The organism is Vibrio sp. 2096 (assembly GCF_033339595.1).
Lineage (GTDB): Bacteria > Pseudomonadota > Gammaproteobacteria > Enterobacterales > Vibrionaceae > Vibrio > Vibrio alginolyticus.
Genome location: NZ_JAWOUX010000001.1, coordinates 665,380 through 723,050 on the forward strand (window position 1 = coordinate 665,380; position 57,671 = coordinate 723,050).

The following is a 57,671-nucleotide window of genomic DNA, read 5'->3' on the forward strand; positions in this document are numbered from 1 at the left end:
ACGATAGTGACTAAAACCATTAAATAACAATAAAGTGAGACCATTGGTAACAGACTTTGCCTGACGTATGGGCTGTAAGGGTAGGGTATTTTAGTGTTGCTTTTTATTTGAGAGATGATTTTGCATTGACTCCAGTGGCATGAACGCTGCATAGACAAACCAATCGGTGGACAAAAGCGCTAAAGATTCGGCGTGTTTTGTCGACACAATGAACAAGAGTTTTTCTACGTTGGTAATGGTATGAAGCATTGGTTTTTAATTGTTTGTGGCATTCTGGCCGGGTGCAGTAGCCTCGATCAAGATATGGTCCCAGGTGGGAACATTTTAGATACAGCTCCTAAATCAAACACTGAGCTGAGACACCCAGAGTGGGGATACCCGAGCGCATCCAATGTGGCTTCTTCCTCTCGTTCATATCAAACGGCGAGGGCGTCAGTAAAAAAGTCGCAAAACGTGACCTCTCTGGAAATGTTCCTGAGCAGGCATAACATTCCTCACGAGACGCTCAGTGGTGGCCACCTGATGATACGTTTGAAAGAGCAAGTGCATTTTCAAACGGGCTCAGCAAGGTTATCTGCTCAATCTCAAGACTGGATCCGAAACATTGGTCACTATCTGGCGGGAAGAACTGATGTTGATGTCGTGATTGATGGTCATGCGGATAGTACGGGAGCTGAAAGCTTCAACGACACGCTATCTGAAAAGCGAGCTCGTGAAGTAGAAAAACAACTATTGGCGACGAGTATTCCACGTCAACGAGTGTTTTCTAGAGGTTTCGGAGAGTATGTACCGAAGTGCAGCAATGCGACAGCAAGTGGTAAAGCTTGCAATCGGCGCGTAGAGCTAACATTGATCGTGGATGAATAACGCAGACGTTGGGCGGTAATCTTCGTTGTGTTGTTCTCGCATACTCGTTATTTGCTTAGTGGAGTTTAAGTTCGGAGTTGAGCAAGAAGACTGAATAAGGAAAGCTCGCACGGCAACATCTAGCTAGAAAAAATAGAAAAGAGGCACCGTTAGGTGCCTCTTTTACATCCGCCAATGTTCATAGGGGGAACTTAGGCAAATTCTTTTTCAACGTAAGCGACGATGTCAGATGACTCGTATAACCACTGTGTCTCGCCATCTTTTTCGATACGAAGACAAGGGACTTTAACTCGCCCACCACCTTGCTCTAGTTCAGCTCGATGAGTCGGGTTATTTTTTGCATCACGTAGCTCAATGTTCACCGATTGACGCTTCATTGCACGGCGGACCTTTACGCAAAAAGGGCAGGCTTCAAATTGGTAAAGTGCGTATTGTTTCGCTTTTTCATCAATACGTTGCTGTTCTTCTGCGGTGCGCTTAATACCACGAGGTGAGAACACCGCGTTCAGCAATAAGATAACCTTGCCTAAAATCCAACGGATAAACTTCATAATGATCCCTTGATGTTCATTGGGTAATTGTCCTTTAAGAATGCAATCATGATGCTTGTTGCACTGAGCGTGAAGTCTATCAGTTGTTTGAAATGGATAAAACCATGTATTTTATGCGGAAAATAGACGTTTAAACCAACCCCAAAAGCCACTTGCTGAAGCCGGACGGGCTTCTTTACCTTGATAAAAACTTTGCATGAGTTCGGTTCTGAATCCATCAACGTCCATGCGTTTCATGACAAGCTCGTGCTGCAATGTATTTTGAGTCTGCTCGGCATGATCGTGCGCCAAGCTGAAATCCATATTTAAATAGCCTTGCGTGTATAACCAAAGGTGGGTGACTAAGATTAGGTCTTCAGCAGATTGGTTAGTAAACTTATCCGCGTGCTCATTACCCAAGGAGTCAGTCAGAACTTGCTGCATACGCTGGGTAGAGTGAGCATGTTGCTCGTAGTTAGCACTTGCTTCAATATGTGATTTGGTCAAAAGGCCAAGCAGGTGAAGAGTAGGTGCTGTTGTGGGTTTGTTCTCACAAACTTTTGTAAATAGTTGTGACTGTTCTTTTAACCAACGTCGCTTTGCTGCTTTATGTTCTTTAACAAAGGGGATTTCTTCAAATCCCATCTCTTGACTCAGTTCACTAAGAGACGTCATGGTTTTTTAGTTCCTTCACCGTTACTTCGATATGTTGACCATTGATATCAACAAAAATTGAGCTGCCAGTAATCATAACAGAAAGGCTAGTACCTCGGTCAAGGTGCTGACAAATCAAGTCGATAGCGTCATAGTCAAAGCTCTCTACGTTGACGGGAAGCATTGAGAACTTTCCTGACATTTTGTCCCACCAGACAGCCGCTTTGGTGTTATAAGTGTAAACTTTTACATGCTTTGCTAGGCGAGAAGCTTTCTTAATTCTGTCTGGTTCTGGTTCGCCAATTTCAATCCAGTGAGTAATGCTTTGATCATCGCCAACATGCCATAAATCAGGCTCTTCAATCGTAGAGAGTCCTTTTGTAAACTCCAGATTGCTTTGAGCATTTAAACAGTAAGCTAGAATGCGAGCCAACATTCGTTGCGGCTTTTCAGAAGGATGAAGGGCGATAGTTAGATTTTTAGAATCGTAATAGTCATTATTCATATCGGAAATGGCGATACGAAATTTGTAAATGGTTGGTTTAAGAGCCATAGATTTATATCGTTTTGTTGGCAAAATAAGTTTTAGGCAAAAAAATAGCCAGCTTTAAAAGCTGGCTATCGTATCAAATTCTTTAAGAATTAAAGTACTTTGATTTGCTCTGCTTGAGGGCCTTTTTGACCTTGAGAGATAACAAATTCTACTTTCTGGCCTTCAACTAGAGTACGGAAGCCGTCACCAGTGATTGCAGAGAAGTGAGCAAATACGTCAGGACCGTTTTCTTGTTGAATGAAACCGAAGCCTTTAGTTTCGTTGAACCACTTAACTGTGCCAGTAGCTGTGTTAGACATGTCTATTTCCTAAATATCTAAATAATGTAATCTTTCGCCTCAACGGCGCTTATAGCGTGGAAAAATAAATTGCTATTGCGTACCACAGGACGACGGGTTACAAGTAATCCAACGAAATGTGAAAACAAAGAACTTTCTTTCTAGCCGTGTTTGAGTCTAGGTTAATTCCACGAAGAGTCAACATATATTAGTGCTTTATGGACAAATATTTGTATTTAGTCACTATTTAACCAGCATGTTTTTGATTAAATTTCAAATAAATGACGGTGATGTGAAGTTTTTTAGCATAAAATTCAACTAAATCTATAAATTTGACTTATTTATATAATTATTGTCCAATCTGGTTCGACCATTAAGGAGGATTTATGGCAAAGCGTAAAATCAGTCCTCAACCGAGTGGCTCACAACATGAGACCGACTTCGGCAGAGGTGAAATCAAAGACAACGCGTTAAAAGCGGTTGTTACCAGTCAGCTGTTCCAAACACGAGTCGTTAAAGCGAAAAAAGGTAAAGGTAGCTTCAGCCGTAAAATGAAGCATAGAGGCAAAGAGCCCTATTCAAAGTTCTCCCCAAGGTGGATTTTGAATAGGGCTTTTTTATTGGTACTAGGTGTTTGCAAAACTGATGATATTCAATTTTTTAGTACCAGATAAGTTTTCCTAATTTATCATGTACTGCTTCAACTGCTTCAACTGCTTCAACTGCTTCAACTGCTTCAACTGCTTCAACTGCTTCAACTGCTTCAGCGAGCTAGGCGTTGAAAGTACCAATTAAGTACTAAAACTTACTAAGTTAGATTCATATCAATAAGCGTCACTTCCTGTCTTATGCAACTCTACTATATCTTTAGTCTAATCAAACAGCCGAGATTATGGTTTAAAAAGACTGGTGAGAAGTAGGTATGTCATCGACGAGTTATGGTACTTATGGTTGCAAATGTAAAAAAGCGTGTGCTTCTTTATTACTACTGTGGCTGTCCATTTGTCCGATGGCGCATGCGCACAAATCAGAGTCTCATTCTTTAATTGTTGCTAACTCCAAAGCGTGGAAGCCGTTCTCTTACCTTAGCCCAGATGGTGAACCTAAAGGTATTTTAATCGACTTTTGGAAAGAGTACGCGGCGAACAACCAAATCGACGTTCAGTTTCTCCTTTTGGATTGGGATGCTTCTTTGCAAGCCGTAAAAGAGGGTAAGGCTGACTTTCACGGAGGACTTGTCTACTCGCCCGAAAGAGCGAAGTATATGGACTTTGGCGCCGTCATAATGCCTATCCAAACCAAATTGTACGTAAATAAAGATGTACTTTCGGTTGATATCAGGAGTGTTTTAACTGGAGAAATGACGCTGCCAATTGGCGTTGTTAAAGGAAGTTACGAGTCTGAGTTTGTTCAGACGAATTACCCGAATGTACCTATCGCAGAATACATTAACAATGATTCGATGATACAAGCCGCCGTCGATAAAAAGGTGCTGTACTTCGTTGCAGACCTGCAAGTTGCTAACTTTTATATGGCAACCACGCCGGGAGCGGGTATGTTTGTCCCGACAATTAGCTTATATAGTAAAGATCTTCGGATTGCAGCAGGAATGCACAGTGCAACTTCCATTTTAGAGGTATCACGAGCGTTTGAAAAAGTCATCGATACGGATCGTGAGCGGATCCTCACCCGTTGGAGTGTGGTGAAAACGGTTTATCCACTTTATCTTTTCCCTATTGCTATTTTCATTATGGCGGTCGCAACGCTTTATCATATTTTTGCTCTCAAACGTATGGTTGCTCTTCGGACAAGGCAATTAACGATTGCCAATCAGCAATTGCTGGAGATGACGTTGACGGATTCTCTCACAAAGCTATACAACCGTAGACACCTGATTGAGCAATTGGCGCTACTGAATCATTTGAAGCGAAACTTAACGGTGATGGTGTTTGATATTGATGATTTTAAATCAATCAATGATCGATATGGCCACCTTGCTGGAGACCGAGCAATAGTTGCCATCGCAGAAGCCGCTAAGTCGATGACTGATGACCGAATGACATTGGCGAGAATTGGAGGAGAAGAGTTCGCACTCGTTACGTCTTCTCTGTCAGAGCGAGAAGCGCTCAATTTTGCCAATATGCTTTGTAAAGCCGTTTACGATCAGCCTGTTATACTGGGCGGACAAGCAATTCATTTGAGTATCAGTTTGGGCTGTGCTTACTATCCTGAGTTTACCCACATCGTGAGCTTGCAAGATGCTGACGAGTTGATGTATCAAGGTAAGTCTGAAGGAAAGAATCGTGCAGTTTTCCAAGTTATAACAGACTGTCAGCTTCAACCTGCGCTTCGTCAAGTGAATTAGGTCTCGCTAATTCAACTGATACTTCAAACCATCCTCAAGCCTCAAAGGTTTAGTCAGAGTAACGTGGTAAGCGTTGACGATTACGTTGCGTTGTTTTCTTTGAGGCCAATTTGCGTACAAATATTCGCACTTTCATATATATAACCCCCGCCTGCTCACGTTTTTATCATAGAAGCAGTAATTGTTTTAAAGTGATAAGTGATTTCTTGGTAAAGATCAGAACCCCTGTCTACACTCAGTGTAAAGTAATGCATATAAAGCATGATGCATACAGTGTTGTACAAAAACAATTAAAGAAGATAAGAAATAAGTTGGCTTGAGAAGGACGGGGAATGAACAACGAATGCTTTGCTAGGTTCCGAGCTGTCACGGATGAACTGTCAATGAAAGAATCGTTGTCAGTTGGGAAAGACCCTTATGCTCACTATCTCAAAGATATTGTGGGCATTGATTTGTTGTCTCGTGAAGAGGAGTTGCATTACGCCAAACTTAATCGAGCTGGTGATGAAGAAGCGCGCGAAATGTTGATTGAGTCTAATCTTCGACTTGTTGTGAAAATCGCAAAAGGTTACCTCAAACGGCCAGGCAATAACTTTACTCTGCTCGATTTGATAGAAGAAGGTAACATTGGTTTGATAAAAGCGGTCGATAAGTTCGATCCTGAGCCAGGCTACCGTTTTTCTACTTATGCGGTATGGTGGATTCGCGAGAATATAGAAGCGGCATTAATGAACAATGGCCGCACGGTACGTTTACCTGCTCATGTGTGCAAAGAGATAAATAGCCTGGCTTTAAAAAAGCTCGATGCGTCAAAAAGTGAGAGCAAGGAGTTGTCTATTTCTGAACTCTCACGCTGCTCAGGGGTGAAAGCAGAGCGTATAGATGAACTTGTTGCTCTTAGTGGTTTTATTGATGTATCTACCACTGCGGACCTACATCGTGTTCCATTTGTTCTTGAACTGTGTGAAAGTGAGTATACGCCAGATCCACAACAAGACTGTGAAAACCAGTGCTTTACTCAAGCTATTGAAAATATTATTAAAACCTTGCCAACTAAGTTGCAGAAAGTCTTAATCCATCGATTCGGATTATTTGACCAGAGAGTGAAAACCTTGTCGGAAATAGGCCTGTTGTTAAACGTGTCTAACGAGCGTGTTCGTCAGATGCAGATAGAGGCGGTTGAACGCGTGCAGAAACGTCTCCGATTCGATGGTTGGGTTTAAGGTTTTTGGCCCCTTTTCCTAGCCGATTAATTTACTGGCTTGCTACTCTGTTCTTCCGTAAGTAACAGCAGCAGCTGTGCTTTAGCTGCTGACTCCAATCTCCATACACTCAATAATCGGTTAAGTGCTGCGCGATAAGCACGACTTTTGAGTAAAAAAGCGAGCGTACTTGTGTAGTTGTTTACGACTTGCGCTTGTGTCTCGACTAATGCGGTTTTGTTTTCGATGTCGATGTGTTGAAGGTTAAAGTCAGGAAGAAACGCACACTCATACCATACCTCTACAATTTCACGAATTTCGAGTTCTTCTTCAGGCACGTCGAAGTCTTGTAACTGGTAGTTTTCTGGTATCGTTGATAAATAAACCACATCCAATTTGTCTGCAACAAATGTATACATCGGATTCCTTAGTGTACGCGCTTACAGAGTAAATAGTCTCATCGTTTACATTTTTGTCAATGACCGTGCTCAAGTATGAATGATGAACCACACCACATTCCGAACTTAACTTAGACTTTTTAAGTACTTATCGGTTAACCCGAAATACTTCAGGTTGCCATCTGGCTCCAAGACTAAGCTCATATTGGATGTAGAGATCATGCCCGGATCATTCGTTGAGAAAATAACGGTCTTATTGAGTAGTTTGTCGCTAAATAACCGCTTGAAGTAGTGGGAGTTTTCTTGCTCTGCACCATTAAATGGCTCGTCAATGATAATCAAAGATTGTTCGCAGCTACCTAGCCCTAATGCGAGCCGCAGTCTTTGTTGAATACCATTTGGTAAACTTTTACAGATATCAACGCTCAATTGAGTGTCCAGGCCTTGTGGCAACCATGTATCGAGCTCAAAGAAACTCACCATTTCACGCATTTTTTCTGTTGGGATTAACCCATTATGCAAGATGAAGTTAGTTTCCAAGGAGCCTTCAAAAATATGCAGGTTAAACGGGATGTAGTTAATCGAGGTTCGATAGCGGTAACTGTTGAACTGTTTGATGTTATAACCGTCCACCGAAACTGAGCCTTGATAGCGTTCCTCTAGCCCAGCGATAATAGAGATGAGCGTCGTTTTACCGCAACCTGTTGGTCCACAAATCACGACTTTTGCGCCCGGTGGAATTTTAAAACCAAGATTAGTTAAGCCTGTTGCCGCACCACTATAACGATGGCTCACACCAGAGCCGACGATACTACCTTGAAAGAGGCGAATAGGGGGGCTTTTCTCTAACGTTAGCTTATCGTCATTCATCGCCATAAGGTTGTTGATTTGCGCAGAAGACGCCTTAATGGATTGGAACTTAGAAATAGAGTTGTAGATGCCCATAATAGGCCCCAACGCCTTCCAGACTAAAATTACAGTAGCAAGCATTGCACCTGCATCGGAGGTGCCGTCCATCACGCCGATAACGGCCGCGACGATACTTGCGGTACCAATAACCTGAATCAAACTCCCGCCTGCTGCCTGAACCCTGCTATTAGTCACTGAAACATGTTCTGCATCGTTTGTGCTTTGTAAATGTGATGCGCTAAAGCGGGACTGGATAACACGCAACAATGGCAAGCCTTGGATGGTTTTTATACCACGAAGAATCTCATTCCATTGGTAAGAAACCATGGCGTTGGCGCGAGAGCTCTTGGACGTGGCTTGCGAGTAGATGTAACGAGAATAAACACAGAACACCAACATTAGAATCAACCCCGCCATAACGACTAGCGCTGCGGTACCAGACATAAGAGCAATGGCAATAATGAATACGATAACAAACGGCATGTCGAAGTAGCTTAATGTTGACTCTGCGGTTACCAAACGGCGGAAAGTGTCGATGTCTTTCAAACGTGCTAACTGAGAAGAGACACCAGCGGTAGATGTCATCGAATAAGGAAGCCACAACAGTTTGGATATTACGTTTTGAGAAATATGCACCGCCAAATCCTTCCCTGATGTGGCGATGATGTTGACCCGCATTTTCTTGAAAAAGTATTCCGAAAACCCAACAATCACGGCAAACAACGTGAGCCAATAGAGCGTGGCTTGCGAGCTAGACGTCAAGGCGAAGTTGTACACACTCATGATAAAGAAGGGTTGGAGTGCGCCCAAGATGCTGATGACAAAGCTGAGAATAATCAAGCTTTTGAGTTCATTGTTGTAGCGATAAAACGCGTATTTAATCCAGTTACTGCGGTCTTGAGATTCAGGTGGCGGCTCTCGGAACAAGCGCGAGTATTCGCTGATCGAGACCAACAAACATGGCTTTTTGCAGAGCGGGTATTCAATGGTGTTGTTATTGGTGTAATCAAACAGGATCAGTTTGCCGTCTTTAGTGCCCAAGAAAATCGCAGTGAGATTCTCTATCTCGATAAAACAAGGATGAGGGTGCCCCTCGATGTGCTCCAGTGTTTTTAGTTTGGTGACGTCACAACGGTAACCAAGGCGTTCAATGGTGGCGATAAAACTGTCGCTGTCTTTTGGTTTAGGGATAAAAGCGTCGCTGAGGATAGAAGGTGTGCCTTCCCATTCAAGCGCTATGAGGGTGTAAGCTAACCCACGAATCAAAGGTGACTGATTGTATCGCTCGTCATAACTGCGAGCCTCAAAGTCCAACAAGCGCTGAGGGACATTATTAAAATCAACCAAAATACTCATTGGTCACCTCCGGTAAGTTTGACGCGTTTGAGGCGATGATTGAGTTTGTCCATCTTATTGCTGACGATGATTAGGATTTTGTCGTTGGCGCGATAGGCGGTACTGGTCAAAACCAATCGAGCAAAGTCGTCGTCATAAACACAGTCGATGTCGTCGAAGATCAACACACGTTTGTTCGCGAGTAAGGCACGCACCAACAACAGGGCATAAGCGACTTGGCGCGAGAATGGGTTGCGTAAATGCCCCTTAAGCTCAGTGTAAAAACCTGCGGGAAGGGCATCGATTTGTGCTTTGATGTTCATGGTTTCGCAAAGCGCAAATGCGGTGTTGTTTAGGCTCGGGCGGAAACAAGTCAGGTTGTCGATGATGGTCCCTTCGACGAACGAGCTGGTTTTGTCGACCATCAGTACGCTATTGCGCCAGACGTTGTAATTAACGTCATCAAGCGGTGTCTCGTTGATTTGGATATCGAGCTTGGCGTCGGTGTTTTGTCGCGTAATGCAATTCGCGAGGTGGGTTTTGCCTGCGCCGCTTTTCCCTGTTAGCAAGTAAGCCTGACCACGATCAAACTCGATGCGTTGCTTTTCCGAATACTTCACCGAGATGCGCTCGACTTCCGTCGTGTTATTTTGTTGTTCTACTGATGCAGCAAGCTCAAGCAGCTCGGCGATACGTTGAATATGAAGCTTGTTCAACTCCCAGCGGCTCACCGTGCGCATCACTTGCTGGTATGGCGCGAAGTAACGGTTGGTAAGCATGATGATAGCAGCCATGATGCCTTGACTCGATTGCATGTTGATAACGGCCGTTGCCAAAACCACCACCACACAAGCGATGGAGAGCTGTTGTATGAGCGACAAGATCAGGCTGAAGTTTGATTCGATTTGCTCGTATTTGATGTTCTCGACTTCACGTTCTTCCACCATTTGTGTCATCAAGCTCTCAACGCGATATTCCATATTGCGCGCTTTGATATCGAGTGGGCTAGAGATGATCTCGATGATTTTCGAGGTGGTTAAGCCTTCGATGTCGGATTTGTTTTCTAGGCTGTTGATTTTTTGCTTAGACAGGCTGAGTGCGAACACGGCCAAAACGATGGAGGCAAGTAAGATGGTCACCCCAGCCCAGATGTTGATCAGACCGATAATCAGAATGGTCAGTATGCTGACTGCAAGGTTGATCAATGCCCGTACAGATTCTCCGCCAAAGAAGGATTTAATCTCTGGAATGGTAGCAATACGCTCTAGGTATTCACCGGGTTCTAGGCGACGAAACTTCGATATCTCAGCCAAACAGATGGATTGAAACACCTTGTTGGTTAGGTTGGTTTCGAACTGCTTCATGATCACCGACGAAATCTTCTCTTCCTGATTCTTTAAGTGATAGTCGAGGAAGATGGTGATCAAGATAATGGCAAACAGAAGAAACAGCGTGTCTTTAGCTTGGTTAGGTAAAACACGGTCAAAGATAATCAGAATCGAAAAGGGCAACACTAAACCAAACAGTGTTGAGATGACCGTTGAGAAAGTCAGATAACACTTGTCAGCAAAGTTAATCCTTTGGGAAAAATGCTCAGTTTGCATTGCGACCTCCTTTCTTAATCGATGGTTTGGAGAGAAGGTGTTTTGGAACTAAGTCTTGATTGCTTCTGCCTTCGATATCACTCATCAACTGCATGATGTTTTCGATGGATTGCACCGACAGCATGCCTTTGATTTGCTCAAGATTGATCGATTCAATGATGTAGTCATAGCGCGCGCTCTCGTAATCACGTAGTGCGCTAAACAGTTTACTTTCCGCTGCCAGTAAGTCGGTAATGGTTCGCGTACCAAGCTGGTAAGCGCGTTGAATGCCTTTGTAGGAAGCGTAGTTGGCTCGGATGATGTTCTCGTAACTGCTAATAGCACGGGAGAAGTCATTAATGTTGAGCACCGAGGTGTTAACGCTATTGCGAGTCGTGAACAACGAATCTTGGTAAAGTAGCTCCGTTCGCTCGATAGCCGTCGACGATTTTTGATAACCGTAGTAATCCGAACCACCGGAGAAAATCGGCACATTCAAGTTCAAGCCGACGCTGGTGGAGTTACTGTCCCCTGTCGCGGTTGGGTCGGTTCGGTCATAGTTGTTCGCATCATCGTAACGGTAACTGGCAGAGAGCGATACAGTCGGCACAAAGTTTGAACCGCTTTCTTTCAAGCCTCTTCGGCTTCGCTCTACGGTTTTCTTCGCAACCAATAAATCGTTATTGAGCTTCAAAGCTTGTTCAAGAATCGCACGTTGTTCGGACTCGCTGATTTCTGCCAAGGGCACGCTTTCGTAGATGTCCTGCGATGGGGTGACTGGGTATTGAACTTGAATCTCTAAACCGTTCAAAATCACACGTCGGTCTTTCTCTAAGGTTCTTAAGCGATTGGCAATGCCTTCTTTCTGAGCAATCACCTCATACAACTCGCTCGCCGCAGTGTTGCCAAGCTCCACGTTGCGACGCATTTGGCGCTCACGTGTTTCAGAAGATTTAAGCTCGACTTTGGTGGCTTTGATTTGCGCGTTGTTTTTCAGGTACTCGAAATATTGCGTCGCGATTTCAGAAATGGTGCTCTGGATTTTGTTCTCGTGCTTGATTTCTTCAATGTTGAAATCCAGCTTCGCGGTGCCGTATTTGAAGATGTCGCCAAGGTTAAACACCGATTGGGATAAAGACACGCTGTAGCTGTTTGAGTTGTAGCTAGAACGCGTATCTGGTGTTCCCGTTAATATGGTCTCGTTTTCATTCCATGTAGTATCAGCGGCACCGTTTAAAGAAGGCAGGAACTTAGAACGGCTGATGTCGATGTTGTATTCGTTTTCTTCCACGCCTTTGTCACTAGCGCGCAGAGATAAATTGTTTTCCAAGCCGAGTTTGACCGCCTCAAGCAAGGTGGTCGCCATTGCCGAAGGAGCATTGCTCAATGTAAGCGCTGCCAATACGCAGCTAGTTAAGTTTCTGTACCGCCACATACTTGTTGATCACCTTGATGATTTCGTCGTTTTTATAAGGTTTGCTGATCACGTAATCCATTCCAGCTTCGATACAAGCTTGGTGTTCATTACTGCTGGTCAATGCTGTCGCACCTATAATGGTGCAAGGGTTTTGTCCGCTCTCTTGTTCGTATTGTCGAATGCGTTTGGTTGCTTCAATACCGCCCATGCCCGGCATGATGCAGTCCATAAAAATGATGTCCGAGCGCTGATTCATGAAGTGCTGAACAGCGTCTGCGCCATCGCCAACGGTATCGGCTTCGTATTCTTGCTTGCTCAAAATACGTTTGAGTAGAATCTGTTGAACACGGTCATCCTCCACAATCAGGAATGAGCTGTTCTCCATCTGATCTTCAGAGGCTTCCGCTTCCATGATTGCTAATAGGTTAGGGATGAACTCATACGGAATCGCGGGGGAGTTCAGAATCTTGTCGACAAAGGTATGACTCTCTTGTGCTTGCTGAGTGCTAGTGACTGAAAGCAACAACTTCGTGTTCGGGTGATTGCGCAGTTGCGATTTCACCGTTTTGCTCAGTGAGGGCAGCTTGTTTGGCTCGAACGTGTCGGTCAGCATGATGGCATCGTATTCGCCAAAGGTTTTTGCAGCAGAGAAGAGTTCGTTCGGCGTTCGAATTGGCGTGATCTCCAAGCCCAAGTTGACTAACATTTTGTTCATTACATCAATGCGCAGCTGAGAGTTGGCACACAGCAACAAACGCTTATTGTCGAAGCGAGTTTTCTCGGTGTGGAAGCTTTTGGCTTTCAAATCGAGCTGAATTTGAAAACGTTCCTGATTGCCCGATTGATACCAATGGCTCTCGTAATAGCCATAATCTTTCAGTACGCTTTTAGCCAAATCGTCTTTGGTTGCAGTGTGCTGTTTATGGTCGCTCCAGTGTAGGGTATTGAGCTTGGCAAACGGCACATCCAGTGTGGTTAAGAAGTTTAGATTGATGGTCAAGCGGGTATTTTCAATGTCTGTCGCCGCACCTGATTCAATGGTGACAAACAGTTTCTTGTCGGCTTTGAGTTGGATGGCATTTGATAGCTGTAGGAACAACACCCAGAATAAGCTGGTAGATTGTCCTTCAACACGGTTTGGTAAGTTATCTGAGATAAAGCAGTCTAGCTCACCTTCATTTCGCTGCACTTTTGAACTGATGTGAATCATCAATTCAGACAGTACATTCAGCAGTGAAAACTCTTTCGATTTGCTCTCGGTCCCTTGTGAAATGAGTCGGTTGTAGTTCTCTGCCAATTCAGACAGGGTATTGGCAGCCGAGGTTATATCTTGCGCCATCAACACTCCGCTCTCATCGGTCTCTTGAACGAGATATTGCACGCCGCCGTTAATGGTGTTGGTGATGCCACGAATCTCGTAACCAATCAGAGCATAGAGCTGCTTGTAGAGATCGTTATTGCGTTTTTGCTCTTCGAGTTTGCTGAAAATCAGTTTTAGGTGTGAGTAGATCTGACGCTGCTTAGGATTGATGCTCACTTCATTCAGCAACTCTTCCAACCTTTGTAAATCCAGTAGTTTGAGTTCTTGATAAAGCTCATCGAATTCTTGGTCAATGTCACGCTCATTCGAGCTGGATTTTTTCAGTTTAAGGATTGCCACCAAGTTCGATAGCACTGCGATACCAACCAGTACGACAACGACCACAAACAACCAAATGAAGAACTCGTTTTTCTCCATCATTAGGTCACTCGCATGGTTGTTAAATATGGTCCGGTAGTTGTCGTCCATTTGTAGGTAGTTATTGGTGAGCGAGAGGTACAGTGCCAACACATCGTCGCGTGTTTTTTGGCTGTCTGAGAAGCGATTGATTGCCAGTTCAAGCTGCGTGTATTCGGTCGCGCCCACCAAGCTAAACTCGGTTTTGTTGAGTGACGCGAGCGACTTAAATTGGTCAATTTCGTCTTTCAGAACCTCAAAATCAAGCTCTGTTGTACTGCAATAACGCGCGCTTAAACAGCGTTGAAGCGTTTGAATATCAAACTCGATAGTTTGGTTGAGCTGTTGAGCTTGAACCAACAGAGGCGCGTTTTGCACTTTCTCGACTGAATCCACTTTTTCCCAAGAGATATACAAATAAAAGGCGAGGGCAGCCAGCATCAAGCTGAAAGCGATGCTTAGGCGCATAACAGGAACGGAAATATTGTAAGAAGGTTTGCTACTCATCCATCACCTCTCATCGAATGCGTCTTCGATAGCCGACATAACCGGCTTCGCTGCGTATTCGATCACCCGGCGTGAACCTGTTTTCACGTCTGCGGTAAACTCCATATAAGGGGACAGCTTGTATTGTGTGCCTCCGCGCTCTAGATAGTTTTGACTGATTTGGATTTCCGCGAGATAGAATTCAGCGTCTTCTTCTTCATAAGAAGAACGGCTGATCGATGCAATTCGACCTTCCAAAAATCCGTATTTGGCAAAGTTGTAGGTATCCATCTTCACTTTGACCGCTTGTCCGATTTCTACAAAACCCATGTCTTTACGCGGGATCTTCGCCTCTCCGTGAAGGGCGTTATTGATCGGTGCAATGTCCGCGATGCTTTCACCTGGCGGTATCACAGCGGAGCGGAAATTGAAGTGCACTTTATCTACTACACCGTCAATAGGGGCGTAAACCACGAGGCGATCCACTTTATCTGAGTGTTGAGGACGTAATATACGTTTCAACTTTAAGTCCTTGTTTGCTTGAATGATTTGTGCTTGATACTCGGCATTACGATTCTCCACCAAGTCTCGGTACTGCTTCTCTAGTTTGTCGAGTTGGAAGCGCTCATTCATGACCGACTCATCAAGGTTTTCAATCTCACGCACCATGTTTGACTCTTGAACCTGCATATTCAGAACATCGACGTAAGACGCCATTTCCTCTTTGTACAAGGTGTTCTTAATATTGAGCTGCTTGCGTATTAAGGAGAGCTGGTTCTCGGAGCTTTTACGGCGCTTGAGCATTGAATCAATAAGCGAATTCTTATGTTGGATATCGTGAGTGATCAACTCTTCATTGGAACGGTTTTTAGAAAATTCTTGCTGCCAGGTATTCATGTTGACTTGCACTAATTCTGGGTACTTTTCGATGTAGGCAGAAAAATCGGGTTCCACCATATCGCGCAGGCTTTCGTAACGAATCTTGTCTAGCTCAAGCTGAATGATCTCTGTGTTTACCGTATCAAGTTGAGTGTTTCTATCCAGAGAGCGAAGGCGTGCAATAGGTTGACCTTCATAAACCACTTCGCCTTTGCGCACTAGCATTTCTTCTAGAATACCGCCTTCAAGGTGTTGCACTTTTTCGATGTCAGATTCGAGCAATAGCTCACCGCGCACCGACACCACAATGTCGATACGAGCCTGAGATGCCACGGCGATAGCCACCATGGAAAGCAAAAAGATAACCAGCAAGGTTTTGTGTACGCTGGTCATTGCACTGGCTAGCACGATTGTATCGTCTGCTGTTACCTTCGAAGCTTCGTTGTTCGAAACGAGTGCCTTTTTGAGGTGATGTTCTATTTGCTTATTACTCATGAGCCACCCCTACGATTCACTACCTGTGCGGCTATCGATTGAATTTTCGATTTTTAACAGCTGGCTAATTTGTTTGTTTACGTTGTTAAGCTCGGTTTTAACGTCCTCGATCAATTCATTAGGAGCAGGGAAATGGTGTTTGTTTAAGTGTTCAAGCTTTGCCAATTTTGGTGGTAAGTCGTCATCACATAACAAGACGAAAATGGTCTTTAGCCTTTTTGAATAACATCTGAGTGCTTCAAAACGGTTTTGTTTATGCAGCATCTCAATATCAATCCCTGCATCACTGAAATCTTGGTAAAAATCGCCTAATAGCAATTGCAGCCCCTTATGGCTGTTGTCGACTGAGCGCAACAGATTTGTCATATTTATCATTATCCCACCGCACTAATTGCTTTAATGACAACAAGTAAGGATCTTTATACTGGGTTTTCAAATTTTTTTGTTTTTATGGAACTCGAAAGGTATGAAAAAAGTTGTATAAAAAAGTTGGTTTCTAAAAATGGTGTCCTTTACTGCCTCTAAATACGATCAGTTAGCTAAAAGCAACGGAGGCTGTAATGGCAGGCGACACTAATCAAGAAAAAGACAATGAAAAGCTTAACGATGCGGTAGAGCAAACAGAAACGAAGGATACGGGGACAAAAGAAGAAAAACAGCAGTCGACCGTCTCTTCGACTGTAGCGACTGGTGCTGAAAGTGCAGATGCTGTTGATGAAGCCAATCGTGCGATGGAAGAAAATCCTAGTGGCGCGGGTACGGAAGAAGAAGCAGTGAGCTCGGGTGGCGCAGTTCAAGAAGAGGATACTGAAAGTAGCAGCGACTCTGACGCTGCACAATCCAATGTTGTTGATAGTGTAGCTTCTAGCGGAGAATCAGGTGACGAGGCTCTGGGCAGCGGTGGTTCGGATTCTGGGGCGGGTGCCCAAGCGGTCGGTGGTGGTGATGCCTCTGGCTCTGAAGGTGGTTCGGACGCAGAAGGCAATGAAGCGCAAGGACAAGCGGTACAAACTTCATCTGCGCCAAGTGCTTCTTCAGACTCTGAAGGTTCTCAAGGTGGTGACGAGCTAGATTCAGAAACCACTGAAGAGAGCTTCGCGGTGGATGTACAAGACACCAGCGAAGAAACCACGACGCAAGTAGAAGACGATTTCGACTCCGAAACTACGAGCGAGACGTTCCAAATTAAAGTCGAAGGTGAAAATGACGCGCCAGAAGTAGGGCAAGATCTGGCATACATCATGGATGAAGATGGCACTATTACCTTCACTCAAGAACAACTTCTCGGGTACGCGAGTGATGTTGATGGCGATGATCTTGCCGCATTTAACGTGCAAGTGGGTGCTAATGCATCCGTTGTGGATAATGGTGATGGCACTTATACCGTCACACCTGAAGCTGATTTTAATGGTGAACTCGACTTAACGTTTGATATCAGTGATGGTCAAGAAACCATTTCTAGTTCGATTGATTTAACTGTTCGTCCAATCAATGACGCACCAGTGCCTGAAGATAAAACCTTTGAGATTGAAGAGGATGGCACTCTGATCTTCACCGATGCTGACCTGCTTGCTGGCGCAACGGATATTGAAGGCGATAACCTCACAGTTGAAGGTGTAAGTTACGATGGTGGCGACGGCATCCTGACCGATAACGGTAATGGGACTTACACTTTCGCGCCAAATGAAAACTTCAATGGCGATGTGAACTTCAGCTTTGATGTGTCCGACGGTACAGATACGGTTTCTGCCAACATTGATGTAAGCGTCACACCAGTCGATGACGCACCAGTATCTGGCAATCTTGCTTACTCGGTGGATGAAGATGGCTCGATTCGTTTGAGCCAAGAGCAGTTGTTGTCGCAAGCTTCCGATGTGGAAGGCGATGCACTGACGGCGTCTAACCTTTCGGTAGATGGCAATGCGACGGTGACTCAAAATGACGATGGTAGCTTCACCATCACGCCGGACGCAGATTTCAACGGTGATATCGACATCAGCTTCGATATTTCCGATGGCACGAATACCGTTCAAGCAACCGCTGATCTAACCGTTAACCCAATAAACGATTTGCCGGTTCCTCAAGACCAGCAGTTCAGCGTGGAAGAAGATGGCACGCTGATCTTTACGGACGCAGACCTGCTTACTGGCGCAACGGATATTGAAGGCGATAACCTAACAGTTGAAGGTGTGAGCTACGACGGTAGCGATGGCATCCTGACCGACAACGGCAATGGGACTTACACTTTTGCGCCAAATGAAAATTTCAATGGTGATGTGAACTTCAGCTTTGATGTATCCGATGGCACAGATACGGTTTCTGCCAACATTGATGTAAGCGTCACACCAGTCGATGATGCGCCAGTGTCTGGCAATCTTGCTTACTCGGTGGACGAAGATGGCTCGATTCGTTTGAGCCAAGAGCAGTTGTTGTCGCAAGCTTCCGATGTGGAAGGCGATGCACTGACGGCTTCTAACCTTTCGGTAGATGGCAACGCGACGGTGACTCAAAATGACGATGGTAGCTTCACCATCACGCCGGACGCAGATTTCAACGGTGATATCGACATTAGCTTTGATATCTCAGATGGCACGAATACCGTTCAAGCAACCGCTGACCTAACCGTTAATCCAATCAACGATCTGCCTGTTCCTCAAGATCAACAATTCAGTGTGGAAGAGGACGGCACACTGCAATTTACTGATGCGGATCTGCTTGCAGGTGCTACCGACATTGAAGGCGATGACCTTTCTGTAACGGGAATCAGCTATGAAGGCACCGACGGCGTTCTAACTGACAATGGCGATGGCACGTATAGCTTTGCGCCAAATGAGAACTTCAACGGTGATTTAAACTTCAGCTTCGACGTGTCTGATGGCACAGATACAGTTTCAGCGAATGTAGATGTGAGCGTTACGCCGGTGAATGATCCTCCGGTGGCTGGTTCAACGTCTTACACGGTTCACGAAGATAACTCTATTACCATTTCTGACGCGCAACTGTTGGCAAACTCTTCGGATTTAGAAGGGGATGTCTCGATTGATAGCGTGAGCTACTCTGGCAGCGATGGTGTGTTGCAAATCAATGGAGACGGTACGTACACCTTCTCTCCAAATGAAAACTTTAATGGTGAAGTGACGCTTGATGTTGTCGTCGCTGATGAAGAAGGCTCAACGGATGTCACCACTGCTGGCATTACGGTGCTGGAAGTGAATGATCCACCAGTCGCAGGACCAACTTCTTACACCATTGATGAAGATTCTGTTCTGACCTTTAGTGAGTCGCAAGTGCTGCTGAATGCCTCTGATGTGGAAGGCGACGTAGAGCTTGTTGGTATTAGATACGATGGTCCGGATGGCATTTTCACCGTTAACGATGATGGTACGTGCAGCTTCGCGCCAAACGAGAACTTTAACGGACAAGTTCAACTTGATGTGACCATTCGAGATGAGGATGGGGCAGAAGTTGATACCGTCATCAATGTGAATGTATTGCCAATCAATGATGCGCCAGTATCGGGTGATTTGGCTTACAGCGTTGATGAAGACGGTGCGATTACACTCAGCCAAGAGCAGCTTCTTTCTCAAGCGTCTGATATTGAGGGCGATGACCTGACTGCTAGCGATTTGACTGTCGATGGAAACGCAACCGTTACAGCGAACGATGATGGCAGCTTCACGATTACGCCAGATGCGGACTTTAATGGTGACATTGATATCCAATTCAACATTACGGACGGCACAGACACTATCCAAGCAACGGCGGATCTAACGGTTAATCCGGTTAACGATCTTCCTGTTCCTCAAGACCAGCAGTTTAGTGTTGAAGAAGACGGCACGCTTCAGTTTACTGACGCAGACTTGCTTGCTGGCGCGACCGACATCGATGGCGATAACTTAACGGTTGATGGCATTAGCTACACAGGCAGCGATGGTGTGCTGACTGACCACGGTGATGGTACTTACACCTTTGCACCAAACGAAAACTTCAACGGTGATGTCAGCTTTAGCTTTGGTGTTTCTGACGGCACTGAGACCGTACCAGCAAATGTGGACGTGAGCGTCACTCCAGTCAATGATCCTCCGGTTGCGGGTGCAACGTCTTACATGGTTGATGAAGACAACGCGATTACCATTTCTGACGAGCAGCTTCTGGCTAACTCTTCGGATGTGGAAGGCGCAGTGTCCATCGATAGCGTGACCTATTCAGGCACCGATGGCGTATTCCAAGACAACGGTGACGGCACTTACACCTTCATGCCAAATGAGAACTTCAGCGGTGATATCAGCCTTGATGTGATTGTGGCGGATGAGCAAGGTGCGATTGACGAAACGACCGCAGGCATTACGGTCATTGAAGTGAATGATCCTCCCGTTGCGGGTCCAACGTCTTACACGATTGATGAAGATTCAGTACTGACATTCAGTGAGTCACAAATTCTTGCCAACGCATCTGATATCGAGGGTGATGTAGAGCTTGTTGGCATCAGCTATGAAGGTTCGGATGGTATCTTTACCGTCAATGGCGATGGTACTTGCAGCTTTGCGCCAAACGAGAACTTCAATGGTCAAGTTCAGTTGGATGTGACCATTCAAGATGAGAATGGGGCAACCGTTGATACGCACATCAATGTCGATGTATTGCCAATCAACGATCCACCAGTATCGGGTGATTTGGCTTACACCATCAACGAAGACAGCTCAATCACGCTAAGCCAAGAGCAGTTGCTTGCCAAAGCGGGCGATATTGATAGCGAGAACCTTGAAGCCATCAATCTATCGACAGATGACAACGCGACAATTCAATACAACGATGATGGCAGTTACACCATCACACCGGATGAAAACTACAACGGCGACCTAGATCTGACCTTCGATATCATTGATAACGATGGTGGCTCGGTACAAGTTGGTCTGGATATTACGGTTAATCCTGTGAATGACTTGCCACAAGCGCAAGATCAACAGTTCACGGTAGAAGAAGATGGCACCTTGCTGTTCACGGATGCAGACCTATTGGAAGGCGCATCGGATATTGATGGCGATGATCTGTCTATCGAAAACGTTCTCTACACCGGTGTGGATGGTGTACTTACCGACAATGGTGATGGCACTTATAGCTTTGCGCCGAATGAGAACTTCAACGGTGATGTTCAGTTCACATTCGATGTGTCTGACGGCACAGGTTCAACACCGGCATTCATTGATGTCAGTGTGACTCCAGTGAACGATCCTCCGGTGGCAGGTTCTACGTCTTACACGGTTCAAGAAGATGGTCAAATCACCATTAGTGACGAGCAGTTGTTAGCCAACTCTTCTGATGTGGAAGGCGATGTAGCCTTGGCGAATGTTAGCTACTCTGGTAACGACGGTAGCTTCGTGGACAATGGCGACGGCACATATACCTTTACGCCAAATGAGAACTTTGACGGTAACATTTCGCTCGACGTTACGGTCATCGACCAAGATGGTGCAACGGATACAACAACCGCAGGCATCGATGTTATCGCGGTGAACGATGCACCAGAAACGTCAGGCATTCAAGCTGAGGTGGATGAAGATAACGCCATTACCATCACGCAAGAACAGTTGCTTGCGAATGCGACAGATATTGAAGGAGATGACCTTGTTGCCAGCAATCTACAAACCAATGACCCGGATGCGACGATCGTAGCCAACGATGATGGTTCATTCACCATTACGCATACGGAAAACTTCAATGGTGAGTTGGACTTCACTTACAACATCAGCGATGGCGAAAATGATGTTCTGACCACGTTGGATCTGACCGTTAATCCTGTCAACGATGCGCCAGAAGCGGGCGACGAGATCTTTATTCAAGCGGAAGAAGACCAAACAGTGGGTGTTTCTCTGCGTGAAGAGCCTGCTTTACGTCTCGACCAAGCGCCTGAAAACGGCATCATTGAAGCGAATCTAAATGACGAATGGGTACAGCTAGAAGTCGGGCAGGAGGTGCCTGCAGACACGGAAGTGCGCTTCATTCCAAATGATGATGCGTTGGCGAACGGTACGCATACCACTCAAATCGGTACCTTTGATGACAATGCAAGTGTTGATGATTGGGGTGATGAAATTGACCCATATACTCGCCAGTTCACTGATGGTGATTTGACCGTCACGGTGCAGAGTAATGATGATCCGCTTGGTGCGTGGAATGGTAACACACACATTGGGCATGGTATTGGCGATACTGACCGCCAAGGCTTGAGTGGTGATGAAAAACTAACTGTGACCGTTGAAGGTCAAGACATCAACGAAATCAGCTTCCACCTAGATGGTCTAGGCGGCTGGTTTATGGAAGAGTCTCGCCACTTTACCGAAGTCGAAATTCGCGCATTCAACTCTGATGGTGACTTGATCGACTCGATGACTTACCACAAAGAAGATCGTGGTAGCTATGAGACGGATTACACCCTAACGGTGAACGAGCCGGTATCTTACTTTGAGCTAGGTACGATTCAAGGTAACGGTACTTACGTGGTTCAAAACATGACGGTATCGCAAACTTGTCATGATGAAGCGGTGTTCACTTCTATTGGCGTGGACGGCACGGAAATCACTGAAACGGTAGAACTGAATATCCGTGAAGGTGACAGTGAAATCGAACTGACGGCTGATCTGCCAAATGTGACCATTGATACCGAAGGTTCTACGCAGTTTGCCTCTGTGGTTATCACAGAAGAACAGCTTTTAGCACAAGCGAGTGATATCGATAGCGATGTTCTTGATATTCAAAACCTTGAGCTGGTGGGGGATAACGCGGAGCACGCTACGTTAACCGACAACGGCGATGGTACATGGACAGTTATACCAGATGAGAACTTCTACGGTGAGATTGAGCTTGGTTACCAAGTTACAGATGGTGAACTCACTGACGACAACATCATCAACATCAACTTCGAAGCAGTAAACGATGCGCCAATTGTTTCTGGTCCGATTGTGTTGTCGACTGATGAGGATGTGGGCATTACGTTTAGCGCGGACGATCTGCTTGCGAATGCAAGTGATGTGGAAGGCGATGTGCTGTCTATCTCTGATATCTCTTACAGCGGTGATAACGGTGAGCTTGTCGACAATGGCGACGGTACTTACACATTTATGCCGAATGAAAACTTCAATGGTGAAGTCGACATCGACTACAAAGTCTTCGATGGCACCGATGAAGTCGATACCCATCTAGATCTGACCGTTATTCCGGTTAATGATGTGCCAGTTCCTGGTGCGCCGCTGCATACTCAAATGCTAGAAAACGGCACCATCATCATCGAAGCAAAAGACCTACTATCAGGTGCGACCGATGTGGATGGCGACATTCTGCATATCGAGAATCTACTGCTTGTTGACCAGTCACAAGGTACGTTGACAGACAACGGCGACAACACCTTTACCTTCGAGCCAACTTCGAACTTCTACGGTGAAGTGAACTTGACCTTCGACATCAGCGATGGTCAAGCAAGTGCACCAAGCACCGCGAAGATCGATGTTGAGATCGTCAACGAAGGTCCAGAGGTTAGCGGTCCAGTTGATGCGGTCGTTGATGAAGATGGCTCAATTACCATCACTCAAGAAGACTTGTTAGCGAACGCGACGGACGTGGATGGTGACAACCTTGAAGCGGTGAACCTGTCGACCAACGATCCTAATGCAACCATCGTTGAGAACGCTGATGGTAGCTTCACGATTACACCGAGCGAAAACTTCTTTGGTGAAATCGAATTTACTTATGACGTAACTGACGCGATTGAAACCGTCGCTGCGGATCTAAACCTCACCGTTAACCCAGTGAACGACCTGCCAGATGTACCTGATTTGTCCTTCACTACAGAAGATGGCGAGGCTATCACGATTACTGAAGCAGAGCTGCTGGCTCAAGCGACGGACATCGAAGGCGATGATTTATCTGTTGTGAACGTGACGAGTTTAAGCGACACGGTTCAAGTGACAGACAATGGCGATGGCACTTACACGTTAACGCCAGAGCAGGGCTTCTTTGGTAATGTTGACCTCACGTTTGATGTGAGCGATGGCACCGATGTGGTGGCGGCAAACATCGACTTGAAAGTTGAGTTCGTCAACGACGCACCAGAAGCAGCACCAATCGTGGCAGACGTGGACGAGGATGGCTCTATCCTCGTGACGCAAGAAATGCTGCTTGAAAACGCCAGCGATCAAGATGGTGATGACCTATACGCAACGGCACTAGAAACCAATGATCCGAATGCCTCTATCGTGGATAACGGTGACGGCACCTTTACTGTTACGCCTTCACAGCACTTCAATGGAGACATCGAGTTTACTTATGAAGTGAGCGATGGTGAATTGAGTGTTGCCAATGAAATGACATTGACGGTGAACCCAGTCAATGACATTCCAATTGTTGCGCCTGGCATGTACCACATTGAAGAGGATGGCAGCATCCTGTTCACGCAAGAAGATCTGCTAAGTGGTGCGATTGATATTGATGGTGATGACCTCACCGTTACCAGCATTAACTACTCGGGGGATGAAGGTACTGTAACGGACAACGGTGACGGTACATTTAGCTTCGTACCAGAAGAGCACTTCAGTGGTGACTTGCAATTCAGCTTTACGGTTTCTGACGGTACTGATGAAGTTGAGCAAGACATTAATGTCCATATCGAAGCCGTGGCAGATGCGCCAGACCTAGTCATCACTGATGGCGATGGTCGAAACGTGGATGACCAAGCGATCTTGGTTGAGCCAGGCGGTATTGTTGAAGTGAACATCGCTGCAGCATTGGTTGACCAAGATTTGTCAGAAACACTGACTGTGACAGTGGATGGTGTTCCAGAAGGTTCGGTGATCAGCTACGACAACGAAGGGGTACTTAACGATCAAGACAACGGTATCACCAGTTTCAACGATACTGAAATCACGGTTACGTTTGAAGGTGAAACCGCGGGTTACCAAAACACAGCGGGTTACTACAAAGTCGATGAAAATGGCAACATCACTGGCGTTGAAGTGGTGTACGAAAACGCTTCTCAAGTTGGCGGTGGCGGTGACCTCGTTCCGGGACAAGATCAGTTCAGCTTCCAAATCTCGGAAGGGGAAAGCTTCAACCTATTCTTGATTCCTAACGGTCATAACTTCAATGACTTTGCATCCATGCAAGATGGTCAGTACGAGTTCCGTGCGGCAGATGGCTCTCCTGCGAACATGGATACAGTTGACCCGCAACTCGTGTTTGTTGGTGCTGATGGTTCTGAAACCGTGATTCAAAGCCAATTCGGTGATGCAGTCTTCCATGGTGGTTCAAGCTCAGAGCTCAACCAAGATGGCATTGAACATACCCGAACTACCGTGAACGAAGACGGTGAACTGGTTTACGGCTTTGAAGATCTTTACGGTGGCGGCGATGCCGATTACACCGACTTCAACTTCACTATTGATGTCGGTGAAGTGAACAGCCAGATCTACAGCGGTGAAGTAACAGTAGGACCAGATGGTTCTGTAACGCTTCCAACCACAGCAATTGAACAAGAGCTACAGATTCAATTGCCAGAAGACTTTAACCAACAGCTAGAAATCAATGTAACGGCAACGGCAACAGAGCTATCAAATAATGATTCTGAAACCGTTTCTCAAACCATCTACGTCAATGCAACAGGTGCCCATATTGAACATGCACCTGAAGCATTGCCTGTTTCAGCGATGGTTGAAGAAGATGGTTCAATCCTAATTACGCAAGAAGATTTGCTTGCTAATGCGCGTGACTTGGATGGAGACCAACTGACAGCGCTGAATTTGGCAACGGATGATGAAAACATCACCATCACAGACAATGGCGACGGTACTTACACCTTAACGCCAGATGCGGACTTTAATGGTGATATCACCTTTACGTTTGATGTGTCTGACGGCGATGATGTTGTCTCAACCAACCTTGAGTTATTGGTGTCACCAGTTAATGATGCGCCTGAACCACAAGATCAAGCGTTCACTGTTGGTGAAGATGGTGTGCTGACCTTTACTGATGCGGATCTGCTAACAGGCGCTACCGACATTGAAGGGGATGACCTATCTGTTGAGGGCGTCACTTACACAGGCGCAGACGGTGTTCTTACTGACAATGGCGATGGTACATATAGCTTCGCACCGAATGAGAACTTCAATGGTGATGTGAACTTCACCTTCGATGTTTCCGATGGCACGGACACCGTGACTGCGAATATCGATGTGACAGTCACACCAGAGAACGATCCACCAGTGGCAGGTAGCACATCTTACACAGTGCATGAAGACAACTCGATCACCATTAGTAACGAACAGCTGTTGGCTAACTCGTCTGATATAGAAGGCGAAGTGGCGATTGATAGCGTGAGCTACAGCGGCACAGATGGTGTGTTCCAAGACAATGGTGACGGTACGTACACCTTCTCGCCAAACGAGAACTTCAATGGCGAAGTGAGCCTAGATGTTGTCGTGGTCGATGAAGACGGTGCGACGGACTCAACCACCGCTGGCATTACTGTTCTTGAGGTGAACGATCCACCAATCGCAGGTGCGACTAGCTACTCAGTGAACGAAGACGAAGTCATCACCATTAGCTCTGAACAGCTATTGGCGAACGCTTCTGATGTTGAAGGTGAAGTTGCGATTGATAGCGTCAGCTACAGCGGCTCCGACGGTATCTTTACCGATAACGGTGACGGTACATTCAGCTTCGCACCAAACGCCAACTTCGATGGCGATGTCAGCCTAGATGTTGTGGTTGTTGATGAAGACGGTGCAACTGCGGCAACTAACGCAAACATCGATGTATTGCCAATCAACGATGCGCCAGTATCGGGCAACTTGGCTTACAGTGTCGATGAAGACAATTCAATTACGCTAAGCCAAGAACAGCTTCTTGCTCAAGCATCGGATGTAGAAGGCGACGCGCTAACCGCATCTAACCTAGTGGTTGACGGTGATGCAACGGTCACGGCAAACGATGATGGCAGCTTCACCATCACGCCTGATGCGAACTTCAATGGTGACATTGATATCACGTTCGACATCAACGACGGCACCGACACTATTGTTGCAACGGCTGACCTAACGGTTAATCCAGTTAACGACCTACCACAACCAGAAGATCAAGCGTTCACCATTGGTGAAGATGGCGTCTTGCTGTTCACTGATGAAGATCTGCTTGATGGCGCAACGGATATCGATGGCGATGACCTATCGGTAGAAAGTGTGTCTTACACTGGCGCAGATGGTGTTCTAACCGACAATGGTGATGGCACTTACAGCTTCGCGCCAAACGAAAACTTCAATGGCGACGTGAACTTTACCTTCGATGTTTCCGATGGCACGGATACCGTGACCGCGAATATCGATGTGACAGTCACGCCAGAGAACGATCCACCGGTGGCAGGCAGCACGTCTTACACAGTGCATGAAGACAACTCGATCACCATTAGTGACGAGCAGTTACTGGCGAATTCATCTGACGTCGAAGGAGATGTAGCGGTTGATAGCGTCAGCTACAGCGGCACAGATGGTGTGTTCCAAGACAATGGTGACGGTACGTACACCTTCTCGCCAAACGAGAACTTCAATGGCGAAGTGAGCCTAGATGTTGTCGTGGTCGATGAAGACGGTGCGACGGATTCAACTACCGCAGGTATTACAGTACTTGAGGTGAACGATCCACCAATCGCAGGCGCGACTAGCTACTCAGTAAACGAAGACGAAGTTATCACCATTAGCTCTGAACAGCTGTTGGCGAACGCTTCTGACGTTGAAGGTGAAGTTGCGATTGATAGCGTGAGCTACAGCGGTTCCGACGGTATCTTTACTGACAACGGTGACGGTACATTCAGCTTCGCACCAAACGCCAACTTCGATGGCAATGTTAGCCTAGATGTTGTGGTTGTTGATGAAGACGGTGCAACTGCGGCAACTGATGCAAACATCGATGTATTGCCAATCAACGATGCGCCAGTATCGAGCAACTTGGCTTACAGTGTCGATGAAGACAATTCAATTACGCTAAGCCAAGAGCAGCTTCTTGCTCAAGCATCGGATGTAGAAGGCGACGCGCTAACCGCGACTAACCTAGTGGTTGACGGTGATGCAACTGTCACGGCAAACGATGATGGCAGCTTCACCATTACGCCTGATGCGAACTTTAATGGTGATATTGATATCACGTTCGATATCAACGATGGCAGCGATACTATTGTTGCAACGGCTGACCTAACCGTTAACCCAGTTAATGACTTGCCGCAGCCAGAAGATCAAGCGTTCACCATTGGTGAAGATGGCGTGTTGACCTTCACTGATCAAGACCTGCTTGATGGTGCAACGGACATTGATGGCGATGACTTATCTGTTGAGGGCGTCACTTACACAGGTGCGGACGGTGTCCTAACTGACAATGGCGATGGCACATACAGCTTCGCTCCAAACGAAAACTTCAATGGCGACGTGAACTTCACCTTCGATGTTTCCGATGGCACGGATACCGTGACCGCGAATATCGATGTGACAGTCACACCAGAGAACGATCCACCGGTGGCAGGTAGCACGTCTTACACAGTGCATGAAGACAATTCGATCACCATCAGTAACGAGCAGTTATTGGCTAACTCATCTGATGTCGAAGGCGAAGTAGCAATCGACAGCGTGAGCTACAGTGGCGCAGATGGCGTGTTCCAGGACAATGGTGACGGCACTTACACCTTCTCGCCAAACGAGAACTTCAATGGTGAAGTGAGCCTAGATGTTGTCGTGGTAGATGAAGACGGTGCGACGGACTCAACCACCGCTGGCATTACTGTTCTTGAGGTGAACGACCCACCAATCGCAGGCGCGACCAGCTACTCAGTAAACGAAGATGAAGTCATCACCATTAGCTCTGAGCAGCTATTGGCGAATGCTTCTGATGTTGAAGGTGAGGTGGCGATTGATAGCGTCAGCTACAGCGGCTCCGACGGTATCTTTACTGACAACGGCGATGGCACATTCAGCTTCGCGCCAAACGAAAACTTCAACGGTGATGTCAGCCTTGATGTGGTTGTGACTGATGAAGATGGTGCAACGGTAGCAACCAATGCAAGCATCGATGTATTGCCAATCAATGATGCTCCGGTATCAGGTGATTTGGCTTACAGCGTGGATGAAGATGGTTCTATCACTCTCAGCCAAGAGCAACTTCTTGCTCAAGCCGGCGACGTGGATGGTGATGACCTAACCGCATCGAACCTGACAGTTGATGGCAATGCGACCGTTGTTGCGAATGACGATGGTAGCTTCACTATCACACCAGATGCGGACTTCAATGACGACATTGATCTGAGCTTCGACATTACGGACGGTGATGCAACCATTCAAGCGACTGCCGATCTGACTGTGAACCCAGTGAATGACCTACCAACGGTTGGTCAGCCACAGTTCGTCACGCAAGAGGATACCAGCTTCACCTTCACTGAAGAGCAACTGCTGCAAAATGCAGGTGATATCGATGGTGATAACTTAACGGTTGAAAACGTTGCCTCTGACAGCGGTACCTTGGTTGATAACGGTGACGGCACTTACACCTTCGCACCAAACGAAAACTTCGACGGCAACGTGAACGTGACGTTTGATGTCAACGATGGCACTGCAACGGTTCCTGCAGAAGCGAACATTGATGTTCAATCTGTGGTTGATATGCCAGAGTTGTCGATTGCTTCGGACTTGGTAATTGCCTCTGATAACTTCGAGTCTGGCTCGAACGGTTGGAACGCGAATACTGAAAGTTCACAAGGTTTCGAAACAGGCGACATGCTGGGTCGTATTGGCGGCACTGGCGGTGATGAAGCGGTCAGCAAAACTTACGATATCCCAAGCGATGTCAATGAAGTGAATATCTCGTTTAGCTTCTACGAAATCGATTCTTGGGATGGCGAGTCGTTCCAAATCTTTGTCGGCGGCGAACAGCTAACCACCTTGGAGAACTCCGCGTTCCGTACTCAAGATGGTACGACAACGCTTTACGACTCAGATGGTAATGAAGTGGGTGAAGTGATCCACGGAGCCTCTCAACGTGAAGGCTTCAGTGGTTGGAACGACCAAGCACACCAAGTGAACTTAACCGTTCCGGTGGAAGACGGTCAGCTTCAGTTAGGCTTTGGTTCTACGCTAAACCAAAGTATTCCTGACGAGTCATTCGGCATCGACAACATTGAAATCACGGTAGCGGACGCGGATTACCAAATCATTGGTACCGAAGATACACCAGTGCCGCTTGATATCGATGCAGCATTGACCGATACCGATGGTTCAGAAAACCTCGCTATCTTGATTGAAGATGTGCCAGAAGGCAGCTCATTATCAGCGGGTGTTGATAATGGTGATGGTACTTGGTCACTACAACCAGGCGAGCTAGAAGGACTAGAGTTTATCCCTTCTGCGGACTTCAACGGCGATGTGACGTTAACCGTGAATGCAACCTCTACAGATGTTGATACCGGAACCACAGCGACAGCGACGCAAGATGTGACGATTCATATCTCGCCAACCAATGATGCACCAGAAGTGACGGGTGATATCAGCGCAGTCACTGCCGAAGACAATAGCATTACGCTAACTCAAGAGCAGTTACTGGAGCACGCTGTTGATATCGATGGCGATGACTTAAGTGCGATCAACCTAAGCACCAATGATGAAAATGCAACGGTTGAAATGAACGAGGATGGCAGCTTCACCATTACTCCGAGCGAGAACTTCTACGGTGACATTGAGTTTAGTTACGATGTCACGGATGGCGAAGAAGTGGTTGCGGCTGGTCTCGACTTAACGGTAACGCCAGTCAATGACGCACCAGAGCCACAAGATCAAGCGTTCACTGTGGGTGAGGACGGTCTTCTTACCTTCACCGATGCTGACTTGTTAACAGGCGCGACGGATGTAGAAGGTGACAACCTAACAGTTGAAGGCGTGACTTACACAGGTGCAGACGGTGTTCTCACCGACAATGGTGACGGCACTTACAGCTTCGCACCGAATGAGAACTTCAATGGCGATGTGAACTTCACTTTCGATGTTTCCGATGGCGCGGATACCGTGACGGCAAATATCGATGTAACAGTTACGCCAGAGAACGATCCACCAGTTGCGGGCAGCACGTCTTACACAGTGCATGAAGACAACTCGATCACCATTAGTGATGAGCAACTACTGGCTAATTCGTCTGATATCGAGGGTGATGTTGCGATCAGCAGCGTGAGCTACAGCGGTAGCGACGGTGTGCTAGAAATTAATGGCGATGGTACTTACACCTTCTCACCAAACGAAAACTTTACAGGCGATGTTAGCCTTGATGTTGTAGTGGTTGACGAGGACGGCGCGGTTGATACAACAACAGCGGGAATTACCGTTCTTGAGGTGAACGATCCACCAATCGCAGGCACAACCAGTTACACCATTGATGAAGATGAAGTCATCACCATCAGTGCAGAACAGTTGTTGGCAAACTCTTCCGATATTGAAGGTGAGGTAGCACTAGATAGCGTGAGCTACAGTGGCAGCGAAGGTATCTTTACCGACAATGGTGATGGTACGTTCAGCTTTGCACCAAATCAAAACTTCAATGGTGAAGTGAATCTTGATGTTGTAGTCGTGGACGAAGATGGTGCGACCGCTTCGACGACGGCAAACATTGATGTTCTGCCTATCAATGATGCTCCAGTATCGGGTGATTTGGCTTACAGTGTCGACGAAGACAACTCAATCACGCTAAGCCAAGAACAATTGTTGGCTCAAGCATCGGATGTAGAAGCTGATGCACTAACCGCTTCCAACCTAGTGGTTGATGGTGATGCGACGGTTACGGCTAATGACGATGGTAGCTTTACTATCACGCCTGACGCGAACTTCAATGGCGACATTGATATCACGTTCGATATCAACGATGGCAGCGATACTATCGTTGCAACGGCTGACCTAACGGTTAACCCAGTTAATGACTTACCGCAGCCAGAAGATCAAGCGTTCACCATTGGTGAAGATGGCGTGTTGACCTTTACTGATCAAGACCTGTTGGATGGTGCAACCGATATCGATGGCGATGACCTATCGGTAGAAGGTGTCACATACACTGGCGCGGACGGTGTTCTTACTGACAATGGCGATGGCACATACAGCTTCGCACCGAACGAAAACTTCAATGGCGACGTAAACTTTACCTTCGATGTTTCCGATGGCACGGACACCGTGACCGCGAATATCGATGTGAGTGTGACGCCAGAGAATGATCCACCAGTGGCAGGCAGCACGTCTTACACAGTGCATGAAGATAACTCGATCACCATCAGTGATGAACAGCTACTAGCGAACTCATCGGATATTGAAGGTGATGTATCGATTGATAGCGTGAGCTATAGCGGTAACGATGGTGTGCTGGAAATCAACGGTGATGGCACGTACACCTTCTCGCCAAACGAGAACTTCAATGGCGAAGTGAGCCTAGATGTTGTTGTAATCGACGAAGATGGCGCGACGGATTCAACTACCGCAGGTATCACGGTACTTGAGGTGAACGATCCGCCAATCGCAGGCACAACCAGTTACACCATTGATGAAGATGAAGTCATCACCATCAGTGCAGAACAGTTGTTGGCAAACTCTTCCGATATTGAAGGTGAGGTAGCACTAGATAGCGTGAGCTACAGTGGCAGCGAAGGTATCTTTACCGACAATGGTGATGGTACGTTCAGCTTTGCACCAAACCAAAACTTCAATGGTGAAGTGAACCTTGATGTTGTAGTCGTGGACGAAGATGGTGCGACCGCTTCGACGACGGCAAACATTGATGTTCTGCCAATCAATGATGCTCCAGTATCGGGTGACTTGGCTTACAGTGTCGACGAAGACAACTCAATCACGCTAAGCCAAGAACAATTGTTGGCACAAGCAACGGATGTAGAAGGTGATGCACTAACCGCTTCTAACCTAGTGGTTGACGGTGATGCGACGGTTACGGCTAATGACGATGGTAGCTTTACCATTACGCCTGACGCGAACTTTAATGGCGACATTGATATCACGTTCGATATCAACGATGGCAGCGATACTATCGTTGCAACGGCGGACCTAACGGTTAACCCAGTTAATGACTTGCCGCAGCCAGAAGATCAAGCGTTCACTATTGGTGAAGATTGTGTGTTGACCTTCACTGACCAAGATCTGCTTGATGGCGCAACGGATATTGATGGTGATGACCTATCGGTAGAAGGTGTCAATTACACTGGTGCCGATGGTGTCCTAACCGATAACGGTGATGGTACCTACAGCTTTGCTCCAAACGAGAACTTCAATGGTGATGTGAACTTTACCTTCGATGTTTCTGATGGCACGGATACCGTGACCGCAAATATCGACGTAAGCGTGACGCCAGAGAACGATCCACCGGTTGCAGGCAGCACGTCTTACACGGTGCATGAAGACAATTCGATCACCATCAGTAACGAGCAGTTATTGGCTAACTCATCTGACGTCGAAGGCGAAGTCGCGATTGATAGTGTCAGCTACAGCGGCGCAGATGGCGTGTTCCAAGACAATGGTGATGGTACGTACACCTTCTCTCCAAACGAGAACTTCAATGGCGAGGTCAGCCTAGACGTTGTAGTTGTCGATGAAGAGGGTGCGACAGACTCAACCACTGCGGGTATTACCGTTCTTGAGGTGAACGATCCACCAATCGCAGGTGCGACAAGTTACTCTGTCAATGAAGACGAAGTCATTATCTTCACGGAAGAGCAACTGCTAGCGCAATCAAGCGATGTGGAAGGCGACGTGAGCCTAGAAAGCGTCTCTTACAGTGGTAACGACGGCATTCTAACGGCGAATGACGATGGCACTTACAGCTTCGCACCAAATGAAAACTTCAACGGTGGCGTAAGCCTAGACGTAGTCGTCGCTGATGAAGACGGTGCAACTGCGACAACCAACGCGAACATTGATGTATTGCCAGTCAACGATGCTCCGGTATCTGGCGACTTGGCTTACAGCGTCGATGAAGACGGTTCAATCACATTGAGTCAAGAGCAGTTACTGGCTCAAGCGGGTGACGTAGACAGCGATAATCTAGAAGCAGTGAACTTAACCGCGGTAGCCAATGCAACCGTTGTTGAGAACCAAGATGGTAGCTTTACGATTACGCCTGATGCGAACTTCAATGGCGATATCGACCTAAGCTTCGACTTGATTGATAACGATGGTGCGAGCGTGGAAGTGGGCGTCGACCTAACGGTGAACCCAATTAACGATGCGCCGCAATCAACGCCAGTGAATATTGCTGGCACCGAAGATACCACCATTCTTATCACGCAGGACATGTTGCTTGTTAACGCGACAGACATCGATAACACCTACGACGAACTGTCTGCTGTCGACTTAGTGATTGATGAGCAATACGGTGACTTGCTAGACAACGGTGATGGTACTTGGTCATTCACTCCGGCTGAGAACTTCAATGGTGATGTGCCAATGTCGTTCGGCGTCAGCGATGGTGATTTAGTTACGCCGGTTGAAGGCAATCTAAACGTCGAAGCGGTTAACGATGCACCAGAAGCGCCAACCATCCAGATGCAAGGCGAAGAAGATGTGGTCATGGTGATTGACCCAGCTTACATCGCTGATCAAGTTACGGATCTTGATGGTGACGAAATCAGCGTAGAAAGCATCACGGTTCGTGCTCCTGCAAACGCGACATTAACCCAACAACCAGATGGTATGTACCACTTGGTGACCACTCAAGACTTCAATGGTTTGGTGGAACTGGGCTACACCGCGACGGATGGTGAAGAAGTGGTTGAAGGCTCGTTGAATGTGGATGTCATTCCAGTCAACGATGCTCCATTCAATGTGGGTAATGCCTTTATGGCAACCGACGAGGATGGCGCATTCACCTTCGACGCTGGCGACTTGATGAACTTGTTCGGCGATATCGACACTGAAAACCTAGTCGTATCACGCATTATCACCGCAGAAGGTGAAGATGGTGGTGAGGTAACGGACAACGGTGACGGTACTTGGACATTCACACCGACTGGCGATTTTGCAGGGGTTTCTGACTTGCAAGTTGTGGTAAGTGACGGTGAGTTTGAGACGGTACTTGATGTACCAGTGTTTGTTCGCCCTGTTGCCGATGGCGCAGTCATCACAACCGACCATGATGGTCCGTTAGTCTTCGGTGAGGACGAAACAGGTCACCTAGGCTTGAATGTCGGTCTGATCGACGATTCAGAAACGCTAAGTAACCTAGTGATGACTGGTTTCCCTGTTGGCTTCGAAGTTACGGATGGTGTGAACACCGTTACCATCACGGAACCGGGTCAATACATCGACTTGAACGAGTGGGATATCTCAGACCTGCAAATGACGCCTCCGGCTGACTTTAATGGCGAGTTCTTCGTAACCGTGACCGCAACAACGGTGGATTATGGTGACGAGCCAGAAGAGTTCGAAGATGGCATCGATTCAGGTGACTTCGAAACCTTAGCGGGTGAGCCAGTTGTACTAACCGCAGATGACCTAATCGGATTGGCAGAGAATGTGGACGCTGACGCGGGTGATGAAGTGAAATTCGTTCACCTAGCTGATCGCAGCCAAGGTGAAATTGTCGATAACGGTGATGGCACATGGACATTCAATCCAGCACCAGGCTTTACGGGTGAAGCGGATATCGCTTACGTGATTGATAAAGACGGTGTGCTTCATGATGAGCAAACAGGCGTGGTCGTGAAAGAAGACGCACCACAAGAGAATGCTTCACCAGAAATCGACAGCATTTCTACCACAGAAATGGCAGCGGATGGCACCTTGTCGTTCACCAATGATGACATGCTATCGACCTTGAGCGATGCAGAAGGCGACAGCTTGAGCATTGAGTCAGTGAGCCTAATGGAAGGTCAAGGTGTGATAGAGACCGATAACCAAGGTAACTACCAATTCACACCAGCAGAAGGCTACACCGGAGATGTTCAAGTTGGCTTCATTGCAACTGACGGTGAAAACCGCATTGAGAGCTTCTTCAATGTCGACATCCAAGGTGAAGGTGAAACCACAACCAGCGAAGGCTACGCACTGGCTGATGATGGTTCACTAACACTAACGGAAGCGCAGTTGATTGATGAACTTGGCATTAGCCCTTCTGCAGAAGTGTTGGATGTCGCCGATGCAAACGATGCTGGTTTCTTTGCGAAATCAGGTGATGAAGAGTGGACATACTGGCCGAACGATGACTTCGATGGCAATTTGGCTATGGATGTTCAGGTCAACGACAATGGTGAAGTATTGACTCAGAATCTGAGCATCCAAGTTGCGGACGATTCAGCGCAAAGCGACGAGCCACAAATCCAAACTGCTCAAGCATCAGCAGAGCAGCAAGTTGGCGAAGCGCAACGGCCTGAAGAGCAAGCAGCAAACGGTGCAGACAGTGAAGAGGAGAGCGCAGCTGATGTGACTGCAGCACCAGGCGATACTATTTCTATCTCGGTTCCAGATGAGGTCAGTGGTAACGAATCGGTGGATTATGCAGAAATGTCCGGTCTACCTGATGGTGCATCGGTAAGCAACGCACTGGATAATGGCGATGGTAGCTTCACATTAAGTGGCAACCTCAACCAACCAGTATCAGTTGACCTACCAGAAGGTTACGAAGGTACGAGCGAAATCCAATTCCAAGGTTACGACGAATTGGGCAGCGCAGTAGAAGGTGCGAGTGGCACAGTTGAAGTTGAAGTCGATGATCAATACACCATGCAAGGTTCTGCTCAAGATCAGCAACCAGACATGGCGGGTATGGAATCTGGCGGCAGCGACTGGACAAGTGCGGGAGGTCAAGAGCAAGGTGTCGACTTCACGGATGACTCTGGCAGCTTCGACTCGGATACTCAAACGGGTACTGACCAAGGCAACGATTTAGATCAAAGCTCAATGTAACCAGTCCTAGACAAGGGCAGTGTCATTGCTGCCCGAACCAAAGCCATGCAGAGCCTACTTTGCATGGCTTTTTTGTTGGGCTTCTTTCTATGAGCTGTAGAAAAAAACTTGGAAATTGAAAAAAGTATTCTTAGCTAGTTTATACCCAAGTAACCTCGAGATGTTAGGTTCAGCGAGAATGGCTTGGTTTGTAGACGCGGCGGCGATTTAAAGGTCTAGTGGGTCTAAATCAAGAATCGACAACAAAGTATACAAACCAAGACAGCTCGCCCTTCGGGAGCGTGTCATTGACTCGGTTTCTGTGTCAAACAACTTGGAAAGAGCTGACTATTACGCTGCGTTGTTTTCCTTGACCCCGAATCAATGACAACGCTCTGAATCCTGCATCTTGAAGTCACTTGGGTATAAGAGTCATTTACAAGGAGGAGCGACATGTACCGTTATGTCAGTTCGCCAAAAGCATCGAAGTACATAGTGCCACCACCACAGCATCGAGAGTTGTCGAGTATCGATGTGCCGGAGTCAGAGCTTGAGATGCGTGAAATTCTGAACAATTGGTTTGCTGATGGATTGGCGCCCATCATTCAGAATGAAGACAATTACATCTCTGCTAATGAGCAACAGCGCTTTGAGCAGCTCAGCCGTACGGTGGGCGTGCTACTGCGTAATAAAGATTACTACTTTGCCACCAAGCGGATTCTCTCGTTGTGGGAGCAAGACTGCTTAGAAACCACTTACGTTAATTATCTGATTTTACGTAGTGAGCGCATACCATACTTCGAATAAGTCCCATTTCTTGGCTTGAAATAGTGGTTTACATGGTTTTCTTAGTAACTTTTGATACCCGTATTTAACATTTTTGTAAACATCGTTATATTTAAGGCTCATCGTTGTCAGGAGTTTATGGATGAACCTTACGATATCAGGGAAGTTGCAGCTCAGTTTTGTGCTGCTAGCCGTACTTTTTATGGCATCAGCGGTATTCACGTATCGCAACGTCACTACCGTAGAGCAATACGCCTCTTCGTTACTTAAATCCGATTTACCGACCGTCGACACCAGTCGCGGTATCCAACAGTCCGTTCAAGCGTCGCTGTCCTCGATTCGAGCCTACATGTTGCTAGGTGGCGATGAAGAGGCGAGTGCACGTCTGAGTTAGGACGTACGCAATATCATGGCATCTACAGACGAGTCACTTCCGACGTTGCAGGCGTTGATCTCTGAACAGGATTTTCAAGCGATCCAAAGCCAGTGGGACGCGGTAAAAGTCTCTTTGAACAAGCTGATTGAACTTAGCCACAGTGATGAGAACTTACCCGCACACAACCTCTTTATTAACGAAGCGGCACCCATTGCAGAAGTGGCACTTGACCAGCTTCAAAGCTTAATCAATGAAGAGTCGGGAAATCCATTTGGTGGAGACAGAAAGCGTTTGTTTAAAGTCTACGCCGACAGTTATACCTCCCTTGCCAATGCACTGTCTGCTTTGCGAGATTTCCTGTTGTACGGGCAGCAAGAGCATTTGGACAAATACCACGACTTGATTAAGTACCACAATCAGTCCGTGGCGGAAATCGACAGCAAACTCGACAGACTTACCGATAACGACCAATCACTGTGGTCACTGTTTAAAGAAATGCAGCAACTGTACTTTCCTTTAGCAGAGCAGGTGATTGCATTGCGTCAATCGCCAGAATGGAACGAATCAAACTTGTTAATGGCGAATGAACTGTTGCCAGCAGCGGATGCACTAGACCAAAGTTTAGAAACGATTGTATTGGCTCAGCAAAGTCGTGCTGATCAAAGTGGACAGGGTATTAATCAGTCGATCAAGAACGTACTGACCACTATGTTGATTGCAGCAGCATTAGTTTTGTTTGCCGCAGTAGCGATTTCAAAATACATGGGCAACACCATTGGTCGCCGAGTGAAAAACTTATCGGAGCGTGCAAAGACGATCGCTTCAGGAGACGTTTCTCAGCCTCCGCTCACTGTTGTTGGGAAAGATGAATTGGCAGACCTTACCGATTCGATTAACCGCATGAACCAATCGTTAGCGAGCATCGTCGCAGGGGTGAGTGAGAAAGCGCACCAAGTGGATACCAGCATGGGGGCTTTGTTGGAATCGGCGCAAGTCACCTCATCGAATGTGGAACAGCAACAGACCAGCATTGTTGAAATGGGAAGGCAATTGGATGAAATCGCTTTAGCCGCGCGTAACACCCTAGATCAAGCCAACCAATCGGTGCAGAAGCTTTCTGATTCAAAAGGCGAGATTGAACAAGGTCGCGATGCACTAGAGCAAAACAAAGTCACCATGGAAAGCTTACATGGCAGCATTGAAACCGCGAGCACGCAAGTGACGCAGTTAAGCAAAGAGAGCGAAGCCATTGGTCGAGTTACAGAGGTGATTGAAGGCTTAGCAGAACAAACTAACTTACTGGCATTGAATGCCGCGATAGAAGCAGCGCGCGCAGGTGACCAAGGGCGAGGCTTTGCGGTTGTGGCGGACGAAGTACGTATGTTAGCGACTCGCACTACTCAATCGACGACAGAAATAAACGGCATTATCAATGCGATTCAACGCTCGACCAATTCGGTGGTTGAGGAGATTGAACACAGCCAATCACTTGCGGAGCAGGGCGCTGAGCACATTGAAAAAGCGGTAACTCGTTTGCTTGTCACTACTGAACAAATTGGTTCTTTGAATGAACAAATGGCAGAACTTGCGGCAGCGGCAGAGCAGCAATCTCATGCGACCAACTCGATCACTGGATTGATGTCCGGTATTACTCAATCAGTGGATGAGGTTTCGAATAACAGCCAACGTTCATCAGAGACATCATTGCAAGTAAAAGAGCAAGTTACCGAGCTGAATCAACAGATGGCAACTTTTAAAACGGCGTAGATAAGGTTTACGTCTGTTCATCTACTTTTGAACGTTAACCAAATAGTAAAAAAGCCCCAATCCTTTTTACACAAAAAGGGTTGGGGCTTTTTGTTGGATGATACGCCGATATTCGTCTACTTGCTCATTGGATTTAGCTATTTAAATCATAGTTAAAACCAAATTTTCTTCACCGAGCTGGAGTCGTAATATGACTCCATCGGCAGCAAATACTGCAAAAGAATTTTTAAACTTTATACCAATCTCGGTAAGAGAATCGTTCATTACTACGGTTGGTATCATCCTTCTAGGAGCAAGATTATGAACAAACAAGTAAGCCTAATTGGTCTAGACAGCGAACAATCAGCACAACTAGCTCAACAGTTAAATCAACTGCTAGCGCATTACCAAGTGTTGTACATGAACTCTCGCGGTTACCACTGGAACATTAAAGGTGCGCAATTCTTCGAACTGCACGTAAAATTTGAAGAGATCTACACTGATCTACAAACAAAAATCGATGAGCTTGCAGAGCGTATTCTAACTTTAGGTCACACGCCAGCGCACGCATTCAGCAACTACTTGGAAGCAAGTGAAATTAAAGAACATCAAAACGCGACTTCTGGTGAGGAGTGTGTACAAGGTCTGGTTCAAGGCTTTAGCGTTCTACTTCTAAAACAGCGTGAGATTCTACAAAACGCGGGTGAAGCAGATGACGAAGGTACAGCGGCATTGATGGGTGACTACATCCGTGAGCAAGAAAAATTAATGTGGATGCTTAACGCTTACCTACAAGGCTAAGCAGCGCATCACCCAAGCAACCTTGGGAACGCATGAAACAATCGGGAATAAGTCATAAGGGGCACGTTGGTGCCCCTTTTTTTGTTTGCGTATTTTATATGTGTGCTTTATTTGCGTGGTAAGGATTCGAAACGGCTCAATAAATCACTGAGTTCATTAAGCGCCAACGAGGCTGAGTCATTGAAGGTTTCTTGATTCCCATGGTGCACAAGGCAAGAGGGCATCTGCGCGTTATACGCTGCCTGTAAGTCATAAAGGTAATCGCCGACATAAAGCACTTCATCCGGCATCAAACGCCACTCTTTCGCCAACACCTGCAAAGACAATGGGTCTGGCTTGGGCGGGAAGCATTCACGAGTGATGACTCGCTCCACAGAGATTTGGTTGTGCTCTAGTTTGCGCAGCGTGGCGATTTGGCAGTTGCGCGTCACGATAGCGGGTTTGATTTCATTTTGATGCAAGTGGGCGAGCAATTCATGGCAGCCAATCATTGGAGCAGACTGCTCAGCATCAGAAATCTCGTAATCAAATATCACGTTATGAGCGTGCTCTCGATGATGAGGGTGCTCAAGTGCGTCGACAAAATCCAATAGATCTTCACTCTGCGGACAACCTAACTGTTGTCGCAATTCGCCGAAGTTCATATCAGAACTCACCAAGGTGTTGTCTAAATCAAACACCACGGCTTTAATTTTATCGAGCTGTAAAGGGAATGGAATCATAATGACCTCGTACAACTTAACCGAACTATCGTTTTAAAAAAACAAAAGGTTATTGTTAAGTTTAGATTCTTCTGCTTAGATTGTACGAAAATAAATCACTAGTACGTCACAAATTAAATAGTCTTAACGATTTTAGTGTTTGATTACCTTTCCTCAAGACGAAAGATTTTGCCGCTGTCGGTAGAAAAGTAGATATAACCATCGGGGCTGATGGTTATATCTCTTACTCGCTCACCAAGATTCTCCATCAATCTTTTTGATTCGGTGAGCTTGCCATTCTCAATAGAAACCACGTTGATGTGCGCCAGCTTCAAGGCACCGGCGAGGATTTTTCCGTCCAACTCTGGGTATTTATCACCACGGTACAAAATCATATTACTGGGTGCGATAGAAGGGACGTATACCAGCTTGGGATCTTCCATTCCCGGTAACGACTTAGCTTCACCGACGTCCAACGGACCCCAATATTCTTTACCATGAGAGACTTTTGCCCAGCCGTAGTTCGCGCCTTTCTTGATTAGATTAATTTCATCGCCGCCGCGTGGTCCATGTTCAATAGACCACAGCTGTTTTGTTGCTTCGTCGTAAAACATACCTTGTGGGTTGCGGTGCCCGTAACTCCATATCTCAGGACGAGCTTGGGAAGGTTTGAATGGGTTGTCTTGCGGAACCGAACCATCAAGGTTAAGGCGCACAATACTACCAGCATGGGTTTGACTGTCTTGCCCATTATCACGTTCGCCACGGTCACCGATTGAGAAGTAAACTTTATCGTCTACAAATGAAATTCGACTGCCGTAGTGGCGACCCGTGTCGGTGATGGCATCAGCAACAAAGAGATCGTTCCAACCCACAAGTTGATTGTTTTGCAATTGCGCCGTCGCTAACGCCACCGTATTGCCTTTACTTGTGCGCTTGCTGTAGGTAAAGAAGAGTTGCGGGTTTTGCGTATCGGCATTCGGTGCGAGCGCAACATCCAATAAGCCGGCTTGTCCACTGGTGTTCACATCGGGGACGTTAAACAGCTTTTGAGGTTTGCCTGTGGTGATATCCAGCAACGAAACCGTACCGTTCTTTTGATTGACGATAACGCGTTGATTATCTAAGAACTCGATCCCCCAAGGGATCTGAAATCCACTCGCCACTTCGTTGGCGCGGTATTCGGCAGTGTTGGCAGAAAAGGATAAACAAGCGAGTAGGGTGGCAGCAATCGTTCTCATGGTTCCTTCCAATATGAATCGTGTTAATACTTAAAAGCTAACACTAAAAGACTATGTTTGGCAGAGATTCACTTGTATATGAATGTAAAAAATCCCCGATACGAGATCGGGGATTGAATTAAGGCTAGAGAATTGTTTATGTAGCGAGATTACATCGCTTCTTCGAAGATCTTAGAGATTTCTTCGTGAGTTGCTTGTTTAGGGTTAGTGAAACCACAAGCGTCTTTCAGTGCGTTGTCTGCTAGTGTTGGGATGTCTTCTAGTTTCGCACCAAGCTCTTTAATACCTGCTGGGATACCCACATCTTTCGCTAGAGTAACGATAGCGTCGATTGCTGCCGCTGCACCTTCTTCAGCAGACATGCCTTCTACGTTTACGCCCATTGCTTTTGCTACGTCACGTAGACGCTCAGGACATACTTGCGCGTTGTAACGCTGTACGTGAGGTAGAAGAATCGCGTTACAAACACCGTGTGGAAGGTCGTAGAAACCACCTAGCTGGTGTGCCATTGCGTGTACGTAACCTAGAGAAGCGTTGTTGAACGCCATACCCGCCATGAACTGTGCGTATGCCATTTGTTCACGAGCTTCTAGATCTTCACCGTTTTTCACTGCTGTGCGTAGGTAAGCTTGGATAAGCTCAATCGCTTTAATTGCTACCGCGTCAGTGATTGGTGTTGCCGCGATAGATACGTAAGCTTCAATCGCGTGAGTTAGGGCATCCATACCTGTTGCCGCAGTTAGCGAAGCAGGTTTAGCGAGCATTAGCTCTGGATCGTTTACCGAGATAAGCGGTGTTGTGTGCTTATCAACGATAGCCATCTTAATGTGACGCTCTTCGTCAGTGATGATGCAGAAACGCGTCATTTCAGATGCAGTACCCGCCGTCGTGTTGATCGCGATAAGTGGCATCATTGGTTTTGCAGATTGGTCTACGCCTTCGTAATCTGCGATTTTGCCGCCGTTAGAAGCAACAAGCGCGATACCTTTCGCACAGTCGTGTGGTGAACCGCCGCCTAGAGAGATAACGAAGTCACATTCGTTATCAGTAAGAAGTGCTAAGCCGTCGTTAACGTTGCTGATAGTTGGATTTGGTTGAGTGCCATCAAACACAACGGTTGCTACATCGCGCTCAGTGAGAAGGTCTTGAACTTGTTTGACTACACCGATTTGGTTAAGGATCTTATCCGTAACGATCAAACCTTTTTTAAAGCCTTGAGATTGGATGCTGTCTGCTGCGTCTTTCAAACAACCAGCGCCCATTAGGTTTACCGTAGGGATAAAAAATGCACTTGTCATATTGGATAGCTCCGTCGTTATTTTTAATAATCTTTCTTAATTTGCCATTTACTGTCGCACATTCGTTTCCAGATTGAAGTTGATCTAAAGCAAGTTTACCCACTTAGAGGTACTTGCAAGAGAAAAACTGTGACAGTGATCTTGTTGCACTGCGTATAAGTGCAACACTGATATAAAGTAGAACAAATATGAAACTATGGACGCAAACGATTGGCAGAAATTGACTTCTGACGCGGATATATCTCTAAATTCGACTAAAGTATAAAAAATCCCCATTAATAACTTAATTATCAATGGGGATAGGGAAGTGTTTTATAAGCTAACTACTAATAATTAAGCTATTTTAATCAGTTTTGATACTAACTTTTCGATACCTGAAGCCGCTTGAGAGATATTCTCTGCCAACATGTAAGCAGGGGTTGAAAGTACGAGGTGTTTTTCATCAAAAACGATGTCTTCGACAGGGCACGTGGTGTGTTCACCGCCCATTTGATTAAATGCTATTGAGACTGCCTCATCGTTGCCTACCGTTCCTTTCACGCTTTGCTCATAAATCATCGGAATAATGACAGGAGAAATACACAGATAGCCAGCTGGTTTTTTCGCATTAGCAAACGCGCGACAAGCTTGAGCTACGTGTGTGTTAATGGAGCACTCCGCACCCGAAACAGCGAAGTCGGTTAAGTTTTTCGCGGCACCAAACCCACCTGGAAGCAGTAGGGCATCGTATTCATCAACGTTAAGTTTGGCGACATCGTCAATATTTCCGCGTGCAATACGAGCTGATTCGATCAATACGTTACGTGTTTCATCCATTTCGTCACCAGTTAGGTGATTGATGACGTGGAGTTGGTCAATGTTAGGTGCAAAGCAGTGCCAAGTTGCACCTGCCTTCTCGATGGCGTAGAGCGCCAACACTGCTTCGTGGATCTCAGAACCGTCGTAAACGCCTGAACCACTTAAAATGACTGCGACTTTTTTCATGTTTGGATTCCTTTACTCTGAACGTTCCTTAGATTGCTCTTCGCTATCTAGACCATGCGTTTCCGAATGTGTTTTAACGTTTTCACTCTCGTTGTCATCTTCATCATAGTAGCGCACAACAAAGGGTGTAAGCATAACACTAGAGGGCAGAAAATGTTTCATATCGACTCCAACGGCTTAATAGAATGATTTTTATACTGATTTTTATAAAACAGTACGTTGAACCTGATCATTTTTGAGTTAAGCTGACGTTTCCTTTGGCATTCGTGAGTGGTAGGTCACATGAAATCAGTGCAATTTCGTTTCACACTTTATGGTTGTATCGCGATTCTCTCTTGGAGTTGTCTGCTTGGCATCGCGAGGTTGGTTACGGAGAGTTTAGGTCCTGTAGGCGGGGCAGCCATGTTGTACTCTCTTAGCTCTGTTTTCCTTCTTATCGTGGTCGGTATTCCAAAGTTGTCTTACTTTTCTCCCAAGTATCTTGCGCTTGGTGGTGCGATGTTCGTCTGCTATGAAATATTTCTCGCTCTATCTTTGGGATATTCCAACTCGCGCGCGCAGGCAATTGAGGTGTCGATTGTCAACTACCTTTGGCCCGCACTGACGGTTTTATTTGCGGTCCTTGGCAGCAATAAAAAAACAAACTGGTTGCTTTATCCCGCAGTTACGCTGGCGTTTGTTGGGGTTGCTTGGACTGTGAGCGGTGAGAATGGCTTATCCATAACTCAGATCATGTCCAATGTTAGTAGTAACCCTCTGGTGTATTTTATGGCTTTCGCTGGCGCGGTTATATGGGCTTTTTATTGCAACTTAACCCAAAGGCAGCAATCTAAACATAATGCGATTACCCTGTTTTTCATTGCAACAGCTGTTTCGCTTTGGGGCAAATATGCGTTTACGGATGAGCCACCAATGACATTCAGTTGGGAAGCGATGGGGTACTTAGTGGCTTCTGCGGCTTTAATGGCTGGTGGTTATGGTTTATGGAACATCGCGATCGTTGGCGGCAATATGGTTTTTCTCGCCACCCTGTCTTACTTCACGCCCATTTTTTCCGCTTTGTTTTCTTCCATTATTCTTGGCGTAACTCTGAGCCATAGCTTTTGGCAGGGCGTTGTGATGGTAACGGTGGGCTCGCTGATGTGTTGGTTAGTCACCAAAGAGAAGCGCGAAGCGGCTGGGTAAGTTACCAACGAGATCAGAGAGTTTAAGTGAGCAACGAACAGATCTCCTTTGCGAGCTGTATTCGAATACGAAGCAACTAAATCGAAAAAATTAAAAAAGCTCCCGAGATTGGGAGCTTTTTATTGAGTTTTAACGGCTCTTTGGTGGCACTCTAATAAGCGACGTTCAAGTGTAGTTGAAGCTTGAATCTGTGCTTCGACAGTCGCTTGATAAGCTGCTTACGAGTGTGCTCTAGTGTATCAAGCTCCAATGTGTCGTCATCAATATGTACATCCACATTTACTCGTAGCTCTTGGCCCACCTTCGTTACGCCAGCCAGTTTCAATTGATGCTCAGTTACTTTTTCAATCTCAAGAACATCTTTGCCAACGCTCTGACACAGCTCTTTGCTTGGTGCCATCATTAGTAGTTCACGTAAGGCACCTACTAGCATATCGAACGGTACTTTGAGGAAGTAAAAGCCCATTAAAACCATCATCATGGGGTCGGCATATACCGCATACTCAGAGAATGGCGTTAGTGAAACAGCCCAAGCCGAGATAAATCCTACGGTCACCGCCACACTCAACAAAGTATCCATTTGCCACTGTTTTTTCTCCGCTTCAATCAAGCCTGATGAGAAGCGGCGGCTGCGTTTCGCCATAAACCACCAAGCGTAACCACAACCGATAACATTCACGATGCCGAATAAGGTCGCAATAGAAGCATCGACCTCGCGACCTCCAGACATCAATGCTGATATCGCAGAGTAGAGAGAGAAGCTTACAACCACTAAAATGACGGCTGCTTTTATCGCAATAACGATTGGTTCTAAGACCGCTTTTCCAAATGGGAATACAGATTTTGAAGGCTTGTTAATATAGTAAGAAGCGGCCAGTGACAATAAAGTTAACAGTAAGCTGACCAAAGAGTAAACACCGTCAAACACGATGACAATTGATCCTACAAGCAAGCCAAGTACCATACCACCAGCAGCGAACCCAGATGCCAAAAGGGCTGAAATGGTTAGAATACGGTTTTCGTTTTTGCTTGTCCTGTCACACATAAAAGATGCCTTTGAATTTTAATACCTTACTATTCTTCGCTCATAAGGTAATTTAGGCAACCACAAAGTGACCAGTAACTAATCTAAAAAATTGCGTTTTTATTTATATTCCTATAAAACAATGGCTTACTGTGATTTTTTGGTGTCAGTAAAATTGACGCTCACTGATAAAATGTTTAGAAGTCAAATAAATACTCGCTCAATTTATCTGCTAACCACGTCATTGCTGGATGCTCAGTATGGCCGTTAGGTGAAAACATACAGTAGTCTTCTTGCGTCAATCCGTATGTGTGTTTGATAACGGCGAGCTTCTGCTGACGAAGGTAATGGCGGATTAATGGTTCTGGAAGCACGCCCCAAGCGTCTTCTTCTAAGATGGTGTTCAGCATGTAGTCAAAACTCGAAAAACCAATATATCGAGTCGAGAAAGGTTGCAGTTCAGGGTTGTCTTTCTCATTTAGGTACACCATTAGTGCTTGCATCTGACTACGTAGATCTTCGTCTGAGACACGGCGCATCTTACTTAGGCGGTGTTCTACACTGCATACTGACATCATACGTATCTTGCCTAATGGGTTATATACGATACGAGGATCGTCTACTCGCTCATAATCAACGCCGAAAGCAAAATCTACTTGGTGGGTACTGACCAAGTTGGCTAAGTCGCCACTGGATGCCAAGATTAAGTTGAAGGTTGTTGAAGGAAAGCGGTTATTCAATGTATGAGATAATTCTTGCCAGAGATCATCAGGTAAGGAGTCGTCACGTGCTACCCAAACTTCCGCGTTAAACCCTTCCGAGATTTGAGCGCAGGTCTTTCTGACCCGTTGTGCGATGATAAGTAGGTGTTCGCAATCTTTGTAAATGGCTTTCCCAGCTTCAGAGAGGGTGAGCTGGTTGCCAGTTCGGTTAAACAATTCAACGTCGAGATCTTTCTCTAATGCCTTAATCGACATACTGAGTTTGGTACGATTGCAGTCGAGTTGCCTTGCCGCTTCAGAAACAGAACCACACTCAGCGATGGTGCAGAAGGCTTCTACTTGAGTTAAGTTCATGATTTGACACAACCAATAAATGAATTCAAATAATTTGGGTATTATGCAGATGCGCTCCCAAAGCCATGAAAGATTATCGAAAAAAACGCGAATCCGCCAGATAAGTCTATGGTCTTTTAACGGTTTTGCGGTAATCTATGTGGGTTACAAAAAGTGAACATGGAGGCCACGATGGCACAAGATTGGGACGGCTTAGCAAAAAACTGGGAATCAAATCCAGCAACAGAGCAATTTGCGCAGTCGGTGTTTGAGCAGTTACAACAGCTAACTCAGCTTGATGGCATTAAAGTACTAGATTTTGGATGCGGAACAGGGCAGTTAAGTCAACGATTGTCACCGATGGTTAAAGACATCGTAGCATTAGACGCATCGGAAGCCATGATTGAGGAACTCGATAAAAAAGAGCTCGTCAACGTAGAACCTTTGGTAGATGCATTATCTCGCGGCTTGGTCGCTCAGCATCCGGCCTTTCGTGGACAGTTCGACTTGGTGGTTGCATCATCAGTTTTAGCGTTTGTGGAAGACTTAGACGCGTCATTAACGATCTCGCATTCTCTACTTAACCACGGCGGCTATTTTGTTCATTTTGATTGGATTGCAGAATGTGAACAAGACGGTTTTACCCTTGCGAAGTCTGAGCGTGCACTGAAAGAAGCGGGTTTTACTGAAGTTGAATCGCAACACGTTTTTGACATTACATCTGATGGTAAAACAATGTCGGTATTAATGGGGCTTGGTCGTCGCTAATACCGCTGAATAAAGAACAAAAAATGACAAAAGCGAGCTAACAAGCTCGCTTTTTTCTTATCTGCTGAGGATATATGTAACTTCACTTGCTCTAAACAAGCGTCGTGGTGCAGGCAAGGACATACTCGAACAACTTAGTCTTCGGAGGTTATTTTGAGACGACTATCCTGCGTATCTCCTCCAGCACTTCAGGGTTGGCTATTGCGCCTAAATTTTCGACGCTTCGGTTGTTAACGACTTGCTTAACGGCTAACTCGACCAGCTTTCCTGAGCGTGTCTTAGGTATATCGCTTATTGCGTAAATTGCACTAGGTACATGCCTTGGAGAACATGCAGACTTTAGCTGTGCTTTGATGGAAGCGATCATCTCGTCATTGAGCTCTACCCCTTTGACTAATTGGACAAACAGCCATATTTGTTCGTTGCGATCGACTTCTTTTCCTACTGCGATCGAATCTAGAATACCGTCTATACAGTTCACTTGCTGATAGATTTCGGCCGTGCCGATTCTTACGCCACCAGGATTCAACGTGGTATCACTTCGACCATAAAATACGTATCCCCCAACGCGGGTCTGTTCAACATCATCGCCGTGGTGCCAAATATTGTCGAATTTATCCCAATAAGCACGATGATATCTCTCACCGGTGTCGTTCCAAAAGCCAGCAGGGAAGTTGGGTAATGAATTGGCACAAACCAACTCACCGCGCGCTCCCATTACGCTATTACCTTGTGGGTTAAAGACTCGGACATCGACCCCTAACCCTGCTGATTGGCACTCTCCCCGATAAACGGGAGAAATAGGGTTGCCCAATACAAAGCAGCCACAAATGTCTGTTCCGCCAGAAATCGAGGCGAGGTGTACATCTTCTTTAATGCGCTGATAGACATAATCAAACTGTTCTGGATACAGAACAGAGCCAGTCGAACAAATGGTTTTCAGACTTGAAAATGCATCACTTTTCTGCGGAGAAAAAGATGCTTTTTCCAGCGCCTCTAGGTATTTTGCTGAGGTTCCAAATAGCGTCACTTCGGCTTGTTCTGCGAGGTCCCAGAGCACATTATGAGTGGGGTAAACAGGGCTACCATCAAAAATCACCAAACATGCACCGCTCGCGAGTGAAGAAACGTGCCAGTTCCACATCATCCAGCCGCAGGTTGTGTAGTAAAACACTCGGTCGTTCGGTTGAATATCGCAATGCAGTTGATGCTCTTTCAAGTGATTAAGCACCGTTCCGCCGACGGAATGAACGATGCATTTCGGTTTGCCTGTTGTGCCTGAAGAATAGAGCACAAATAGCGGATCGTTAAAATTCACACGAGTAAAAGTCAGCGCTTCGGGTGTGTATTGATTCAAGACGTTTTGCCAATCTTGGGTGCAGACATCGCATTCAAAAATGTGTGGTTTAAGGTAGCTAATTTGGCAAACTTGTTTAAGACCATCAAGATGATCCGCAATATGCTGGTTTTTCTCAGACATATCGAAAGTTTTGCCATTGAATGTATAGCCATCACAAGTAAACAGGATTTTGGGTTTCACTTGACCAAAGCGCTCCAAAACGCTTTCGACGCCAAAATCAGGTGAGGTGGAAGTCCAGGTCGCCCCTAAACTGGTGGTTGCTAGCATAGCTATCACCGTTTGAGGTAGGTGAGGTAAATAACCAGCGACGACATCACCTTGCTTAATTCCACATTCTTTCAACCATTGCTGCACACTCGAAACTTCTTCGCACAATTGTTTCCAGGTGTAGGTCTGTTTTTCTTCACGTTCATTTTCAAACCAAATCGCGAGATCATCGGGTTGGTGACACGCGTAGGTTAGCAAATTTTCGGCGTAGTTAATTTGCGCGTTTGGGAACCATTTTATATCCCTATTTTCAACAGGCTGCTGCCAGCGACTTTCTGATCGCTCTTTTATGGTCTCTCCCGGAGTGCCAATGACGTCGCAGAATAGCCAAACTTCCTGCCAAAATTTTTCTACATGATCGAGTGACCATTGATGCAGATCAGCGAAGCTTTCAAGGGTATTTCCTTGTCGATTAATGTGTTCAATAAACTGTGTAATGTTGGCTTCTTCGATACGACTTTCGCTCGGTTGCCATACTTTGCTGCTCTCGCGCATAGGTCCCTCTATAACAAAGTGATAACAGGTTTTAGTTTGAGAGGAATACACGATAAAGTCAAACAAGCCAGATATTATATCGTGTCATAAAAATCATGCAGTTACGATGCATTGTAAACAATATGTTACATCGGGGTAGTGCTGAGAAAATCGCGCAGGGATTGGAAGCTCTTAAGACTACAGATAGGCTTAATGTAAAGGATTTGTTAATGGAGATGAGCCATGACCCAGTATCGTTCTAAACCCGTAAACCAGGAAGGCAGGGTTGAATGGAGCCGTGAAGAAGACGCCATTTGGCGAGATTTGGTAACACGACAAATGGGTGTGATCCAAAACAGAGCTTGTGAGGCTTATTTACACGGTTTGACGCTGCTTGATTTACCTCAAGACCGCGTTCCTCAGTTACCAGAAATTAATCGTGTCTTGATGGAGACAACAGGTTGGCAAGTGGAGCCCGTTCCCGCGCTTATTGATTTCGACCGATTTTTTAATCTACTCGGTAATAAGCGCTTTCCAGTCGCCACATTCTTGCGTACAAGAGATGAGTTCGATTACTTACAGGAGCCAGATTTCTTCCACGAAATATTTGGTCATTGCGCGATGTTAACCAACCCAGACTTTGCTGCATTTACCGAGCATTATGGTCAACTAGGGCAAGCCGCTACCCCAAAACAAAGAGCCTATCTCGCTCGCCTCTACTGGTTTACCGTAGAGTTTGGCTTAGTGAAAGAAGGGGACAAAACCAAAATTTACGGTGGTGGTATTCTTTCATCTCCTGGCGAAACCCTCTACGCATTAGAGAGTGATGCAGCAATTCGCGACCCATTTGAATTACAAACTGTGCTGAGAACGCCTTATCGTATCGACATCATGCAACCGAAGTACTACGTGATTGACGACTTTTCTCAACTTTTTAAAATCAGTCAGTTAAATTTATTGAAACAAGCCGATCTAGCGATTGAAGCTGGACTGCTTCCTCCACTTTTTGAACCAAAGGAACCTGCTCATGTTGAATGAACAAAAATGCGAAGCTTGTAGTATCGATGCCATTGCACTAAGCAAAGAAGAACAACAGTCTCTGCTTCTGCAATTGTCTGATTGGCAGATCATTGAAAGAGAAGATATACCTCAACTAGAAAAGGTGTATAAATTTAAGAACTTCAAACAAGCATGGGCTTTCAGTAACAAAATCGCGGAACTGGCAGAAGATGAGTTCCACCATCCTTCTATTTTGTTGGAATGGGGTAAGGTTACCGTAACGTGGTGGAGTCACTCTATCAAAGGTCTGCATAAAAACGATTTTATCTGCGCATCAAAGTGTGACGCGCTAGCATCGGCAGAGTAGGACATTACCTCATACAAAAAAACGCCCGGCTTACGTCGGGCGTTTTGGTTCTAAATGACTTTTACATTACTTTATAGATTGATTCGGAAGACGGATGTCGTGCCCGATACCTCATTGCCAACGGCGATAAAATGACCACCATTACGGGTAAAGTAATTAATGGATTCTGGACCTAAATCACCTGCTTTTGGATTGTATGTGTCATTCATGCATTCGCCATCTTCGACTTCTGTACATACTGGCTGATTGTAATCACGGCGGCTTACGTAATGCATAAACTGCGCTTGTTTCGGGTCTGTGATGTCATAAATCATGATACCGCCTTGACGCTCCAAGCCGATAAACGCGTAATGACGACCGTTAATTTGTGCTACTTCAATCGCCTCTGGCTCAATACCTTTATCATCACTTCGGTCATCGCCACTATTATTGTTATCGTTGGTGCTGTTGAAGTTCTTGCCTTCATTCAGCAGCGCGATAGTCGCGAAATCGTCACCACTATCGAAGACCAACTTGCCGTTTTCATCCCAAATCGAGAATGAACGCGCGCCAAATGATTGAACATTCTCTTGTGCAGAAAGCGTTTGTTCCGGCTTAATCACTTTTAAACGCGCGAGTTGTTTGTTGTCTTTTAGTGCCTCTGCCAATGGGTGTTCTGCTGCTACTTTCAGCTTCTTACCGCGCACTTCATCAATATGGCTTAAACAGCTCCCTTGCTCAGATGTGTATTCATCTGTACCAAGGTAATCGTCTTCATCCCACATAAAGCCAGCTTTGTCGCACAGTTCTTGAGTGGTTGTGAATCCGTACTCACGCCCGTCGCCTTCATTTGCAGATACGATGTAAGTACTCCCATTCACTGAGTAGCTGTCGATAGTGTCAGGCATAAATAAGCCAACCAGTTGTGGGTAGCTTTTCAAGTTCCCAATGATTTTGTCTTTGTTGGATGCATCGAGTTTAGCGCCCGACCAAGACTTCTCACCTAAGCCAACAATTTTTTCTACCGATTTGCTCTCTGGATTGACGATTGCCATGGCGTTATTTTCTTGTAGCGCGACATAGATTTTACCGTTATCTGCAAAAGTGAGGTATTCAGGCTCTAGATCTTGTGCGACGGTGGCGTTTGGCCCCGAAATACGCACATTCATTGGGAGCTCTGCTTTTCGTGAACCATCAAATTCGTTAAAGCCAATTTGTGTCACTTCTGCTTGAGTAACACCAAGGCTCAGATCGATCAAAGTGATACTACCTTCAGGGTCAATGCTGTAATCGCTGTTTGGTTCTCCTTCATTAGCGGTTGCGATGTATCGGCCATCTTTTGAGAAGCCAACCATGTCTGGCAATGCGCCTGTTGGGAAAGTCGTGACTAATGACAAATCGTCGGAGCGGTACAAGCCAACAATACCATTCGCTTGTTTATTACTGTTTTCAATCGCAACTGCTACCAAACCATTGAATACAGCGACACTGTTTGCTGCGCCAATTTCAATGCCCGCTGCTTCGCCAGCGCTGTTGAGATCGATGAATGCGCTTTGCGTTGGTACGCCGTTGTCATCCATAGACATTACATCGACACGTTTTGCTTGAGCATTAACCACATAGAGCTTATCTGTACAAGCGTCATAACTGACGATTTCAGCTGCCGATGTGTCGAATGGAGCATCAGCAACGGATGTTCCGATAAACGTTAAACCTTGAATTGACGTTTCCCCAGTAACGGGGGCAGTGGTAGGTTTGCATTGTGTAGCGAATGAAGCCACGGTATCTTCGGGTTGTGATGAACACGCGATGGCAAGTGATGACAATGCGAGTACACCGATTGCCTTTAAAGGGGTGATCATGATATCTCCTTATCAATCCGATAGGTTGTCAATCAGCATGGGTTTTATGCTGCTGTCCATTTCCGCAACTGGAATGATAGAGCGCTGAATGACGTTTGATTTGGTAAGGCTCTGAATATATGTATGATTGATGACTCTTATATTGGCTTTTTATGAAACTAATGTGTCATCAATATGATGAAGTAGGGATAGAGGAATAATGGAATTAAAATCGTTTTTAGATTTATTGGCAGCGTCACCAGAGCAGGTCGAATTTGAAGCAACGATGGCGGTGATCGAAGATAACTATACGTTTGAGCCAACCGCTTTTGTAAATGGTGAGACACAAAACAATGCAGGCGAGAACAACGGTTCGTGTAAGATCTTCGCTTTCGGTTTGCTAAACAACCTAGACAAAGAAGCGACGCTAGCCTGCTTTGGCCGTTTTTATCGTGAAGATGTATTGCAGCATCCAGAGAACAGCGATCACCAGAATATTCGTAATTTTATGGTGACAGGGTGGGAAGGCATTAAGTTTGAAGCGTCCGCTTTAACCGCTAAATAAACACCAGTCAGAAAACGATGATCAGTAAGCCAGTCGTATTACGCGACTGGCTTTTTTTCTAGACATTTTCGGCACAAACACAGCTGGTTGGCGCTTGGCTTGGGTAAATCACGGGTTTCAATAGTAAAGCACCAGCATGTCTCTTTGCCTGCGGCGATATCACAATGGGCTTGAGTCCCGCACTCAGGACAACTGTGCGTTGAATCTTCTCCTGCGATTTGTTCGATAATCGCATCTCGTTGGAGATCGGTTTTGTCTTTCCATTGGATGATTTCATCCATCGTCCGGTGACAACCAGAGCATATTCCGGCGTTATTTTTACATGCTGCTCGACAAGGTGACTTCATTGCTTTCTCGTTCTCATTTTTTATGCCGCGTACTCTAGCACAAAGCGAGTCAAGGCCGCCAAAATAAACGTGACTGCGATTTGCTGGTGAGGAGGGAGAACCAGTGTTACCCTTGCACGAGTTACCTTAACTCTCTGTCACTTATGTTAGAAAAAGAAAACCTCATTAAACTCGCTAGAATGCAAATGCCATTTGGGAAATATGCAGGGCGAGTGTTAATCGACCTGCCTGAAGAATACTTACTGTGGTTTGATAAAAAGGGCTGGCCAAGCGGCGAGCTAGGGGATTTGCTCAAGCTATGTTTAGCGCTCAAAATTGAAGGCTTAGATAGTGTCGTGAAGCCTTTGAAGCGTATGTAACTAGCCACAGAAACTCCCACTCTTAATGAAAAGACTTATTATGAATTTTGATATCGATGCACTGAAACATCACCAATTGGTCGAAGATGGTAAACTAGAGGGATGCTACATTCATCAGCCAGCTCAAGGTAGCCAACACAATGACAAAGCTGTTTTGGCAGAGCGCCAAGCGTTGGAAAAGTTGGGATATAAGGTAATACAGGTTAAAGCTAAAGGCGGGACAACAACGTTTGCCGAGGCGATGCAAAAGCTTGCGAAGGAAACTGGTCACCTGCCTAAGGAGTAAGTGAGTGTAACCTGCCACAGCCTTACAAGTTCTCCCACCAGACTATTTTTTCATTCAAAAGAGCCAGACCGTTAGGCTGACTCTTTTTTGCCCCAAAAAAGAACTGGAATAAATACTCTACAAAATTTGGTTCGTACGTTTTACCCTACGAAAAGTTATCCGATTGAATGTAACTCAACACTATTGAGCCTTCATTGTGCTTGTTTGATTAGTCAAACTGCCTATTTAATTGGTTAAATCATCATGCAATCTTGTTGGGGATGATAAATCACTGAAAATATTGTTATTATCCTTTTTATTTATCAGTAAAACCGACTCCCATGAGATATGAATCCTCTCCTGTAGCCCCAGAAGAAAGACAAGAAACCACTAGAGAACGAGCAGCACGTCAACGCTGAGAACGTCAGGAAGAGCTGAGATCTACCGCGAGCGATGAGAAACGATGGGCTGAAAATAGAGAGCGCGTTCTTGCTGAACGCAAAGCGGTCCAACAAGCTTACGACCTAACAGAAAAAGAATGGAACGATGATTTACAAAAGCAAGCTAAAGAATATCAGTGGGACACCTCTCAACAAGAGAACGTGAGTATTGCGGTACTGACTGTTGAAGAAGGTAACGAGTATTTAGACTTGCTCATCAAAGACTCGCATGGACAACTTTCGAACGGCAAGGACTACACTGGCGTAGGCATGGGGCTTAAAGGCGCTTATGAGGTCGCTAAAGAGCTTGGCGGTTGGGGGCAACCGCTAAAGCTGTCAATATCAATGGTGTAATGAATATTGTGGTTGAGAACCACAAGCCTAAATATTTAGACCTAGGTATCCGTTGGCAAGAAGCAACACCACAAATGCTTAAAATTGGTCATGCTCTAAATACTGTTCAAGGCAATGTCAGTTTCTTGAAAGGCAACATCTATGTTGAACTTGTGTTTAGTGGTGCGGTTAATGCGGTTGACTACATTCTACATGATGAAAAAACGCTAGGTGAAGTGGTCGGCCAATTTACAGCGGATATATCTAAGGGCATTGCCGCAGGAGTTATCGCTCAAGGAATAACTATTCTGGGAGTCGCAACATTAAGTACGGTACTTGTTGTGCCAACCGCTCTAACACTTGGTATTTTCGCTGTTACTGCGTTTATTGTAGGAAAGGAAATATCTAAACTAGATGACCAATTTAAATTCACGGAACCGATGAAGAATCAAGTAGAGAAAACTATTAATGATTTCTAATGAAAAATTTAACCGAAGACTAAAGATAAAGCGTTGGCTTAAAGTGATGGCTAGTTGGCCTCTTATGGTTTTTATGGTGTGGTTGAGCTACAGCTCAATTAATGAGTTAATTAGCATTAACAACTCAATCGGTATCATTCCTAAAGTAAAACTAGCAGGTTTAGTGAACAATGTTGCTTCTTTTGTAGGCCTTCTAATATTTGGTTTTATAGCGATCATTCCCATAGCTATGCTACACAGGTCAACAGAACTATTACTAAAAGTACCATTTTCGACAAAAACAGGGCTATATTCTGTAGCGATAATAGTATTAAGTTCTATTGCCTCTGCCTTATGGTTAGATAACAACACGAGAGAAAAAATAAAGCAATATGACTATATTGAATGTACTTCTGAACAAGAACTTACATTAAAATCCTCAAGTCGGACGTATGTTTTAGACCCTAGTTCGTGCGATTAAATTATCTTTCAAGCTCTTGGCACAAGCACCCTGCTAGCGTATGTACATGTCATTCGCTAGCTCTCAATACTTGAAGTTATCCATTAGTTGCTAATATTCTATTTGTCGTAACGCATTTTTCGCCAATTATAAGCTATAGGGTTTTCTCAAGCTGTATTTTGCTTTACAGGAGTCAGAATGCCTGGCTCCTTTTCCCTTTGCTTGTCGCGAACGCTACCATCTTGGTCGTAGAGTATTGGTTATCGAAACCATTAACTCATGTTAGTGAAAGGAAGTTCCTGAACCCTATAGTGCTTCTTTCACCAATCTTCTGTTTGGGCCATTATCTCTAACATCCAGACGCGAAATAGCATAAGATACACGGCCTTTACTAGCACTGAGCCACTCTTTGTAATGACAGATAAAACACAGCAAGCGACATTTGCCGATCTTGGCCTGATTCCAACATTAGTCGAGCGACTAGAAGCGTTGGAATACAGCCAACCGACGCCCATTCAATCCCGTTCTATTCCTGATATCCTTGAAGGGAAAGATATTATTGGTGGTGCCAATACGGGGTCTGGT

General features: G+C 45.9%; 37 protein-coding genes and 2 pseudogenes (1 of these 39 running past the window's edge). 18 read left to right on the forward strand and 21 right to left on the reverse strand.

Translation table 11 applies throughout. The annotated features are described in order from the left end of the window. The first annotated feature begins 240 nt into the window (after positions 1–240). Complete coding sequence (locus R7Q41_RS02945; RefSeq protein ID WP_085569492.1) at positions 241–867, forward strand: OmpA family protein; 627 nt, start codon at positions 241–243, stop codon at positions 865–867. Between the two features lie 191 nt (positions 868–1,058). Here the strand turns inward: R7Q41_RS02945 and R7Q41_RS02950 are convergent, their stop codons facing one another. The 4 genes from R7Q41_RS02950 to R7Q41_RS02965 form a co-directional block, all read right to left on the reverse strand. Next, positions 1,059–1,418, reverse strand: a complete 360-nt coding sequence (locus R7Q41_RS02950) for a glutaredoxin family protein (RefSeq protein WP_005375631.1) — start codon at positions 1,416–1,418, stop codon at positions 1,059–1,061. 111 nt (positions 1,419–1,529) lie between these two features. Continuing rightward, positions 1,530–2,072: a hypothetical protein gene (locus R7Q41_RS02955; protein WP_206947008.1), complete on the reverse strand. Its 543-nt coding sequence runs from the start codon at positions 2,070–2,072 to the stop codon at positions 1,530–1,532. Further along, complete coding sequence (locus R7Q41_RS02960) at positions 2,059–2,604, reverse strand: YaeQ family protein (protein ID WP_258510306.1); 546 nt, start codon at positions 2,602–2,604, stop codon at positions 2,059–2,061. The genes R7Q41_RS02955 and R7Q41_RS02960 overlap by 14 nt, the downstream gene beginning before the upstream one ends. An 89-nt stretch (positions 2,605–2,693) precedes the next feature. Further along, complete coding sequence (locus tag R7Q41_RS02965; RefSeq protein ID WP_005375625.1) at positions 2,694–2,903, reverse strand: cold-shock protein; 210 nt, start codon at positions 2,901–2,903, stop codon at positions 2,694–2,696. A 365-nt stretch (positions 2,904–3,268) separates the two neighbouring features. Between R7Q41_RS02965 and R7Q41_RS02970 the strand changes: the two genes are divergently transcribed. From R7Q41_RS02970 to R7Q41_RS02980, 3 genes are all read left to right on the forward strand, one after another. Then, positions 3,269–3,556: an alternative ribosome-rescue factor A gene (locus R7Q41_RS02970; protein ID WP_017821594.1), complete on the forward strand. Its 288-nt coding sequence runs from the start codon at positions 3,269–3,271 to the stop codon at positions 3,554–3,556. A 248-nt stretch (positions 3,557–3,804) separates the two neighbouring features. Continuing rightward, the gene (locus R7Q41_RS02975; protein WP_258457169.1) at positions 3,805–5,247 is read left to right on the forward strand and encodes a sensor domain-containing diguanylate cyclase; all 1,443 of its coding nucleotides are present in this window, start codon (positions 3,805–3,807) and stop codon (positions 5,245–5,247) included. A gap of 332 nt (positions 5,248–5,579) precedes the next feature. Next, the gene (locus tag R7Q41_RS02980) at positions 5,580–6,470 is read left to right on the forward strand and encodes an RNA polymerase sigma factor RpoD/SigA (RefSeq protein ID WP_017635872.1); all 891 of its coding nucleotides are present in this window, start codon (positions 5,580–5,582) and stop codon (positions 6,468–6,470) included. A 26-nt stretch (positions 6,471–6,496) separates the two neighbouring features. Here R7Q41_RS02980 and R7Q41_RS02985 read toward each other — a convergent pair whose 3' ends face one another. From R7Q41_RS02985 to R7Q41_RS03015, 7 genes are all read right to left on the reverse strand, one after another. Continuing rightward, on the reverse strand, positions 6,497–6,868 hold the full coding sequence (locus tag R7Q41_RS02985) for a hypothetical protein (RefSeq protein ID WP_318144345.1): 372 nt from the start codon (positions 6,866–6,868) through the stop codon (positions 6,497–6,499). A 105-nt stretch (positions 6,869–6,973) separates the two neighbouring features. After that, positions 6,974–9,112, reverse strand: coding sequence for an ATP-binding cassette domain-containing protein (locus R7Q41_RS02990; RefSeq protein ID WP_169628790.1), 2,139 nt, complete (start codon positions 9,110–9,112; stop codon positions 6,974–6,976). Further along, a complete protein-coding gene (locus tag R7Q41_RS02995) occupies positions 9,109–10,695 on the reverse strand; it encodes an ATP-binding cassette domain-containing protein (RefSeq protein ID WP_169628791.1) in 1,587 nt (528 codons plus the stop codon). Before R7Q41_RS02995 ends, R7Q41_RS02990 begins: the two co-directional genes overlap by 4 nt. Next, complete coding sequence (locus tag R7Q41_RS03000) at positions 10,685–12,109, reverse strand: TolC family protein (RefSeq protein WP_169628792.1); 1,425 nt, start codon at positions 12,107–12,109, stop codon at positions 10,685–10,687. The genes R7Q41_RS02995 and R7Q41_RS03000 overlap by 11 nt, the downstream gene beginning before the upstream one ends. After that, entirely contained in the window at positions 12,084–14,315 is a 2,232-nt protein-coding gene (locus tag R7Q41_RS03005; protein ID WP_318144346.1) for a response regulator, read from the reverse strand. Before R7Q41_RS03005 ends, R7Q41_RS03000 begins: the two co-directional genes overlap by 26 nt. A gap of 3 nt (positions 14,316–14,318) precedes the next feature. Beyond that, the gene (locus R7Q41_RS03010) at positions 14,319–15,668 is read right to left on the reverse strand and encodes an HlyD family type I secretion periplasmic adaptor subunit (protein WP_033906830.1); all 1,350 of its coding nucleotides are present in this window, start codon (positions 15,666–15,668) and stop codon (positions 14,319–14,321) included. 9 nt (positions 15,669–15,677) lie between these two features. Then, the gene (locus tag R7Q41_RS03015) at positions 15,678–16,046 is read right to left on the reverse strand and encodes a hypothetical protein (protein ID WP_170893388.1); all 369 of its coding nucleotides are present in this window, start codon (positions 16,044–16,046) and stop codon (positions 15,678–15,680) included. A 182-nt stretch (positions 16,047–16,228) separates the two neighbouring features. Here R7Q41_RS03015 and R7Q41_RS03020 point away from each other — a divergent pair, with 182 nt between their 5' ends. From R7Q41_RS03020 to R7Q41_RS03035, 4 genes and pseudogenes are all read left to right on the forward strand, one after another. Beyond that, positions 16,229–36,628 carry a tandem-95 repeat protein gene (locus R7Q41_RS03020; RefSeq protein WP_318144347.1) on the forward strand — a complete coding sequence of 6,800 codons (20,400 nt, stop codon included), beginning with the start codon at positions 16,229–16,231 and terminating at the stop codon, positions 36,626–36,628. 432 nt (positions 36,629–37,060) lie between these two features. After that, entirely contained in the window at positions 37,061–37,414 is a 354-nt protein-coding gene (locus R7Q41_RS03025; protein ID WP_005375589.1) for a hypothetical protein, read from the forward strand. Between the two features lie 121 nt (positions 37,415–37,535). Then, positions 37,536–39,536 (forward strand): annotated as a pseudogene (locus R7Q41_RS03030) (methyl-accepting chemotaxis protein). Positions 39,537–39,836: 300 nt separating this feature from the next. Further along, entirely contained in the window at positions 39,837–40,316 is a 480-nt protein-coding gene (locus tag R7Q41_RS03035; protein ID WP_005388254.1) for a Dps family protein, read from the forward strand. Between the two features lie 107 nt (positions 40,317–40,423). Here the strand turns inward: R7Q41_RS03035 and R7Q41_RS03040 are convergent, their stop codons facing one another. The 5 genes from R7Q41_RS03040 to R7Q41_RS03060 form a co-directional block, all read right to left on the reverse strand. After that, positions 40,424–41,038: an HAD-IA family hydrolase gene (locus tag R7Q41_RS03040; RefSeq protein WP_318144348.1), complete on the reverse strand. Its 615-nt coding sequence runs from the start codon at positions 41,036–41,038 to the stop codon at positions 40,424–40,426. 143 nt (positions 41,039–41,181) lie between these two features. Next, on the reverse strand, positions 41,182–42,258 hold the full coding sequence (locus R7Q41_RS03045) for a PQQ-dependent sugar dehydrogenase (protein WP_169628796.1): 1,077 nt from the start codon (positions 42,256–42,258) through the stop codon (positions 41,182–41,184). 149 nt (positions 42,259–42,407) lie between these two features. After that, the gene (gene yiaY / locus R7Q41_RS03050) at positions 42,408–43,556 is read right to left on the reverse strand and encodes an L-threonine dehydrogenase (protein WP_005388247.1); all 1,149 of its coding nucleotides are present in this window, start codon (positions 43,554–43,556) and stop codon (positions 42,408–42,410) included. 333 nt (positions 43,557–43,889) lie between these two features. Further along, positions 43,890–44,540 carry an isoprenoid biosynthesis glyoxalase ElbB gene (gene elbB, locus R7Q41_RS03055; RefSeq protein ID WP_169628797.1) on the reverse strand — a complete coding sequence of 217 codons (651 nt, stop codon included), beginning with the start codon at positions 44,538–44,540 and terminating at the stop codon, positions 43,890–43,892. A 12-nt stretch (positions 44,541–44,552) separates the two neighbouring features. Beyond that, positions 44,553–44,702, reverse strand: a complete 150-nt coding sequence (locus tag R7Q41_RS03060) for a hypothetical protein (protein WP_017634379.1) — start codon at positions 44,700–44,702, stop codon at positions 44,553–44,555. 120 nt (positions 44,703–44,822) lie between these two features. Between R7Q41_RS03060 and yddG the strand changes: the two genes are divergently transcribed. Beyond that, a complete protein-coding gene (yddG, locus tag R7Q41_RS03065; protein WP_318144349.1) occupies positions 44,823–45,725 on the forward strand; it encodes an aromatic amino acid DMT transporter YddG in 903 nt (300 codons plus the stop codon). 151 nt (positions 45,726–45,876) lie between these two features. On the opposite strand, the gene R7Q41_RS03070 is transcribed toward yddG, so the two are convergent. Both R7Q41_RS03070 and R7Q41_RS03075 read right to left on the reverse strand, forming a co-directional pair. Further along, positions 45,877–46,770 (reverse strand): cation diffusion facilitator family transporter, encoded by an 894-nt coding sequence (locus R7Q41_RS03070; protein ID WP_053303754.1) that lies wholly within the window; start codon positions 46,768–46,770, stop codon positions 45,877–45,879. A gap of 176 nt (positions 46,771–46,946) precedes the next feature. After that, positions 46,947–47,825 carry a LysR family transcriptional regulator gene (locus R7Q41_RS03075; protein WP_005375568.1) on the reverse strand — a complete coding sequence of 293 codons (879 nt, stop codon included), beginning with the start codon at positions 47,823–47,825 and terminating at the stop codon, positions 46,947–46,949. A 171-nt stretch (positions 47,826–47,996) separates the two neighbouring features. Between R7Q41_RS03075 and R7Q41_RS03080 the strand changes: the two genes are divergently transcribed. Continuing rightward, positions 47,997–48,572 (forward strand): class I SAM-dependent methyltransferase, encoded by a 576-nt coding sequence (locus tag R7Q41_RS03080; RefSeq protein ID WP_318144350.1) that lies wholly within the window; start codon positions 47,997–47,999, stop codon positions 48,570–48,572. A gap of 148 nt (positions 48,573–48,720) precedes the next feature. On the opposite strand, the gene R7Q41_RS03085 is transcribed toward R7Q41_RS03080, so the two are convergent. Then, complete coding sequence (locus R7Q41_RS03085) at positions 48,721–50,694, reverse strand: acetoacetate--CoA ligase (RefSeq protein WP_318144351.1); 1,974 nt, start codon at positions 50,692–50,694, stop codon at positions 48,721–48,723. Between the two features lie 222 nt (positions 50,695–50,916). On the opposite strand from R7Q41_RS03085, the gene phhA reads away from it, so the two are divergent. Beyond that, positions 50,917–51,711 carry a phenylalanine 4-monooxygenase gene (phhA, locus tag R7Q41_RS03090; protein ID WP_005375564.1) on the forward strand — a complete coding sequence of 265 codons (795 nt, stop codon included), beginning with the start codon at positions 50,917–50,919 and terminating at the stop codon, positions 51,709–51,711. Beyond that, entirely contained in the window at positions 51,701–52,039 is a 339-nt protein-coding gene (locus R7Q41_RS03095) for a 4a-hydroxytetrahydrobiopterin dehydratase (RefSeq protein WP_005375563.1), read from the forward strand. Before phhA ends, R7Q41_RS03095 begins: the two co-directional genes overlap by 11 nt. A 71-nt stretch (positions 52,040–52,110) precedes the next feature. Here R7Q41_RS03095 and R7Q41_RS03100 read toward each other — a convergent pair whose 3' ends face one another. After that, on the reverse strand, positions 52,111–53,880 hold the full coding sequence (locus tag R7Q41_RS03100; RefSeq protein WP_318144352.1) for a choice-of-anchor I family protein: 1,770 nt from the start codon (positions 53,878–53,880) through the stop codon (positions 52,111–52,113). 199 nt (positions 53,881–54,079) lie between these two features. Here R7Q41_RS03100 and R7Q41_RS03105 point away from each other — a divergent pair, with 199 nt between their 5' ends. Continuing rightward, on the forward strand, positions 54,080–54,424 hold the full coding sequence (locus R7Q41_RS03105) for a HopJ type III effector protein (protein WP_005375560.1): 345 nt from the start codon (positions 54,080–54,082) through the stop codon (positions 54,422–54,424). A gap of 38 nt (positions 54,425–54,462) precedes the next feature. On the opposite strand, the gene R7Q41_RS03110 is transcribed toward R7Q41_RS03105, so the two are convergent. Then, a complete protein-coding gene (locus tag R7Q41_RS03110; RefSeq protein WP_080276966.1) occupies positions 54,463–54,771 on the reverse strand; it encodes a cysteine-rich CWC family protein in 309 nt (102 codons plus the stop codon). A gap of 143 nt (positions 54,772–54,914) precedes the next feature. On the opposite strand from R7Q41_RS03110, the gene R7Q41_RS03115 reads away from it, so the two are divergent. The 5 genes and pseudogenes from R7Q41_RS03115 to R7Q41_RS03140 form a co-directional block, all read left to right on the forward strand. After that, a complete protein-coding gene (locus tag R7Q41_RS03115) occupies positions 54,915–55,130 on the forward strand; it encodes a DUF3820 family protein (protein WP_005375557.1) in 216 nt (71 codons plus the stop codon). A 40-nt stretch (positions 55,131–55,170) separates the two neighbouring features. Further along, positions 55,171–55,416, forward strand: coding sequence for a hypothetical protein (locus R7Q41_RS03120; protein ID WP_005375556.1), 246 nt, complete (start codon positions 55,171–55,173; stop codon positions 55,414–55,416). Positions 55,417–55,736: 320 nt separating this feature from the next. Beyond that, positions 55,737–56,647: pseudogene (locus R7Q41_RS24470) on the forward strand (hypothetical protein). Beyond that, positions 56,637–57,107, forward strand: coding sequence for a hypothetical protein (locus tag R7Q41_RS03135; protein WP_149191575.1), 471 nt, complete (start codon positions 56,637–56,639; stop codon positions 57,105–57,107). The pseudogene R7Q41_RS24470 and the gene R7Q41_RS03135 overlap by 11 nt, the downstream one beginning before the upstream one ends. A 393-nt stretch (positions 57,108–57,500) precedes the next feature. Continuing rightward, positions 57,501–57,671 carry the start of a DEAD/DEAH box helicase gene (locus R7Q41_RS03140; protein ID WP_005375545.1) on the forward strand. Its footprint extends 1,080 nt past the window's final position, so the window shows 171 of its 1,251 coding nt (coding positions 1–171); it begins with the start codon at positions 57,501–57,503; its stop codon lies off the right edge, out of view.

What these genes read in the sequence shown, in the direction of transcription:
- R7Q41_RS02985 (WP_318144345.1), bottom strand. Translation starts at nt 6,868, where the DNA reads ATGTATACATTTGTTGCAGACAAATTGGATGTGGTTTATTTATCAACG.
- R7Q41_RS02980 (WP_017635872.1), top strand. Translation starts at nt 5,580, where the DNA reads ATGAACAACGAATGCTTTGCTAGGTTCCGAGCTGTCACGGATGAACTG.
- R7Q41_RS03100 (WP_318144352.1), bottom strand. Translation starts at nt 53,880, where the DNA reads ATGATCACCCCTTTAAAGGCAATCGGTGTACTCGCATTGTCATCACTT.
- R7Q41_RS03115 (WP_005375557.1), top strand. Translation starts at nt 54,915, where the DNA reads ATGTTAGAAAAAGAAAACCTCATTAAACTCGCTAGAATGCAAATGCCA.
- R7Q41_RS02970 (WP_017821594.1), top strand. Translation starts at nt 3,269, where the DNA reads ATGGCAAAGCGTAAAATCAGTCCTCAACCGAGTGGCTCACAACATGAG.
- R7Q41_RS03120 (WP_005375556.1), top strand. Translation starts at nt 55,171, where the DNA reads ATGAATTTTGATATCGATGCACTGAAACATCACCAATTGGTCGAAGAT.
- R7Q41_RS03070 (WP_053303754.1), bottom strand. Translation starts at nt 46,770, where the DNA reads ATGTGTGACAGGACAAGCAAAAACGAAAACCGTATTCTAACCATTTCA.
- yiaY (WP_005388247.1), bottom strand. Translation starts at nt 43,556, where the DNA reads ATGACAAGTGCATTTTTTATCCCTACGGTAAACCTAATGGGCGCTGGT.
- R7Q41_RS02995 (WP_169628791.1), bottom strand. Translation starts at nt 10,695, where the DNA reads ATGCAAACTGAGCATTTTTCCCAAAGGATTAACTTTGCTGACAAGTGT.
- R7Q41_RS03110 (WP_080276966.1), bottom strand. Translation starts at nt 54,771, where the DNA reads ATGAAGTCACCTTGTCGAGCAGCATGTAAAAATAACGCCGGAATATGC.
- elbB (WP_169628797.1), bottom strand. Translation starts at nt 44,540, where the DNA reads ATGAAAAAAGTCGCAGTCATTTTAAGTGGTTCAGGCGTTTACGACGGT.
- R7Q41_RS03135 (WP_149191575.1), top strand. Translation starts at nt 56,637, where the DNA reads ATGATTTCTAATGAAAAATTTAACCGAAGACTAAAGATAAAGCGTTGG.
- R7Q41_RS02945 (WP_085569492.1), top strand. Translation starts at nt 241, where the DNA reads ATGAAGCATTGGTTTTTAATTGTTTGTGGCATTCTGGCCGGGTGCAGT.
- R7Q41_RS03010 (WP_033906830.1), bottom strand. Translation starts at nt 15,668, where the DNA reads ATGAGTAATAAGCAAATAGAACATCACCTCAAAAAGGCACTCGTTTCG.
- R7Q41_RS03045 (WP_169628796.1), bottom strand. Translation starts at nt 42,258, where the DNA reads ATGAGAACGATTGCTGCCACCCTACTCGCTTGTTTATCCTTTTCTGCC.
- R7Q41_RS03020 (WP_318144347.1), top strand. Translation starts at nt 16,229, where the DNA reads ATGGCAGGCGACACTAATCAAGAAAAAGACAATGAAAAGCTTAACGAT.
- R7Q41_RS02990 (WP_169628790.1), bottom strand. Translation starts at nt 9,112, where the DNA reads ATGAGTATTTTGGTTGATTTTAATAATGTCCCTCAGCGCTTGTTGGAC.
- R7Q41_RS03080 (WP_318144350.1), top strand. Translation starts at nt 47,997, where the DNA reads ATGGCACAAGATTGGGACGGCTTAGCAAAAAACTGGGAATCAAATCCA.
- R7Q41_RS03095 (WP_005375563.1), top strand. Translation starts at nt 51,701, where the DNA reads ATGTTGAATGAACAAAAATGCGAAGCTTGTAGTATCGATGCCATTGCA.
- R7Q41_RS03000 (WP_169628792.1), bottom strand. Translation starts at nt 12,109, where the DNA reads ATGTGGCGGTACAGAAACTTAACTAGCTGCGTATTGGCAGCGCTTACA.
- R7Q41_RS02950 (WP_005375631.1), bottom strand. Translation starts at nt 1,418, where the DNA reads ATGAAGTTTATCCGTTGGATTTTAGGCAAGGTTATCTTATTGCTGAAC.
- R7Q41_RS02965 (WP_005375625.1), bottom strand. Translation starts at nt 2,903, where the DNA reads ATGTCTAACACAGCTACTGGCACAGTTAAGTGGTTCAACGAAACTAAA.
- R7Q41_RS02955 (WP_206947008.1), bottom strand. Translation starts at nt 2,072, where the DNA reads ATGACGTCTCTTAGTGAACTGAGTCAAGAGATGGGATTTGAAGAAATC.
- R7Q41_RS03075 (WP_005375568.1), bottom strand. Translation starts at nt 47,825, where the DNA reads ATGAACTTAACTCAAGTAGAAGCCTTCTGCACCATCGCTGAGTGTGGT.
- R7Q41_RS03035 (WP_005388254.1), top strand. Translation starts at nt 39,837, where the DNA reads ATGAACAAACAAGTAAGCCTAATTGGTCTAGACAGCGAACAATCAGCA.
- R7Q41_RS03040 (WP_318144348.1), bottom strand. Translation starts at nt 41,038, where the DNA reads ATGATTCCATTCCCTTTACAGCTCGATAAAATTAAAGCCGTGGTGTTT.
- R7Q41_RS03085 (WP_318144351.1), bottom strand. Translation starts at nt 50,694, where the DNA reads ATGCGCGAGAGCAGCAAAGTATGGCAACCGAGCGAAAGTCGTATCGAA.
- R7Q41_RS02975 (WP_258457169.1), top strand. Translation starts at nt 3,805, where the DNA reads ATGTCATCGACGAGTTATGGTACTTATGGTTGCAAATGTAAAAAAGCG.
- R7Q41_RS03005 (WP_318144346.1), bottom strand. Translation starts at nt 14,315, where the DNA reads ATGAGTAGCAAACCTTCTTACAATATTTCCGTTCCTGTTATGCGCCTA.
- R7Q41_RS03025 (WP_005375589.1), top strand. Translation starts at nt 37,061, where the DNA reads ATGTACCGTTATGTCAGTTCGCCAAAAGCATCGAAGTACATAGTGCCA.
- yddG (WP_318144349.1), top strand. Translation starts at nt 44,823, where the DNA reads ATGAAATCAGTGCAATTTCGTTTCACACTTTATGGTTGTATCGCGATT.
- R7Q41_RS03105 (WP_005375560.1), top strand. Translation starts at nt 54,080, where the DNA reads ATGGAATTAAAATCGTTTTTAGATTTATTGGCAGCGTCACCAGAGCAG.
- R7Q41_RS03060 (WP_017634379.1), bottom strand. Translation starts at nt 44,702, where the DNA reads ATGAAACATTTTCTGCCCTCTAGTGTTATGCTTACACCCTTTGTTGTG.
- R7Q41_RS02960 (WP_258510306.1), bottom strand. Translation starts at nt 2,604, where the DNA reads ATGGCTCTTAAACCAACCATTTACAAATTTCGTATCGCCATTTCCGAT.
- phhA (WP_005375564.1), top strand. Translation starts at nt 50,917, where the DNA reads ATGACCCAGTATCGTTCTAAACCCGTAAACCAGGAAGGCAGGGTTGAA.